The sequence below is a fragment of the Micromonospora sp. LOL_015 genome, from assembly GCF_048060275.1.
Taxonomy (GTDB): domain Bacteria; phylum Actinomycetota; class Actinomycetes; order Mycobacteriales; family Micromonosporaceae; genus Micromonospora_E.
This window is the reverse complement of the sequence record NZ_JBHMIO010000020.1, coordinates 57,672-98,896: the sequence shown is the minus strand read 5'-3', so window position 1 is coordinate 98,896 and position 41,225 is coordinate 57,672. Positions and strand designations below refer to the sequence as shown.

The window sequence follows — 41,225 nt, the reverse complement described above, 5'->3', positions numbered from 1 at the left end:
TTCGTTCAGGCATGACCAGCGCTGTTTCCACCACACCACTCGGATCCGGCGGCTGCCGTAGGGCACATCGCGTATCCGGCCGGTGACGCGTTCCTTGATCCGTGCCGCTGGAGTGGCGCAGCCGGGACACACCACGGTCACCGCCGTCTGTACATACACCGTCACGCTGTCGTCGGGTTCGGTGTCGACCTCGACGACCCGTACGCCCGTCAACCCGAACAAGGTGTCCACGGCGGTATCCTGAATCACGTACCCGCGACCTTCCACTCGTCATGATTCCCTAGACAAGAACCATGATCTTGGATGTCGCGGGTACGCCTGCGTTACGACACGCCCGACCTCAGCTTCACTGTCTGCAACCAGTTGTCGTCACGATAAGCGACCAAGCGGCTACCCCACCCCGATCAAGTGCGCAGACCCATGATTCGAGAGTGCCTTAAATCATGCCGGGGCTAAAAGCAAGCCAACTCCGGATAGATCGAATTCAACTGCTCGATCGACGGTTCCCAAGAGTGTCGGCGATGGCGGCGAACTCGCGTAGGGCGGCTTGTAGGTCTTCGACGATCTCCTTGGCGATGGCCTCGGGTGGCAGCAGCGCGTCGGCGTCCTCCAGCGAGGCGTCCTTCAACCAGGTGATGTCCAGGTTGACCTTGTCGCGGCTCAGCAGCTCGTCGTAGTCGTACGCCCTGAACCGCTCGCTCTCCACCCGCTCGGCCCGGTCCTTGCCCGGCAGATAGCAGTCCCGGACGAACTCCTCCAGGTGCTCCCGGCGCAGCGGGTTCTGCTTGAGCGTGAAGTGCTGGTTGGTGCGGAAGTCGTACACCCAGAGCTTGCTGGTCCAGGGCTCCTCGCGGGCGCGCTTGCGCTCGAAGAACAGGACGTTGGCCTTGACCCCACCGGCGTAGAAGATGCCGGTCGGCAGCCGCAGCATGGTGTGCAGGTCGTACTGCTTGAGCAGCCGCCGCCGGATCGTCTCCCCCGCCCCACCCTCGAAGAGCACGTTGTCGGGCAGCACCACCGCGGCCCGCCCGTCGATCTCCAGCATCGAGGCGATGTGCTGCACGAAGTTGAGCTGCTTGTTCGACGTCGTCGCCCAGAAGTCGGCGCGCTCGATCTCCCGATCCTCGCGGCTGGCCCGCCCGTCACCGCTGATCATGCGGATCGACGAGCTACGCCCGAACGGCGGGTTGGCCAGCACCAGGCTGACTTTGCTCGACGGCTCCCGCCCGAGCGAGTCTCGGACGTCGATCAGCGACGGGCCGCTCGGCGTACCGATGCCGTGCAGCAGCATGTTCATGGCCGCGAGCCGCGCAGTGCCGTCGACCAGCTCGGTGCCGGTGATCCCACCGTTGGCGAGGTGCCGGGCCTGGTCGCGGGTCAGGCTGTCGCCGTGGTGCCGCTGGATGTAGTCGTACGCCGCCAGCAGGAACCCGCCGGTTCCGCACGCCGGGTCGGTGATCGTGTCGTCCGGAGTCGGCTGCACACAGTCGACGATCGCCTCGATCAGTGCGCGCGGCGTGAAGTACTGCCCGGCACCCGACTTGGCGTCCTCAGCACCCTTGGCCAGCAGCTCCTCGTACGCGTCGCCCTTGACGTCGACGCCGGCCTGCGACCACTGCTCCTTGTCGATCAGGTCGACGATCAGCTTCTTGAGCTTCGCCGGGTCCTGGATCTTGTTCTGCGCCTTGCGGAAGATCGTGCCGAGCGTGCCGGACTCCTGCCCGAGCCCGCTCAGGATGTTGCGGTACTGCACTTCCAGCCGGACACCGTCGCTGTCGAGCAGCGTCTGCCAGCTCAGCTCCGCCGGCACGATCTGCTCCCGCTTGAACTCACGCTTGGCCCGCTCGTGGGCCATCTTCAGGAACAGCAGGTACGTCGACTGCTCCACGTAGTCGATCGTGGAGACCCCGTCGTCGCGCAGCACGTCGCAGTAGTTCCACAGCTTCTGCACTAACCTACGCGATTCCGCGTTACTCACAGCAACTCCCCCTGCTTAAACTCGTCGCCGCGACGGGAGCCTGTTGACTGATGCTCATTGGCGCTCCTGTGATTCTCGCGCCCTCGCTGCTTGGGCAGCTTCACGCGCGCCGCCTGTATGCGAGATATAAGCTCTATGGCTGTTCCGTCTTCGGGATCTTGATCAGACAGATCTCCAGAGAAGGCCCGACTCGCCAGGACGGACCTCAGTCTGCGGATCCGCTTTTTCGCTTGCTCGATCAGCTCCTCTGTCGAATCCAGACCGGAAAAATGGCGATCGAGCAGGGAGACGATACGGCGCTGCTCGGCGAGCGGTGGGACCGGTACGTGCCAGCTCGAAAGCCGCGCAGCGCCGAGGTGGTGGATACCGACGCCCCGCGACTCTGCAACGAACGCTCCCCGGAGCGCTTCCGATCGGAGGAAATAGAGCAGGTAGCGCGGATCGGGGCCGAGGCTTCGCACCCGGATCAGGGTGTTCTGGAAGCAGCAGTCCGTAATCTCGCCGTTCCAGATGGCAGGCTTGCCGACCTCGCCAGGGCTGCCTGATGCTTCTCCGACGACGATGTCCCCTGGTAGGAGCCGGTACGTCTCCAACTCGTCGTCGGTGAAGTTCATTTCCTTGACGTCGTCGAGCTTGAGCCCATCCCAGCTGACGTTCGCCGCTCGCAGGTAAGGGCGCATGTGCGTACCGCTGTGGTTCTTGGGTGAACGCTGTCGACCAAGACGGACTTCGGCGATTTCGTTGAGCGCGGCCCACTCCCAGCCACGAGGGAGGTCGCTCATGCGGTGAGTTCCTGGTTGAGTTCGGTGAGGAGGGGTTGAGCACGGTGGTCTCCGAAGACTCGGAGGTAGCCGTCGATGCCGCCGCGTTCGGTGAACGGGGCGCCGTCCAGGTCGTCGGGGGTGACGGCAACGCTTGCCGCTATCACGTTCTTGATCCTTTCCAGCCACCAGAGTTGTTCGGGGGTGAAGGCTGCGCCGGCCTGCTCCTGGCGCAGCAGCCAGGCGTGGAAGCGTTCTTCGACGACCGACCGGTAGGGGCGCAACTTCTGGTCGAGGCCGAGTTCGTAGCGGACCAGGGTGATCAGGTCGGTGACGCCCCGGTCGCCGGGTGCTTCGGCGGTGCGGCCGAGCAGCACGTACGCCTCCCACAGCCGGTCCGGGGTCCACACCTGCGGGGGCCGCGATATCCGCGCGGCCAGCTCTTTGAGCTGGTCGAAGTCGACCCGGCCTTTGCCGTCGAAGAAGACCTGCAACGCGGTAATCTCGTCGCGGTGTTCCTCCAGGTAGGCGTGCCAGCTGTGGACGACCTTCTGGGCGCGTTCGGCGGCCGGCACTCCGGCGGCGGACAGCAGCGTGTCCCGGTTGACCTCGTCGATGGTGATGTCGTGGGCGCGACGGATCTCCAGGATGCGTTGCCGTAGCTGCGGTGCGGCGGCGAGCGGCCGGAGGGCTTCGGCGAGCAGGTCGCGGACCGCGTCGGGGCCGGCGGCGTGGGCGGGGATCAGCGATTCGGGGGCGACGGCGTCGGTGAGTCGGCGGGCGATCGCCGCGAGGGGTTGGCCGTCGGCGAGGTCGGTCAGCTCGGCGCGTTCGTCGTCGGTGAGCTGGCGGTCGAGTCGGGCCAGCCGGGCGGCCAGCGTCGCCACCTCATCCTGATCGGCGGTGAGGGTGCCGGCCTTGCCGAGCAGTTCCTTCAGGGAGATCTGCGCTTCGGTGCGCCGGTGCAGCGGCACCGCCTCGTCCAGCTCCTGTTCGGTGACGCCGACCGCGTCGACGATGACGAACCGGTCCTTGACCTGGGCGTCCGGGGTGACGGACTGGAAAGACGCGGGGTCGATGGTGCGGGCGCCCCGGCCTTTCATCTGCTCGAAGTAGGTGGCGGTGCGCACCTGCCGCAGGAACAGCAGGCATTCCAGTGGCCGGACGTCGGTGCCGGTGGCGATCATGTCGACGGTGACGGCGATCCGCAGCTCAGGGCTGTTGCGCAGCGCCTGGATCAGCTCGTCGGGGTTGTCGCCGGTGCGCTTCGACGCGTACGTGATCTTGGTGGCGAAGTCGTTGCCGCGGCCGAAGACGTCGCGGACCATGGTGACGATCTCTTCGGCATGGTTGTCGTCCCGGGCGAAGATCAACGTCTTGGGTACGGTCGTGCGGCCGGGGAAGATCTCGGTGAACAGCCGGTCCCGGAAGGTCTCCAGCACCAGTTTCAGCTGCCCCTTCGAGATCACCGACCGGCCGACATCCTTGCCGGCGTAGCTGAAGTCCTCCTCCAGCTCCTGGTAGCGCTCGGCGCGGGTGCGCCGGTCGCGCAGCGGCACCACCGTCTTCGCCTCGATGGTCGAGCCGGCGTCGGTGATCTCGGTGCGGATGCGGTAGACGTCGAAGTCGACGTTGACCCCGTCGGCGACCGCCTGCTCGTAGGTGTACTCCGACACCAGGTTCTGGCGGAAGAAGCCGAGGGTCTGCTTCACCGGCGTCGCGGTCAGCCCGACCATGAACGCGTCGAAGTACTCCAGCACCGCCCGCCACTTGCCGTAGATCGACCGGTGGCATTCGTCCACAATGATTAAATCAAAGGCTTCCGGCGGGATGGCCGGGTTGTAGGCGACCTGCGCCGGTTCGTCCAGCTCATAGCTGTCGTACGCCTGGTCGTCGACGTCGACGTCCGGCAGCTCCCGGCCGCACAGCGCGCCGTACAGCCGCTGGATTGTGGAGATCACCACCGCCGACGAGTCGAGCATGCCCGCCCCGGTCAGCCGGTCCACGTTGAACAGCTCGGTGAACTTGCGCCCGTCGCCCGGCGTGGCGTAGCCGGCGTACTCGCGCAGCGTCTGCCGGCCCAGGTTGTTGCGGTCGACAAGGAACAGCACTCGGGTCGCCTTGGCATGGTGCAGCAGCCGGTAGCTGCTGGTCACCGCCATGAACGTCTTCCCCGCACCGGTCGCCATCTGGATCAGCGACCGGGGGCGGTCGGCGGCCAGGGCCCCTTCGAGGCCGCGTACCGCGTCGATCTGGGCCCGCCGCAGCCCCTGCTCCGGCAGTGGCGGCAGCTGCCGCAGCCGGGCGCGCAGTGTCGGGGCCGCCGGGTCGTCGTCGGCCTCGCGCATCCAGCGGGCCAGGGTCTCCGGCCGGTGAAAGGCGAAAACCTCCCGGGTACGCGGCTGCGGGTCGAGCAGGTTGACGAAGGCTGTCTCGGTGCCGGTGGCGACGTAGCCGAACGGCAGCGGCGCGTCCCGCCGCCACGCCGACATCCGCTGCGCGGCGGTCAACCCGTGCAGGTAGCGGTCCAGCTGCGCCTCCACCCCACGCGGCGCGGTGCCCTCCCGCTTGGCTTCGACCACCCCGACCAACCTCTGCTGTACGTAGAGCAGGTAGTCGGCCCGGCCGGTGGCCAGGGTGACCTCCCGGACGGCGACCCCGGCGACGCCGCTGTCCCCCGCGTACAGGTTGATCTGCTCCTGGTCCTGGACCTGCCAGCCGGCGGCGGTGAGCTGCCGGTCGATCTCGGCCCGGGTCTGCACCTCGTTGAGCGGCTCGGCCGAGGCGCGCCGGGCGCGGCTGATGAAGTCCTCGCGCTTGGCCGCCGACACCTTCGCGGGTTTGCGGGCGGCGAACTCCTGACTGGCCGCGGTCATCTGCGGCTCCAGGTCGGCCACCAGCTCGGCCGCGACCGTACGCCGGGCCGCCGACTCGGTGACCGCCCGGTCAGCGGCGGCTTCGGCTGCGGCCTGCGCCGCCGCCACCGACGGCTGCCCGTCGAGCAGCAGTTTCGCCTCGGCCAGCTCACGGCGGTAGCGGCCCAGCTCGGCCTGCAGGCCGTCAACGATGTGCTGCGGCACCTGCTGCGGTGGTGGGCTGGGCGGGACGAAACCGATCGGGCGGCGGTCGTCGGTCAACGCCCGGTGGAACCATACCCCCAGCTCGAAGCAGTCGCGCAGCAGCTCCAGCGCGGTCCGTACCTGGTCGAGGTGATCGTGCACGGCCTGGTTGCCGACCTTGCGCAGCCGGGTGAACGCCTCGTTGATCTTTGGCGTGAGCACACCGGCCGCGTTGAGCGCCCGTACCTGGTCGACGAACCTGTCGCTGCCGGCCCTGGTGCCGGTGCGATTCACCAGCTCATGGGCGAGGGTCTCGCCGAACGCCCGCGCCTTGAACATTGACGACTGCGCATCAACAAAGATCAACGACTCCGCGCCGACGCCGTACCAGACCAGCATTTCATGATCCACAAGGAACCCGAAGTTGGCGGACTGGTTGGCAAGGCGACGAATTCGCTGATGATCCACAACTCTCCACAGGGTACATGACCGATGTAGAACGCCAGAGCTTATCCGTGCTCGGGCCAAGACGGCATCGGCCGGAAAGTATCTGTTCGATACCGATCGGGCAGACCCCGCCGACCCGTCACGGTGGGATTCGCCTGCAGGCGGCCCTTGACCGGCCGACCGGCATCGTCGTGGCACCTCACCCCGGGCAGGGGCCGGCAGCGGCCGGGTGAATGATGGCCAGGTGAGCGAGTACCAGTACTACGACTTCCGTGCCATCGACCGGCCACTTGACGAGCAGCAGATGGCTGAGCTCCGTACGCTGTCCACCCGGGCGGAGATCACCCGGACCAGCTTCACCAACGTGTACCACTTCGGCAACTTCGGCGGCGACCCGCTGGCCATGGTCGAGGAGTACTTCGACGCGCACCTCTACATCACCAACTGGGGCACCCGGCAACTGGTGCTGCGGCTGCCGCTGCGGCTGCTCGACCTGGGGACCGCCCAGCAGTACTGCTGGGCAGAGCCGGCCGAGGCGTACCAGTCGGGTGACAACCTGATCCTGAATTTCTTCCGCGAGGACCCCGACGGCGTCGAGGACTTCGACCGCGACGGCGACGGCTGGCTCGCCGGCATCGTCGGCGTCCGCGACCAGCTCGCGGCCGGCGATCACCGTGCCCTCTACCTGGCCTGGCTGTTCCTGATTCAGGACGGCGAGTTCGGCGACGAGGCGACCGAACCGCCGGTGCCGGCCGGGCTCGGTGACCTGACCGGCGCGCTGTGCGAGTTCGCCGAGTTCCTGCTGATCGACCCCGCCCTGATCGCCGCCGCGGCGCAGGGCAGTGCACCGGAGGCCGCGGGCGCCGCCGCTGACCCGGCCCGGCTGGCCGACTGGATCGCTCAGCTGCCCGCCGCCGACAAGGACACCGCGCTGCTCGGCCTGCTGCAGGGCGACGGGCTGGCCGTCACCGCCGAGCTTCGGCAGCGGTTCCGGGCCGACACCGGTACGGCGGCGGCCGACCCTGCCGGCAGCAAGCCGCGCACCATCGGCGAGTTGCTCGACGTGGCGGAGACGATCCGGGAGCAGAGCGAGTAGTTCGACCGGGTGTAGTCCCAACGGCCGACCACGACTGGGCCGATGACTCACCGCCGCTGCGGCGGGCGGTCGGGCTCGCCGGCCCGGTCGGCCGCTCCACAGTGACGGTTGCGGCAGCTAGCGTGCAGCGGGTGAAGTGGCCTAGCCCCGCAACCCTGCGCCACCGCGTCCTGCTACCCACACTCGGCGTCGCGATACTACTCAGCGCAAACGTGCCGCCACTGTACGGTCTTACCAGTGACTGGCTGCACGAGCGCACGCTCAACAGCGTCGAGTACCAGCGGGAGCACGGCTACTGGCAGGTCCTCGAACTCCCCGAGGACCAGCGGGTCAACGCCATCCACGCCGCGCTGCTGCCCACCGGCAAGGTGCTGCTGATCGCCGGCTCAGGCAACGACCGGGAGCAGTTCGACGCCGGCACGTTCAAGACCCTGCTGTTCGACCCGGCGACCGAACAGACCGAACTCGTGCCGACCCCGGAGGACCTGTTCTGCTCCGGGCACTCGTTCCTGGCCGACGGCAACCTGCTCGTCGCCGGCGGCACCCAGCGGTACGAGGTCCTCGAATCCGACATCGAACGGGCCGGCGGCACCATGCTGGTCAAGAACGAATCCCCGGACGGCGGTCCGCGCAGCTTCGTCAAGGGCACCGAGTTCGTCGCCCCGGACGGGCGGCGCTACTCCGCCGGGCACGACTTCGTCGTACCGCCGGCCACCAAGACCGACGGACCGGGCGACCGGGTCGTCGTCACCGCCAGCGAAACGGAGGTCTGGGTCGATGCAGCCGGCTTCGGCGACGAGTACGTCGTCGAACGGCAGACCCAGTACCGGGTCAACGGCCTGGTCGGCGCCGAGGTGCAGGACATCTACGGCCTCGCCGAGGCGATCACCATGGACAAGCAGGACTACCAGGGACTCGACGCCGCGTTCGAGTTCAACCCGTGGACCGAACGGTACGAGCGGGTCGACGACATGCACGTCAAACGCTGGTACCCGACGCTGACCACGCTGCCCGACGGGCAGGTGCTCACCGTGGCCGGGCTCGACGGCAGCGGCCAGGTCCTCGACGGCACGCAGCACGAGATCTACGACCCGCAGACCAGGAGCTGGACGCTGCGCCCCGACCTGGAACGGTACTTCCCGACGTACCCCAGTCTGTTCCAGACCGCAACGCCCGACCTGCTGTTCTACACCGGATCGAACGCCGGCTACGGACCCGACGACCAGGGCCGCGACCCCGGCCTGTGGGATCTGAGCGACAACACGTTCACCGAGGTCGACGGGCTACGCGACACCGACCAGCTGGAAACCAGCATGAGCGCCTGGGCCGGCCCGGTGCAGGAGCAGCGGATCATGGTCGTCGGCGGCGGCGGGGTCGGCGAGTCGGCGCTGTCCAGCGACCGGATCGACCTCATCGACCTGACCACGGCCAACCCCCGGTTCACCCCCGGCCCGGACCTGCCGGACGGGACCCGCTACCCCAACCTGGTGCAGCTACCCGACGACACCGTGCTGATCACCAACGGCTCCAGCGACTACCGGGGCCGCGGCCTCAGCGACAACCACACCGCCCGGATCTTCCACCCGGACAGCAACACCCTGACGGTCGCCGCCGACCCCCATGTCGGCCGTAACTACCACTCGGCGGCGTTGCTGCTGCCCGACGGCCGGGTGCTCACCGTCGGATCCGACCCGCTTTTCCGCGACGCCAAGAACAGCATCAGCGGCGAGTTCGAGCAGCGGCTGGAGCTGTACTCCCCGCCGTACCTGTTCGGCGGTGTTCGTCCGGTCCTCGGCAGCGTGCCGGAGCGGATCGAACGTGGCGGCAGCGTCACCGTGATCAGCCCGCACGCCGACCGGATCGACCGGGTCCGGCTGATCCGGCCCGGCGCCGCCACCCACATGCTCAACAACGAGCAACGGTCCGTGGCGGTCGACTTCACCGCCACCGCCCACGGGCGGCTGGAGCTGAGCCTGCCCGAGGAGGCCACGATCCTGCCGTCCGGGCCCTACCTGCTGTTCGCCGTCGACGCCGCCGGGGTGCCGTCGGTCGGCGTACCGGTGATGGTGCGCTGAGCCCTGCGCACGCTCACTCCGCCTGGTCGACCAGTTGGAGCGCGTACTCGGGCCACCATTGCCCGGCCGGCGGCTCGCCCGGCCGGCAGTCGCCGTCGGACTCGCCCGGACGCTTGATCCAGAGCAGGGCGTCGACCCGGTCCAGCCCGGTCGTCGTGGTCGGTGATTCCCCCAGCGACCGGCCGGGCGGGTTGCACCAGGACGGACCACCGTCGACGGTGGCACCGTCGACCGGCCCGGCGCCGTTGCGGCTGGTGTCGACGACAAACCTGGTACGCCCGTCGAGTTCGTCGGACAGCCGCCGGCCGTAGCCGACGTTCTCCTGCGTACCGATGAAGTTGGAGACGTTCAGTACGAAGCCGTCGGCTTGCCCGATCCCGGCCCGGCGCAGCGCGTCGGCCAGCTTCGGCAGGTCGGCCACCCAACGGGCATGGCCGGCGTCGAGATACACCTGGGCGCTGCCGGTCTGCTTGAGCACGGCGACCGCGTCGGTTAGCAACGCCAGCCGCTCGTCGGCGGAGTCCGCGCCGCAACTGTCCAGGCTGTGCGCCACCGCGTCCGGTTCGACGATCACCGTGACCGGGCGGCCGGCGATCCCGGCCGCGAACTCGCGGACCCAGGCCCGGTAGTCGTCGCCGTCGCGCGCACCACCACCGCTGAAGCTGCCACAGTCCCGGTCCGGAATGTGGTACGCCACCAGCACCGGCATGCCGCCGGCAGCGTCGGCCCGGGTGAGCACGGCGTCGACGTCGGCGCGTACCGCGGTGGTGCTGCTGGTGACCCAGACCGCTGTCGGCTGCTCACTGATCCGTCGAAGCCGATCGGCGTCACCGGTACGGCCGGCCGCCACCCAGCTGGTGACCTGGTCGGCGGCGGCTCCGGTCGGGTCGACGAACAGCTCCGCTCCGGCGAGCGGCACCTCGACCGGCTGCCCGGGGGTGCCGGCGGTCCGGGCATCCGTGATCTGGTCGCCGAGACCGCCCACCCGCTCTGACGGTGCGGTGCCACAACCAGCCAGCAAGCCCAGGAACAAGCCGACGGGCAGGGCAAACATCGACTGGCGGGCTATCGACAGCAGCACCGTTCGTCCTCCGTCACTGGCGTAAAGCACGGCCGAGACTAGCTCAACCGGCTGATCCGGGCAGGCCTTCCCGGTGCCTAGGATCGTCGAAACAGCGGCCGGGCGGGCCGGTGGGCACGACTGCTGGGCGGCTTACTGCTTGTGGCGGAACAATTCGACATCCCGGTGTACGGCCGGTCCTGGGCTCGACTCGAATCCTATAGCCGGCTCGCCGGTTCGCTGACCGATCCGCCGGATGGCGTGCCGTACCGGGTCCGCTACCGCAGCATGCATGGAGCGCACGGTAGCCGGCAGATCGTCACCGCAGTACTGATCGCGCTGGCGAACATCTGCTTCGAGGTGTTCTTCTTCGTCTGGCTGCTGCAGCCGGGGCACTTCGCCGACACCAATCCCGGTCCGGTGGCCGAGGCTGCCCGGATCGCCAATGTCTTCGTCATCTGCTCCATCGCCGTCGTCGAGGCGTTACGGCTGGCCAACGTACTGTCGCTGTCGCTGGCCTCGGTGATCGCGCGGGATCCGGTGCCGGTGGTCCCGCCTCGAGGGCTGCGGGTCGCCTTTCTCACCACGATCGTGCCGGGCAAGGAGCCGGTCGCGGTGGTACGCGACACGTTGCGAGCGGCGAAGCGGATCCGGCACCGGGGCGTCTTCGACATCTGGCTGCTCGACGAAGGCGACGACGCCGAGGTGAAGGCGATGTGCGAGCAGCTCGGCGTACGACATTTCACCCGCAACGGCATTGAGCGGTACAACCAGCGGCGCGGACCGTTCCGGGCGAAAACCAAGCACGGCAACTACAACGCCTGGGTAGACGCGCACGGCGGCGGCTACGACGTCTTCCTTTCCGTCGACCCCGACCACGTGCCGCTGGCCAACTTCGCCGAACGGATCCTCGGCTACTTCCGCGACCCGGATGTGGCGTACGTCGTCGGCCCGCAGTGCTACAAGAACGGCGAGGCGTTCGTCACCCGGGCCGCCGAGTCGCAGCAGTTCCCGTTCCACAGCGTGATTCAGCGAGCCGCCAACGCGTACGGCACGTCGATGCTGGTCGGTACCAACAACGCGGTACGGATCAGCGCGTTGCGCAGCATCGGCGGACTGGCCGACTCGATCACCGAGGACATGGCGACCGGGCTGGCCGTGCACACCACCCGCAACCCGGCGACCGGCCGACGGTGGAAGTCGGTGTACACCCCGGACGTGCTTTCCGCCGGCGACGGCCCGGCCAGCTGGAGCGACTACTTCTCCCAGCAGCGGCGCTGGTCGCGGGGCACCTTCCAACTGCTGGTCGGCCGCTACTGGCGGCGCTTCCCCCGGCTGTCCGCCGGTGGGATGCTGCACTACACCCTGATCACCACCTTCTACCCGTCGATGGCCGTCGCCTGGCTGCTCGGCATCGTCAACGCGGTGCTGTTCCTGGCTCTCGGCGTCAGCGGTATGACGATCTCGCCGCAGATCTGGTTCGCCCTCTACACCGACGCCACCGCCTTCTCCCTGTGGCTCTACCTGCACAACCGGCGGTACAACGTCAGCCCGTACGAGGCACCCGGTTCCCGCGGGCTCAAGGGCATGCTGATGTCGATCATCTCGGCACCGATCTACGCCGGGCAGCTCGTCAGTACGCTGCTGCGTCGGCCGGCCCGGTTCGTGGTCACCCCGAAGGGGGCGCACAGCAGCAGTGACGGCCTGTACACGTTCCGGGCGCACCTGGGCTGGTTGGCGGTGCTCGCCGCAGCGATCGTGGTCGCCGTTGCCCGCGACTACGCCAGCTTGCCGTCGCTCCTGTGGCCCGGCGTCGCGCTGCTGATCTGTCTGCTACCGGTCGCGCTGTGGCGCCGTGACCTCCGCCGGCGTTCCCACCCGGTGCCCACGGGTGGCGGCGGTAGCGACGGCGGACCGCCGACGATCGCGGAGGTGCGCGGTCCGGATCGGGCCGGGGACATCACCATGGAGATCCCACGAGCGCTGCTGACGGCGCATCTGGCCAGCCGGTCGGTCGAGGACCAGCCCGACGACGTCTCCGCCACGATGATCCTGCCCCGGATCGAGGTGCCCCGGCAGACCGGTCAGCCCGGCGAACCGGTTCAGGAGGGCGACAGGGGCACGCAGTGAGCCGACGGACCGGACCAGAGCAAAACAGGCGGTTTCGAGCGAGGACTGGTCGCGGGTGGGCTAACAGGGTGGACACCGGCTGCCCGGCGAGCACCTGATCACCGCCGACGCGGCCTGCCGCCTCGGTCCGAGTCGATTGGCCGGCGAGGCTGTCACTGATCAACCTGCCAGCCGGCCCGAGCAGCCAGCCCGGACAGGCCTGAGCAGCCAGACGCGAAACGGTCCCCCTGGCGGGCCGTCCACCGTGGCAGCAGGGGCCTCCGGGCCACCGCAGGTCCGCCGGGCGCGGCAGAGTCGACCGACGGTCATCCTCCTCAGCCGACGTCAACCTGACTGCGGTGGGAGGCGGCGATCTCCGCGGCTTCGCGGCGGGCAGCGGCAGGCAGCCGCTCGCGCGTGAGCCGGTCCGCCGCCGTCCACATCCCGTCGACCAGAAGCTGACCGGTCCCGGTCAGCTGGCCGCTCCGACTGATCACCTGCAACGTGTCCCGCACGGCAGCGCGCCACCGGGCGAACCGCACCTGGGCGAGGTGGATGTCGGTCGGATCGGTTTCGACCCGTTGCTGCCGTTGCCAGAACGTGGCGACCGCGAGATGGGCGTACGCGCCGTGCAGCAGCGCGGCGAGGGGCCGCAGATCCCGGCGCCACGGCGCGTAGTAGCGCTTGTCGTCATCCGTCGGAACGATCAGCGGGAGGGCGTCGCTCAGTGCGAGCAGCTTGGCGTGCTGCAGTTCGTGCGCGAGGGTGACCGCGACCGTCCGCGTATCGTCCGGGGAGGACATCGCGACGGCACCGAAAGCGCCCGCGAAGGTAGCACTGCCGACCGAGCTGCCCAGCAGTTGCATCGGTACGACGGCGGTGACGCACTCGGCGACCTCCGCCGCGACCTCGGGATGATGTTCGGCGAGCAGCAGCCAGCCGGCGCGGACGCCGCCGGTCCAGCGGCGCAGGTCGAGGTGGCGCTCGTCGACGGTACGGGGCCACCCTGGTTCGTCGTTGCCGAGCCCTTGCCACCCCGAACCGTCGATGGTGACCTGCCGGCGGATCAGCACCTGCGGTAGACCGTCCCAGTCCCGCGAGGTCGGCCTGTCCCCAGCCGCAGATCGGTGAGCCGTCGGGGTGGGAACGATTACCTGCCGCCCGGCCCGTTCCAGCAGCACCAGGTCATCGTCCGCGCGCCGCACGCGTAGCGGGTCGCAGTTGCCTCCAGGCAGGGTCGCGATGCCCAGGGACGGCAGCACGATGCCATGGTTGGAACGACTTGCGCCGAGCGGCACCTCGGCGGTGGCCCCGCAACGTGCCGCCACTGCGGCCGTGACCAGGGCGAGTCGGCCCGGTTGAGCGGGTCGGTGGCTGGAAAGCGCCGCCACGGTACGGCCCAGCCATGCCCCAACCGCCGGATAGCAGAGTACGTCGTGCACCGCCGTGGGCGAGTCGCGCTCGAGATCGACCAGCAGCCGGTATGCGTACATGGTCTGTCTTGCTTCCGGATGGCTGGTCCGTCGCGCGAGGTCGGGCAGCATCCAGCAGAACAGTCTGCTACGGCTGTTCTGCAGCCCGGCGAGGACTCGGATGCCGGCGGGGGCACCACCACCCTGCGCGAACTCAGTCAGCATGTTCCTCGAGAATCGGTGCGGTTGGATCATGCCTGCTCCCGAAGCGCCTGGTTACCGACTTGCTACCGCAGTCTTCGCCCCACCTATTCATCGATGATCGCACATCATTGCCGCCGCGTGGAGCGCATGGTCGATCACCCGAGGAAGTGACATTGACTCGCCTGACTGTCCGACAGTCGTGGATCCGACTTTCCACAGCGTCCACAAAGACTGCGCGACGTCGGTGAGGATTTCGGCGATCTGCACTACGATTGGCGTTCCACGCCGCAGCGAGCGACGATGCTCCCGCGCATCAGGGCACCCCCGGCAGACAGGACCGGCGAATGACCCAAGATCGGCACGAGCAAGAGACACTTCTCGTCGACCTCACCGACGTCGACCTGCACACCCTGTCCGAGTTGCCACCAGATGCCCTGCAGATCTCCCTCGATCACCTACTCGACGAACGATTGAATCCGATCGCCTTCTTCCTTGGTCAACACGATGGCGATCCGGCGAGCAGCGCCGCACAACCCTCATGATCGAAAGAGATTCAAGATGACCGACACACCGACGACGACCGCGGCAAGCAAGACCGGCACGGGGCGGCAGACGGCTGAAGTGTTGGTCTTCGTCTCCCCCGGCGGCGGCGCCGGGCAGACGAGCATCGTCGCCAACATCGCCTGGATACTCGCCAGCACCGGGCACCGGGTCCTCATCCTCGACTGGGGAGGTAACGCACCCCGGGTCCAGGACTACCTGCATCCCTTCCTTGACGTGACCACGTCCGTCGACGAACCGCTCGGCGCGGCTCTGCGGATGATCGCCGACCGCACCGACACGACGCCGGAGACCAGTGTCCAACAGTTCCAGGCAGTTGGTTGGGCCGACGCCGTGGACGTCGTCACCGCGACCTCCGACAGCTTCTACCCGGCAGCGCTGCCCGACGGTGCCGGCGACGGTAGTCAGCTCCGACGCCTGCTGCAGCAGACCAGCTACCACTACGTGCTGCTCGACGCACCGCCGCAGAACCCGCAGAGCGCGCTGCACCAGCTCGCCTGCCTCTGTGACGCCGCTGCGGTCTGCTTCCGGTCGCACCAGCGGGTGCAGCATGACGCGTTGCGCCTGGCAGGCGCGTTGGTCAACGCCGCTCCTGTCGGTCTGCGCCTGGTGGCCACCCCGACCCAGGTACGGCTCGGTGAACCGCACGCCGCCGAGCGGCTACACGCCGCCCGGCAACAGTTCGCCCAGCTCGCCGGGCCGGCAAGTGCTGGTGTCACCGTGTCGTTCGTCGAGGTGCCGCGCCACTCGTACGACATCGAGCGGGAAGCTCTCGCCATCATTCTCGATCGCGGCAGCCTCCGGACGGGTCTGACGAGCGTCGTCCACGCGATGACCGACGGTGCCGTTCCTTCCGCTCCAGATGTCGGTCGACGACTACGGATGCGCTACGAACGGGCGCTCGGGTTCGATCCGCAGGCCGAGCCGGAGAAGGTCTACCTTGCGTACCGACCGGCCGACCGACGCTGGGCGGACTGGATCACCGACCGGTTGCGGCAACAGGGCCTGCCCGCCAGCCGGCTACCCGCCGATGATTCGTGGATCGAGCAGTCGACGCCGCCGAGCCTCGTCGTAATCGGCGGGCTCGCCACGGCCGACGGGCGAGTACGCCACATCGCCGAACGGCTCCGCGACGCGGTGATCTCGCCCACTGAAGTATCCGATCAGGTCACCGACGTATCCGACCCGGTCGTACAGGTGGCCGTCACCGCCCAGACCCCGGCCGACTTCGATGCCACAGTGCCATGTCTCGATCTGGTCGGCCTGTCCGCCGGTGACGCCGAGGCGCGGCTACGTCGGCATTTCCTGCTCATCGAGACGCCCTACGACGATCGTGCCGGGTTCCGCCCGCGCTATCCGGGCGGCCCGCCGGAACATCGCCAGCTGCCGCCGGACGTCGACCTTCCCAACCGCAATCAGCAGTTCATCGGCCGAGCCGACGATCTCGAAACGCTCCGCGACAAGTTGCTCGCCGACGGCCCCGGGCCTGTTCTGGTGGTTGGTGCCACCGGAGTCGGCAAGAGCGAGCTGGCCAACGAGTACGCCCACCGGTTCCAGAAGGACTACGACATCGTCTGGTGGATCCCGGCGGACAGCTGGGAATCGATCGCCCTTGCGCTACGCAGACTCAACGAGCAGTTCCAGCTGCTGGCTCCGAATCCATCCGAGGTGGACACCGAGGGCGTTGATGAGCAGCCGCGACAAGCATTCGACCACCTGTTGCAGCTCGCTGCCAGGAGACCGTGTCTTTTCATCTTCGACGGGCTCGACGATCGGGAGCTTTTCGGGTGGGTCCAGTCCGCCGCCGGACACGTGGTGGTGACCTCAAGGATCACCGATACGCCCACCCCGCGCATGCTCGTCGTGACCCACCTCGGGACGGACGACGCAACCGAGTTGCTGCGCACCTACGTGCCGGAGCTGAGCGAGGAGCATTGCGCCGCGGTGGTCACCGAGGTGGGGCAGCTCCCGCTCTCGCTGCGGCTTACCGGGGCGTGGCTACGGGAGAGCCGACACCACCTGATGGCATACGCGCCCGCAGATCTCGAAGCCGCTACCGAAGCGATGGTCGCCAGCCTCCGGCCCGAATCCCCGGCCGATCTGCCCGCCGATGCGGATGCATCGCCGGCGGTGTCGGTGCCCGACGACGATCCCACCTACCACGCGCTACGGCGATCCTGGCGCGCGTTGGAGGCGACGCTGCGACAGACGGAGATTGGCCGGATAGCCATCCACCTCGCTGAGATGTGCTCCTTTCTGTCGTCCGACGACATCAGTCTCACGCTGCTCCGCTCGAGTTCGATGATCGATCAGCTGGCCACGCTGTCGGACGATGGCGAAGAGCGCGTGCGCAACGACCCCGCGATCTTCGACGAGGTCGTCTGGACCGGGGCCCGGTTCGGCATCTTCGACGTACGTTGGGGGCAGCGTCCCTCGATCCGTATCCACCGAGCGGTACAGGACGCGGTACGTGGCGCCCTGCCGCCGACGCGGGCCGCCGAGGTTCGCCGTCACCTGCGGCTCGGCCTGGCAAGTTACGCCCCAACCGGAGCTGAGGTCGACGGCGGCTGGCAACGGCACCGCCTCGCCGAGCTGCAACCCCATCTGCTGCCCAGCGGTGCCGTGGCCGAGACCGACCCGAAGGTGCGCAGGTGGGTCGTCCGACAAGTTCGGTACATGCGCCGGCAGGAGACCTGGGACAGCGCGAATGTCGCCCTGAAGGTCATCGACGAGGCTCTCGGCTACTGGTCGTCGGCGGTGCCGCCCACCGATCGCATCAATATGCAGCTACGGGGCGAGCAGGCGAGTCTGCTGCGCTGGATGGGCCGGTACCGCGAGTCGCTCGAGATCGCGCAGCAACTGCGGCTACTGCAGTTGCGCACCATCGGGCAGGAGCATCCGAACACCGCGACCACGCTGCAGGGGATCGCCGGGGACGTACGGGCGCTCGGAGAGTTCGAGCTCGCCAAGAGTCACGAAGGCGTCGCCTACGATGTTCTTCGCAAGGCCTACGGCGAGGAGCACCAGCAGACCTTGATGGTCGCGCACAATCTGGCGCTGTCGTCGTACTTCGACGGCGACCTCTACACCGCGATGGTGGTGGAACGAGAAGTGGTCAACCGCCGATTGCGGGTGTTCGGCACGAGGGACCCCTTCCTCTGGTGGGCCGCTGCCAACCTGGCGACATATCAACGTGAGCTGGGCGACTACCACGCTGCGACCCGGACCATCGACGATGCTCGCGGTTGGCTGGGCCATCCGACCGGCAAGATCCCGACGGACAGCGCGAGTGCGCTGCGGATCATCCGGGTACTCGCGGTCACCCAACGCCGCAAGAACATGGTGCCTCAGGCCAAGGAGAATCACGCCGACGCGCTGCGCGGGTACCAGCAGCTGCGCGGGACAAATCATCTCGACACCTTGGCCTGCAGGCTCGCGCTGGCCACCGACATGCATCTACTGCGGGAGTCACCAGCACGAGTGGTCGAGTTCGGGCAGTCCTGCTACCGCGGCTACCAGCGCCAACTCGGCCCGGAGCATCCGCTCACCGGCATCTGCCTGGTCAATCTCGCGCTGTTCCTACGCGGTGTCGGCGATCTCGACGAGAGCCGGCGCCTCGGTGACCACGGATTGCGGATCATCCGGACCGCTGCGCCGGCCGAGACCCACCCCTGGGTGCTCGCGGCAACCATCAACCAGGCCGGCAACCTGGGGCACGGTGGTGCGGTAGGCGCCGCGGTGCAACTCGCTGGTCAGGCCGTCGAGCTGTGTGAGGAGGACCTGCCACCAGGACATCCGTACCCCGACATCGCGCGTGCCAATCTTCGAGTATGGGAGCAGGCAGCGCGTCGATCCGCCGGGACGGGTCACACCAACCCGATATCCACCCACGACCTCGATATCGACATCCCGCGGCGCTGAGAAGCATCCGGCGAAACCCGACCCCACATCCCGGCGAACCACGACCACAGCAGAGGAAGTCTCACGTGCCGACAGAGCAGGGACGACATGCGGACTCGGTGACCGGCTCGCCGCACCGAGAGTACTCCGACACGATCATCGTGACGCAGGAGCCGACTAGTCGCCAGTTCAGCGGCGTCGACGATCGGATTGCCTACTGCCGAGGCCTCTTCCGGGCTGGCGGACCGCTGCACTACCTGGCGCATTGCAGTCCCGGATCCCGCGACTTCGACCTGTACTCACCTGGTGGGCCCGGCCAGGACGACGATCGACGTGTTGAGAACTGCCGCCGCGTGGCGAGGCGGCTGAGTTTTCAGTCAGGTCAGGTGATGCACGAGTGGTTACGGCCCCTCGGTCAGGGCGTGCCGCTGCGCACGGTGCTCCAGTCGGCCGGCGGAGCCTTCTACTGTGCCCGGGTAGTTCCCAATGTACTGCTCGTCGCCGGGACCCTGAGTCTGGCCACCGACCAGGTTGCGTCACTGGCCCGGCAGCCTGCCGTGCAAGAGGCTGACAGCGCACTCTCACAGCTGGTCGATCAGATCAGAGCTAGTATTCGGCTGCCCCGGCAGAACCTGGGTGCCTGGGACACGAAACACTTCCGGGAGTCCGCGTTCGACCGCGACGCGGCCGACAGTCCGCGCCAACAGCCGGCGGGCGCGCGCCAGCCAGTGCCAGCCATCGATTCCACGACGCGGCGAAACCTCGAGACGTCCGTCGACCCCCGGCACCCCCTGGCGATCACCGGCGACCGCCGTCACTGGGCCTTCGACGCCTGCGCAGCCGCCGTCGACGGCACCGGGCTGCACCTTGTCGCGTGCTTCAACGACAAGGCACAGCTGTTCTCGGTCGACGCGCTCGGTACGCCCGAGCTACGTGGGGCTGCCTACCACCACTCGCCCAGCTACCGACGCCAGCAGGTCAACGCGATGGGTCCCGCGACTGCCGCCTACCTCAGGGAACTCGGCCGGACCGCCCGGCCTGCGATCGGTGGACCGGTCGTCCGCGCGGTGCTCGATACGGACATCGGCGCGATCTACTACTACCGTCTGTCGGCACGGGAGTACGTCATCGGCCTGTGCCTCGATCAGGACCAGGTGGATATAGCCGACGATCGCTTGACCGAGGTCGTCCTTGCGGTGTGCGGCCCGGCCGCAGCCGCCGTCCAGCCGCTTCGTTGAGATGCCGCAGGCGTGACGCCGACCGATCACACGTCGCCGATCGTCCGTCGCGCCGCCGCCCGTACCCGTGCGCCAAGCCCTCCGAACACCTCCCGGATGTCATCGAGATGCATTGGGTGCGGACCAGTCGCGGTGGCCGCTTCCGGCGGCAACGCCATGGACTCGGCTAGACGTTTGAGATGTTGCAACGACGCGTAGTCGAAGATCGCCTCGTAGGTGAGGCAGAGAACGTCCAGCCGTTCCAGGTCGGTGCTCGACGACGCGGCGTCGGTGCGGTCCACCGACACCCGCCGCATTCGCCATTCGACGACCGCCTGTCGAAAAGATTCGATCAGTGATTGCAGGAACACGGCCGTACCCAGCAGGCTGAAGCTGTCGGGATCGGCGGTCCACCCGTGGATGCGCTCCTGTGCGGATCTGATCGCCGTTGAGAGGCCCGGAGCTGCTCTGAATGCTTGGGTGAAGACATCTGGCAGTCCGTCACCGAGCCGTACGGCAGCCTCGATCGCTGTCTCGAACAGTTCGTCGATCTCGCCCATCTCGTCCATCGGGCCGGGCTGGGTCGGCACAGGGACGGCTCGGTCCACTGACACTGTCCCGGTGAGCAGGCCAGCCACATCGGCGGAGATCTCGCTGAGGCGTTGGTTGGTCGACCGCCGCATGTCACGGACCTGCTGCTCAAGCCGGTCGATCATGGTGTATGCGCCGGCTTGCTGACGAACGAGCCGATCGACCCGGGTAACCATCAGCCGAACCGGGTCAGTCTCGCTCAACCGGGCACGCTGTAACACATGATCGATCCTGGCAACCACGGCGCTCGCCAAGGTTCGACGTTCGTACTCGATCGGTTCGGCCAGGACGACGTTGCGGACGTTCGATGCCACGTCGGGTGCCAGGTAACCGACGACCACCAGGATGATCTCGACGTCGACGCCTTCTGATCGAGCGGCCGCAGCCCGGCGAGCGACCCGTTCGACGTCCGATTCCCGCATGATGCCTTCGGAGAGCAGGATGACGCAACTCGGCTCACCGCCCTCGTTCAGCACGACGAGGTCGAGCAACGACCGGCCGTCGACGTCAAGCTGACGACGCCGCTCAAATCCGATGGCCTCGCGCTCGAGGGTCAGCATCACCTCACGTCGCACATCGTCAATGGTGGCGAAGTCGAAATGATCCCGAGCTACCAATTGGACAAGCTCGATTCCTATCACCGTACGTTCGAGCTCGGCTCGGCGGTACAGATGATGGCAGAGCTTGATGAGCTGCCGTGGAACGCCGTGGGTCATGTCAACGAGGTACTGCACGGCATCGTCGAGGAACGGGGCGATGTCGCTGTCACCTCGGGCCGCAAGATGGCTTTGCTCAATCAGCTCACGTGCCTCCTGCGCCGTAAGCGGAGTCATCCGGACGGCATGCCCCATCCGCTGCAGCACGTCTCCCTGCAGTTGCGGGGTGATCTCCACCAGACCGGTGATGATCAAGAATGCTCCGGACTCCTCCACCGCAGTCAGTAGATTTCGAAACTGCCCGACCACACCCGCATCTCGCTGATCCGCCGGATCAAGGACCCGGTCGAGCTCGTCCAGTACGACGACGAATCGCCGGCCACTGCGGCCGTGCAAGTTCAGGAGCGCGATGATCGCCGACATGGCAGCAGCTGAACTATCGATGTACTTCGACAGCCCGTGCTCCGTGACGAAGCCGTCCGACCGGTTGCCGATCAACCAGTCCCACGCTTGCACCGTGGTCCGCTCGTCGAGCAGCAACGTCATCGCCGTACCAAGGTCGTCATCGCCGGTTGCCTCGATCAGCCGGTCCTGCAACTGGGGCAGCAGGACGCTCTCCGGCAACCCGAGGTCGTCGACCACCGCCTGCGGCTCGATGACATGTCGCCGCAGGTCGTCAGCGATCTGCTGCGCATGTGGCACGTGGCTGAGCCCATCGGCGACCACCTCGGAGTAGTAGTCGCGCAGGAGGTCGACGATGTCCTTCCGGTCGAGACGACCGACGAAGCGCTTGTACAGGTCGACCAACGAGCCGAACTGGGGCGCCTCAACGTACAGGGTGCGCACCGCCGAGTCACCCGATCGACGAGCCCGATGCAGCAGGGCCGCCGCAAGATGAGACTTGCCGGTGCCGTACTCACCCACCACAGTCAGCAGGCGACCGGACAGCCCGACCCGATCCGGAGGGACGGCCTGCGCCAGGAAGGCGTCAAGATAGCGGAACGCCTCCTCGACCGCACGGGTCGACACCGTCGGCAGGCCCTGGCCGACCTCCGAGACACGCGCAACAGCGGTTGGCGAGTACGGGTTGACCCCGACCGCCTGCGGCTCTCCCGATGAGGCATTCATGGTCATCCATTCTTGATGCCCCGGCCACGAGGCCGGTAGCCGTCGCGCCGATCTACATAGTATCGATCGAAGTCGTGCTTACTGACTTCCTTGGTACCTGGGCGACGCCGAGCCTCGTCCCATAAATGAAAACACATCTTCTGGAGTTGCTTCAAGGACATCGAACGATGATCCTCCATCACCGCGTGCATAGTTTCTACGGTAACTGTCGGAACCCGAGGATGATCACACATCTGCAGCCGCCCGTTAGCGAATGTCCACCCGTCCGTACCGGTCAGCATACCTACCTCGATCACAAGAACACCCTCCCTAGCTTCACCCCGGACTCGATCGCTCCAGTCCTTGATCTGCTGGGGATTATCGCTCTCCGCAAAAAGGATCATGCGCTCGCCGACAAGGTCGAGATAGTGATTGATCGGGTGCATAGCCTGCAGCGAAAGCACCGATCTCTTCCACGTCGCGTCGTTGAACTGCGGTAGCACGATGATCGCGACTGCGTCCGCATCCTCGAGATCCCGCCCGAGTCGCGTGAAAGCCACCTTCCCCTGCATCGGTTGATCCCCTGGGTCCGACAGCCCTTCCAGCTGCCGGGACAGCCTGCTCCTGATCTTGTACGCCAGCAGGGCCAGATACTGGTCGAAATCGCCTCTGCGACCGACCATCTCGAGATCGAACGCCCGCTCTCTACTGAGGTCGGCCACCGGCGCGGCCATGATCCGGCCACCGGAGGCGCCATCGAACTCCTGCTTCAAGTGGTGTACGCACCTGTGAATCAACGAGGTACGCCCGCAGCCCGTGGGCCCGGCCACCACCACCAACTGACCGAATCTGGTGAGGTGCGTCGACGGGTCCGGTAAATGGTTGACGAAGCTGCGGTATCCCTCCTCGGCTCTGTCCACTGGGAGGTAGTACGCCTCGTGTTCCCTGTCGTGCCACGGTCGCAGCGCACGGAGGGACTGACCCAGTACGGGGGGCAGTTCGAAGGGGTTCGGAATCTCCTCAGGCCTACCCGCATGAGCACTGCTGGTCTGTGTCATCACGATGCCCTCCCATCACGCCGCTGCTGTTGTCACCGTCGCAAGCCGATGACACCAGCAGCCCGCTCCGCCTCTCGAGCTGCCTGTTCGACCGCCGTTCGCAGGTGCATCAAGCCGGTCCGCGCCTCCCGTACCCGAGGGCTGTCCGCCGATCGGTCCGGCCCGGACCACGAATCGCGCATCGACTCACAGAACGTCTCGACAGAATCACGGATCGCCTCCATCGATGGGCCCAGGACCGCCGGCAGGGCATCGAGATGCAGCATCAGCCGGAGGCGGGGCTCGTCGAGGCTGGTCCCCTTCGGTTGTCTGGCGGAGGCATCCGCGTACCGGGTGAGAGACTCGTCGGCTGCCCGAATGAACTCGGCCACGGCCACCCGAAGCTGGGCGGCCTGCTGGCGTGCCTCAGTCCGCCGGTGGACGCCGGTCGTCAGCACACTGGTGAACAACGCGCTGATCAGAGCGGACACCAAGGTGAGTGCGCCACCGATCAGCAAGCCACGCATCTCGGAGGTCGGCCCGGCGCGTGCTGCGTCTGGATCGATGCTGAACGCCGCGACCATGGTGGCGCAGGCGGTGTCGAAGTCGGCCCGATGCGTGTCCCGCCATCGCGCGATCGCCACCCGTTGCCCGTCCACCACCACCCGGTCCCCGCTTACCGACTCGACCAGGCCGAGCAACTCAGCAGCCCGGCCGACCTGCTGATGATGCTGGGGCGACAGGCAAACCAGCGTGGACGCTTCCTGATCCAGCGGCTCGTCGGCCAGGCTCCGTGCCGGATCGGCGATCACGATCGTCATCAGTACGAGGCAGGCGAGCAGCGACTGTATCCGACCAGTGTGGATCGCTCGCATACTGTGTCACTGTAGCGCTCTGATTCCCGTGTGACTGTCCCCCGACGGCACGAATACGGCTTCAGTCCGATAGCCGTCTCGGCGGGCACCTGAGGGCGACGAGGGCTCAACGGGGCTGGGCGGGAGTCCGGTACGCGAAACGGCCCGCCAGGGATATCCCTGGCGGGCCGTTCACCGTGGTAGCGGGGACAGGATTTGAACCTGCGACCTCTGGGTTATGAGCCCAGCGAGCTACCGAACTGCTCCACCCCGCGGCGATGAGTTAACCCTAGCGCATACCGTCAGCCCGCCGCAAAACGACCCCCGTACTGACCGACTGGCCTCGGTGATCCCACCCTGGTCCACTCACAAAAGCGGACAAGTCGGGATCACCGAGGCCGGTTCGGCGTCAGTCAGTTGGCGTCAGCCGGTCGGCGACGGATCGGCACTCGGCGACGGGTCGGTGGTCGACGGCTGGGCACCACCCACCCCGGCAGCCTGCTGCGCCGCCTGGAACGCCGTCATCGCGGCGTCCAGCCGGGCCAGCGCCTCGCCGTACCGCTGGAAGTCACCGGCCGCCTGCGCGGCGCGGGCCTCGTCGATCGCGGCGCTGACCTCGGCGGCGGCCGCCTGCAGCTCCGGGGTCACCAGACCCGGGTCGCCGGTGGCCGGCGGGGTCGGGGTCGGGGTCGGGGTGCCACCGGGCTCCTCGCCCTCACCCTCGCCTTCGCCCTCTGGCGGGGTCGTCGGCGCACCACCCGCCTCCGCCTGCTCGATCAGCTGCCGGATGCCGTCCTGCACGCTGTTGGCCAGCACCACGTACGAGCCGCCGTCACCGTAGGAGAGCAGTACCCGCTGCAGCAGCGGGTACGCGTTGGTCTGGTTGCTCTTCACGTAGACCGGCTCGACGTAGAGCATGCCGTTGCCGAACGGCAGCGACAGCAGGTTGCCGTACTGCACCTGCGCCTGGTTCGACGACAGCAGGTTCAGCTGCTGCCGGATGGCCGCGTTGTTGGTCATCCGCTGGTGCACCTGCACCGGGCCGGAGATCGCCGTCTGGTCGGGCAGCTCCAGCACCTGCAGCTGTGGCTGTCCGTCGACGTACGACCCGGAGATCAGCGCGGCCAGGTTCTGCCGGCCGGCCGGGGTCACCGCCGAGGTCAGCTGGAACCGTGGCTCGTCCTGCTCCGGCAGCTGGGTCATCAGGTAGTACGGCGGCTGCTTGACCTCGCTGTCCGGCGAGTCCGGGACGTTCGGCACCTCCCAGAAGTCCTGCCCGGAGAAGAACTCGGCCGGGTTGGTGACGTGGTAGCGGGCCAGCAGGTTGCGCTGCACCTTGAACAGGTCCGCCGGGTAGCGGAAGTGGTCGACCAGCTCCTGCGGCGTTTCCGCCTTCGGGATGACCAGGTCGCCGCCGAACGCCGCGTTCCAGGCCTTGAGCACCGGGTCGTTCTCGTCGAACTCGTAGAGCCGGACGGTGCCGTCGTACGCGTCGACGGTGGCCTTGACCGAGTTGCGGATGTAGTTGACGTTCTCCCGGGCCAGCACGAAGGTGCCCTGGCCGGTGAGCTCGTCGGCGGTCTCCACCTGCAGGTTCACCCGCTCCGAGTACGGGTACGTCGCAGAGGTGGTGTAGCCGTCGACGATCCACTGGATCCGGCCGTCGACCACCGCGGGGTACGGGTCGCCGTCCATGGTCAGGAACGGGGCGACCTTCTCCACCCGGTCCCGTGGGTTGCGGATGTACAGCAGCTTGGAGTTCTCGTTGACCGCCTCGGAGAGCAGAAAGTTGGTCTCCTGCTCCTTGATCGCGTACAGCAGTTTGCGGCCGAACGAACCGACCTCGACCCCGCCGGTGCCGGTGTAGGTGTAGTACTGCTCGCCGCCGCTGGAGGTCGGCCGGTCGAACTCGACGTTGCTGTCGCCGGGCGAGCCGACGATGGCATAGTCGGTGCCGTCCATCTGCTCGCCGTAGTAGATCCGCGGCTGCTCGACCGGGATCCGCTCGGTCGCCGAGGAGCACTGCTCCTGGGCCTGGTCGCCGAGGAAGCCGGAGACGAAGTACGGCTGCCCGCCGCAGACCACCCGGTTGGCCGGCGCGCCGACCATGCCGTACCCGTGGGTGAAGACGGTGTGCCGGTTGAGCCAGTTGCTCTGCTGCTCGGTCAGCTCGCTGTAGTTGATCTCCCGCATGCCGACGACGTAGTCCTGCCTCTCGTCGTCGATGGTGTAGCGGTCGATGTCCAGCTTGGTGCCGAAGTCGTAGAAGCCACGCACCTGCTGCAGCTGGGTGTAGGTCTCGGAGACCAGCTGCGGGTCGAGCAGCCGGATGTTGGGCACCACCGCGGTGTCGGTGGCCAGGCTCTCCGGCGGCGTCAGGTTCGTCGCCGGGTACGGCGTCTGCTGGCTGATGTCCAGCCCGAACGCTTCCCGGGTGGCGACGATGCCCCGTTCGATGAACGCCGCCTCCTTGTCCCGCAGGCTCGGGTTGACCTCGAAGGTCTGCACCGCCCACGGGTAGATGCCACCGATTGCCACGGCGGAGATGCCGAGCAGCGCCAGCGAGATGCCCGGCCAGACCAGGTTGCGCATCACCGCGTTGGAGAACACGATGATCGCAATCGCCACCACGATCGAGATGTACGCCAGGATCTCCTTCGCCGGCAGCAGTGCGTTGATGTCGGCGTAGCCGGCGCCGTAGATGCGCGCCTGCTCGTTGTACTCCAGCAGCATGCCGCGCCGGTCGAGCACGTAGGCGACCGCCTTGAGCAGTACGAAGACGGCGACCAGCGTGGTCAGGTGGGCCCGCGCGGCGGTGGTCATCCGGTCGCCGATGCCCTGCAGCCGTACACCGCCGTAGAGGTAGTGCACGGCGAGCGCGCCGATCACCGACAGCACCACGGCGGTGAACGCCAGGCCGAGCAGGTAGCGCAGGAACGGGTACTCGAAGACGTAGAAGCCGATGTCGATGCCGAACTCCGGGTCGGTGACGCCGAACTCCTGGGAGTTGCGGAACAGCAGCCACTGGCTCCACCGGTTCTGCGCGGACAGCCCGGCGAAGACGCCGACCAGGGCTGCGGCCGCGGTGATCCAGATGCCGATCCGGGGGCTGAGCAGCATCCGGTAGCGCTCCAGGCTGACCTGTTCCGGCGAGTGCGGTCGCAGCGCCGGCCGCAGCCGGTACGCCAGCCACAGGTTGGCCGCGACCACCAGTGCCATGGCCAGGCCGACCGCCGCGAACAGCAGCAGTCGGGTGAACAGCACGCCGGTGAAGACCTGGGTGTAGTCGACCTCCTCGAACCACAACCAGTCGGTCCATGCGTTCACCCCCCAGCCGAGCAGGGTGAAGAGAAGGAAGATCCCGATGAGTACGCCGACGGTGACCCGGCCACGTCGGCTCATTCCGGGCATTGGGCTGCTACGCATGACCACGACTAGGTACTCCGCACGTTGGTGTGATCCGCTGGGCGATCAGGCACCAAGACTACGGGGTGTGTCCACCTCAAGGCCGGTTGAGGTGGACCTGACCGGGGTGTCAGTCGCTGCCGCAGAGCGTCGGCTTCTCGCCGGTACGCAGCCGGTCCAGCGCGTCGAGCGCCTCGTCGAGGGTGGCCACCCGCAGCAGCGGCAGGTCGGGTACGGCGTTCGCGACCGCTTCGGCGCAGTTGGCCCGCGGGACGAGGAAGGCGACCGCACCCGCTTCCTTGGCTCCTACCAGCTTCTGCGGGATACCACCGATCGCGCCGACGTTGCCCTCGTTGTCGATGGTCCCGGTCCCCGCGATGATCTTGCCGCCGGTGAGGTCCTCGGGTTCGAGCTTGTCGATGATGCCCAGGGCGAACATCAGCCCGGCGCTCGGCCCGCCGATCTCGTCGAGGTCGATGGTCAGCTCGAACGGCCTGGGCTGCTCCTCGGTGATCTCGATGCCGATCCGGGGTGGGCCGCCGTCGCTGGCCCGGGTGGTGATCTCGGCGGTGGCCGACTGGCCGTCGCGGGTGTAGCCGATGGTCAGCGTGCTGCCTTCCGGCTCGGCCCGGATCAGCTCGGTCAGCTGGGTCGCCGAGCTGACCGGCGTGCCGTCGACCGAGGTGATCACGTCGTCGACGTCGAGCAGCCCGACCGACGCCCCGTCCGGGGCGACCGCCCTCACCAGCACCTGCACCGGGTAGCCGAGCTGGCGCAGCGCCGCGGTCTCGGCGCTGGTCTGCGACGCCGCGAAGTCCTCGGCGTTGCGCTCCTCGACCTCTTCCTGGGTCTGCCCCGGCGGGTAGATCACCTCGTACGGCACCACCGCCTCGGCGTCGCTCAGCCAGCCGGCGACCGCCTCCCGCAGCCCCACGTTGGGACGTACGCCGACGGTGGTGAGCCGCAGCTGCCCCGCCGAGGTCGAGGTGTCGGTCCCGGTGATCTGGATGACGTCCTCGCCGTCGTCGGTGCCGAGCGTGTCGACCGTCGGGCCGGGGCCGAGCACCACGTACGGGACCGGTGCGGCGAGCACGGCGTAGGCGAGCAGTGCGGTGAGCAGCGCGCCGAGGATGACCGTGACACCGCGACGTCTCATGCGCCTGAGCGTACCGACTGCGGTCGGGCCTGTGACGCGGAGCTTCGCGCTGAGCGGAACGCACCGGCGGCGTTGCGGCCGGTGGCCCGCGTACCGTGGAGGGCGTGCCTGATATTCCGTTCGGCTTCCAGCTCCCCGGCGGCCAGCCTCCGGACCCCAACGACCCACGGCAGATGCAGCAATTCATGGCGCAGCTGCAGCAGCTGCTCGCCGCTCCGGGCAGCGGCCCGGTGAACTGGGACCTGGCCCGGCAGGTGGCGGCCAGCCAACTCGCCGCCGAGGGTGACCCGTCGGTCAACCCGCACGAGTGGCACACCGTCGAGGAGTCGCTACGCGTCGCCGACCTGTGGCTCGAGTCGTCGTCGACGTTCCCGTCCGGGACCCGCACGTCGGCGGCGTGGAACCGCAACGAGTGGATTTACCGGACGCTCGACGTGTGGCGCAAGCTCTGCGACCCGGTGGCCGGTCGGATGGTCGGCGCGATGGGCGACCTCGTTCCGCCGGAGGCCCGCAGCCAGCTCGGCCCGATGCACGCCATGATGACCACTCTCGGCGGGGCCCTGTTCGGCGGTCAGCTAGGCCAGGCGCTCGGCTCGCTCGCCACCGAGGTGCTGTCGGCCAGCGACATCGGGCTGCCGCTGGGCCCGGCCGGCACCGCCGCGCTGCTGCCGGCCAACATTCGGGCGTACGGGTCCGGCCTGGAGCTGCCCGAGGAGGAGGTCCGGCTGTATGTGGCGCTGCGTGAGGCGGCCCACCAGCGCCTCTTCGAGCATGTGTCGTGGTTGCGGGGGCACGTGCTGGCCGCGGTGGAGACCTACGCGTCCGGGATCACCGTCAACCGGGAGGCGATCGAGGACGCCCTCGGCCGGGTCGACCCGATGAATCCGGAGTCGATGCAGGAGATCGCCATGGAGGGGATCTTCACTCCCGAGGACACCCCCGCCCAGCAGGCGTCGTTGGCCCGGATCGAGACGGTCCTCGCGCTGATCGAGGGCTGGGTGTGTCACGTCGTCGACAGCGCTGCCGGGGACCGGCTACCGAACGTCGTGAAGCTGGCCGAGGCGTTCCGGCGTCGGCGGGCGGCCGGCGGGCCGGCGGAGCAGACCTTCGCCGCCCTGGTCGGGCTGGAATTGCGGCCCCGCCGGCTGCGCGAGGCGGCCGCGCTGTGGGCCGCGCTGGACACCCATCGTGGGGTTGACGGCCGGGACGCGTTGTGGAGCCACCCCGATCTGCTGCCGTCGGACGACGACTTCGCCGACCCGGAGGCGTTCGCCCAGGCGAAGACCGACTTCGACCTCGGTGACATCGACTTTGGCAGCGAGCCGCCGGGGCAGCCGGAGCCGCCGGCCGACGGGCCCCGCTGACCGATAGGCCCGGGTTCAGCCGGTGGTCAGCAGCGCGCGGGTGGTCTCCCAGCCTTCGACGGCCGGGTTCAGGGCCGCCAGGTCCGCCGGGCCCCGCAACCGACGCCAGGGCGGCGTCACCGCCACCTGTCCCGGGTGCGGCGCCGCTGCCCGGACGGCCTGCGGATCGGCGGCGAGGGTCAGCGGCGGCAGCCAGTCCGGAGCCGGCAGTTGGGCCGCCACGCCGAGCAGTCCCCCGCCGTCGCCACCGGTCGGAGCCACCGCCACCGGCCGGGTGGTGATCGGTCGCAGCAGCTTGCCGATCAGCAGGCCGGGCAGGTCCGGTGCGTCGGCGGCGAGCACCGCCGCCTGGTCGTAGCCGTGTGCCGCGACGGCGGCCAGCGCCGCGTTGACCGAGATCTCCGGCAGCGGATGGATCGGCATGTCGGGCCAGGCGATCGACCTGGCCAACGGCAGGTCCGCGTTGCTCGCGGCGATCGCCGGTTCCACCTGGCGCAGGGTGGCGAGCAGGTCGACCATGTCCTCGGCCAGGGCGGCCCGCCAGGCGGCGGGATCGGTGCCGGGTGGGGACCAGTCGACCAGGTCGAGAAGAATGACCACGGCACGGCGCATCTGACCCACTCTAGCGGCGGCGTACCCGGCAGGTCCGGGGCGTACCCGGCGTGGTTGGCGTAGTCGGTGCGGCTGGCGTAGTCGGTGCGGCCGGCAGGTCGGTCAGTCGGCCAGGACGAAACCGCTGGCCGCCGCCACCCCTTCCAGGTAGCCACGGGCCCGTTCCGCCTTTGGGTAGCGGCCGACGAGCTCCCAGAACCGGGCGTTGTGGCTCGGTACGACCAGGTGCGCCAACTCGTGCAGCAGGACGTAGTCGATGACCCAGTCCGGCATCTCCTGGATCCGGTGGGATATCCGAATGGTCCGGTCCGCCGGGGTGCACGACCCCCAGCGGCTGTTCTGGTTGGTCACCCACCGGACGCTCGCCGGGACCACGACCCGGGCGTGTTCCGGCAGGTAGCGGTCGACCAGCCGGCGGGCCCGGCCGATCAACTCACTGTCTGACCGGCGAAGGCGTTCCTCCCGGGCCGCCAGCCGGGCGAGCATCCGGTCCACCCACTCGGTCTCCTCGGCCCGGGAGAACTGGTCCGGGATGAGGATGACGACGCGTTCGCCCTCCCGGTACGCGGACACCGTCCGGCGTCGGCGCTGGCTGCGCCGCACCTCGACGACCGGCTTACGCGCCCCTGCCATCAGCGGCCCGCGCAGCCCCGGGTTTCGCTCACGATGGCACGCTAATCCGTACTGACCAGGGGAACGCAAGAGGCAACACGGCGTATCGAGGGTGAATCACCCCTTTTGGGGCCGATTGTCGCGAAAAAAGTTACCCACTCGACCGCCGTACGTCGCGCCCGAGCCGCTCAAGGTCACCGTAGGCGATCACGAAGAGGTTTTCACCTCCACCCCCCGGCCCACGATCGCCTGCGGATCTTCTCCCGGCGTGTCACTGCGAATCTGACTTATCCGATCTATTGCGGCATGCACACTCTCGACGTCGACTTACTCACAGTGTCGGTGAATTGTTGACATGGAACCGCCCAGTCCTGGGTAGGGTCCGCGGACCGGCGGTCAACAGTGGCCGCGGAGAAAATCCCAGCGCGCGGCGCCGCCGACGGTCGCCGCGAGCGGGTGCACGCCGGGTCTGCAACCACCCGGCGAGGAGACGAGGAGGGGCACCGTGGCCGACCAGGCCCAGACCTACAACGGTTACTGCGTGAAGTGCAAGGAGAAGCGCGATTTCGAGGGCACTGTCGAGGTGTCGAAGACCGGCATGAACATGGCCAAGGGCAAGTGCCCGGTCTGCGGCACAACAGTCAACCGGATCTTGGGCAAAGCCAAGGTCTGACTTGCGGCGCTGCGTCGAAGGGGCGGCTCCGGCCGCCCCTTCGACGCGTGGCCGGACCCGCCCGACGCAGCGTAGAGCGGCCCGCCACAAAACACCCGACCAACATCGAGTGGCGCACCGCTCTACGCTGCGTCATGTCCGAGCCGCGACACCACCCCGACAGGGCTGTGGAAAACTCGCCGGAATCTGTGGATAACCGAGGACGCGCGGGGCACAGGCTGTGGATAACGAGCCAACGGGCGTTTCGTTACGGTGACAGCCTGTTGTTCATGCCCACCAATCCCCTGCTCAGGCCGACTCTGTTGCCCGGCCTGGCCCGCCTCTGGCGGGACCGCGCCACCCTGCAGCTCGGCTCGGATCCGACGCACGCCGTACTGCTCGACCTCACCGACCCGGCACAGTCCCAGCTGCTCGACCTCCTCGACGGCAGCCGGTCGACCCGCGCCGTACTGGACCACGCCGCCCGGCTCGGCGTCCCGGCCGACCAGGCCCGGCATCTGCTGGACATGCTGATCGCCCGGGGCCTGATCGTCGGCGCGCACACTCTGCTGCCAGCGAACCTGCCAGAGCACGCCCGGCACCGGTTGACCGCAGAGGCGACCGCCCTGGCGCTGCGCCGCGACGAGCTTCCCGGCACCCCGGCGCAGATCCTGCGGCGACGGGCCGCCGCCCGGATCGTGCTGACCGGCCGGGGCCGGCTGGCCCGGCCGCTGGCCGTCGCGGTGGCCGAGGCGGGGATCGGCCACGTCGCCATCGACCTGGCCGGTACTCGCGATGCCCGGGAAGCCATCGCCACCGCCGTCAGCCGGGCCGTCCCGGGAGTCGAGACCCGCCCGGTACGGCGCGGCCAGGCCACCCTGACGGTGCTGCTCGGCGCCGACCGGCCGGCCAACCTGCTCGCCGCGAGCTACGCCCGGCACCGGCAGGCCCACCTGCTGGTCGACATCCGGGACCGGACGCCGGCAGTCGGCCCGCTCGTGCCGCCGACCGGTACCCCGTGCCTGAACTGCCTGGACCTGCACCGTCGGGACCGGGATCCGGGCTGGCCGCAGCTGGCGTCCCAGTTGTGCGCGATCGGCCCGGCGACGATCTGCGACTCGGCGACCCTGCTGGCCGCGGTGAGTGTCGGGACGGCCGAGATCCTGGCGTTCGTCGACGGTGGTAGCCCGGAGACGATCGGGGCGGCGATCGAGGTGCACGCCCCAGCCCGGCTGCGGCGCCGGGCCTGGCCGGCCCACCAGGATTGCCACTGCCACCGGCGCCGGCCGCGCCGCTGCACCCCGGGGCGGAGCCCTGCCGATGGCGTGGGTCACACGCAGGGGGTTGGTGGCATGAGCCACGCTCAGGGAGGGGTCGCGGTACGCGATCGTCGGTAACAATGGCCAGGTGACCGATATCCCGCGCTGGGCCGTGTCCAGGACCGCCAAGCTCGCCGCGCTGCCGATCGGCTTCGCCGGCCGCACCGTCCTGGGGCTGGGCAAGCGGGTCACCGGGCTCGCCTCCGACGTGATCTCCACCGAGATCCAGGAACGCACCGCCGAGCAGCTGTTCAGCGTACTCGGGCAGCTCAAGGGTGGTGCGATGAAGGCGGGACAGGCGCTGTCGGTGTTCGAGGCGGCGCTGCCGGACGAGCTCGCCGCCCCGTACCGCCAGGCCTTGACCAAACTGCAGGAGGCCGCTCCGCCGTTGCCCGCCGGATCGGTGCACAAGGTGCTGGCCGAGCAGCTCGGCGCCGACTGGCGGGAACGGTTTGTCGAGTTCGACGACCGTCCGGCCGCCGCGGCCAGCATCGGCCAGGTGCACCGGGCGGTGTGGCACGACGGCTCCGCAGCGGGCCGGCCGGTGGCGGTCAAGGTGCAGTACCCGGGGGCCGGCGACGCCCTGCTCGCCGACTTCAAGCAGTTGTCCCGGCTGAGCACCATGTTCCGGGCGATCCAGCCCGGGCTGGACATCAAGCCGCTGCTGAACGAGCTACGGGACCGGCTGGCCGAGGAGCTGGACTACGAGCTGGAGGCGGAGTCGCAGCGGGCGTTCGCCGTCGCGTACGCCGACGACGACCAGATCATGGTGCCGGCGGTACTCGCCGCCGCGCCCCGGGTGCTGGTCACCGAGTGGATCGACGGCGTCCCGCTTTCGAAAATCATCTCTTCCGGTACGGCTGACCAACGCGACCGGGCCGGGCTGCTGATGGCGGTGCTGCACTTCTCCGCGCCGGCTCGGGCCGGGCTGCTGCACGCCGACCCGCATCCGGGCAACTTCCGACTGCTCGACGACGGCCGGCTCGGCGTGGTCGACTTCGGCGCCGTGGCCCGGCTGCCCGGCGGGCACCCCGAGCCGATCGGCCGGCTGGTCCGGCTGGCGCTCGACGGGGACTCCGACGCGGTGGTGACCGGGCTGCGCGACGAGGGTTTCATCAAACCGGACGACCCGATCGACGCCCCGGCGGTGCTCGACTTCCTGCTGCCGATGCTGGCGCCGCTGGCGGCCGAGGAGTTCCAATTCACCCGGCAGTGGCTGCGCGACGAGGCGGCCCGGCTGGCCAACCCGAAGTCGCCGGCGTACCAGCTGAGCCGGCATCTCAACCTCCCGCCGGCCTATCTGTTGATCCACCGGGTGACGCTCGGCTCGATCGGGGTGCTCAGCCAGCTGGAGGCCCGGGCCCGGTACCGGGACGTGGTGCGGCGCTGGCTGCCGGGTTTCGCCCCGACCGGCTGACCCGCACGGACGGCCGGGGCCGTGGTCAGACTCATGGCCTGGTAGACGGATAGTGCCCGGTCCCCGCTGTGTTCAGCGGGGACCGGGTTCGGTCAGCGCCCGCTCAGGCTGCGGGCCCAGAGGTGCCGGGCCTGCATGGCGACGGTGCGGGCGGATCGGGGTGCCTCAGTACGCGCGGTGCCGGCCTGAGGCGGTTGCATTCGCGCCCGGGAGAGCGCTTCGTTGAGCAAGTGCATGACGGCTTCTCCTGTGCTGGTCGGTGCTGCGGTGTGGGTTGTCTGTGCCGGCGCCCGGCCGGTGGTCAACGTGCTCCGATGCATGTCAGGCCGCCAGCCGGACGGTGCCGCGGGAGCCGGCGACCCCGTTGGCCGCCATGCGTGCCTCGACCTCGCCCCGCAGGGCGGCGTCGCGGGCCAGGTCCTCCTTGCGTGGCCGGCCCCGGGGCCGCTTGCGCGGTACGACCGCACCCCGCTCGAAGATCTCGCCGCCCCAGACGCCCCACGGCTCGGCCCGCTCGATCGCCCCGGCGAGGCACTCCACCCGCAGCGGGCAGTCCACGCAGAGCGACTTGGCCAGCTCCAGCTCGGTCGGGGAGTCGGAGAACCACAGGTCAGGGTCGAACTTCCGGCACGGCAGCTCCGCCACGACGTCCGGCTGGCCCGTTGCGGCCGGCCGGCACCCCGGCTGGTAGTCGCTGCGGTCGAGAGTGGCAAACGCCAGACTCATCGCCCGGTCACCTCTTTCTTTCGCTTCGATCTCGTAGATCGCTTCCGACTTGCTCGTACCTGTGCGGCGACAAAAACTAAGGCCGCGGATCCCGGTTGCGGGTTCCGCGGCCTCGAGGTGAGCCGGTGTGGTCTGGTGTCAGACCGGCCTTCCTCGAGGTGGAACACCGCGGGCAGCATCCATGAACGGCTTTTCGGCCGCCGGGATGGTGGTGCGAACGCTGCCTTCGGAGCTGCTGGTGCCAGTGGTCGCCGCGACTACGGACGCACCCCGGAACCGGACCCAGCCCTGATCGACGCCAGCCCACCCGGTGACCGTGCGGTGCTGCCCGGTCGGACCGGCGGGCACCGTCGTCGGCACGGCGAGCCGGAGCCGGTGGGTCTGCTCGACCTGAATCTGAATCTGGTGCGCCCCTGCCGAGTGACCGATGGGCGCGACGGCGGCCAGATAGCCACCGACCGTCGGAGCGCAGGCAGCGGTCAGCGTCGACAGCGCGGAATTCTCGTATCTCAGCACCGTCGTCACCTCCTGCCTGGACTCGTCACGGAAAAACCCTCCACCCCGACGGAGCAGCGAGAACACCCACTGCTCGCGAGGTGTGACCTGAGGCTAAGCCTCTTGCGACGCCGGGGGCAAACCATTTTCCGGGTCGGATTCCGAACTTTTCTGCCAGTCAAGATCATCTACGGCCGCGCCGCCCACCAGAGCGTGCACCGACGGACCGTAGAGCCCCAGCTTGCGGGGGCCGATCCCGGCGATAGCCAGCAACTCAGCGTCGCTGCCGGGCCGCCGCTCGGCGATCGCCAACAGGGTCGCGTCGGTGAACACCACGTACGCCGGCACCCGCTGCTCGCCGGAGACCCGCGACCGCCATGCCCGCAGCCGGTCCAGCAGCTCCTCGTCCAGATCCGACGGACAGGTGGCGCACCGGCCCAGCTTGCGGTCGACGCCGGCCAGCAACGTGGTCCCACAGACCCGGCAGGAGACCGGCTGCCCGCGGCGGCGCTCGCCGGGGCGACCCGCCCCCGGACCGCCGCGCTGAGCACCGCCGGCACCACCGCCCGAGCGGTCCAGCTGCGGCAGGAACCGGCAGGGCCGGCGGGCCCGCCCGCCCGGCGACCGAGCGGCACCGTAGGACAGCCACAGCCACTGCCGGGCCCGGGTCACCCCGACGTAGAGCAGCCGGCGCTCCTCCTCCAGTTGCTCGGCGGTGCGGGCGTACGTGGTGGGCAGCGTCCCGTCGGCGAGCCCGACCAGGAAGACCGCGTCCCACTCCAGGCCCTTGGCCGAGTGCAGCGACGCGAGGGTGACTCCGGCGACGGTCGGCACGTGCTGCGCCGCCGCCCGCCGCTGCAGCTCGGCGCAGAAGTCGGCGAGCGGAACCGGACGTTCGCTGACCGCCGCCTCCCCCACCGGTACCAGCACCGGTTGGGCGCCGAACTCCTCGGCCAGCTGGACCAGCGCGGCGAGCGCCTCCCAGCGTTCCCGCGCCGCCCCGCCCGGCGGCGGCTGGTCCGGGGTCCAACCCACCGCGGCGAGCCCGGCGGTGACCGCCTCGGTCAACGGGGTCTCCCCGGGCGTCGACCGGACCGCCGAGCGCAGTGCGACCATCGCCTGCCGGATCTCGGCGCGTTCGAAGAACCGCTCCGCGCCCTGCACCACGTACGGCACCGCCGCCTCGGCGAGGGCCTTCTCGTACGCCTCGGACTGGGCGTTGGTCCGGAACAGCACGGCGATCTCGGCGGCCGGCGTACCCGCCGCGATCAGCTCGGCGCAGCGCGCCGCGACCGCCGCCGCCTCGGCCGGCTCGTCGGTGAAGATCCGCACGTCCGGCTCTGGGCCGGGATCACGCTGGCCGACCAGCTCCAGCCGCAGCCGGGCCTCGGCGCCCCGGGCCTGTTTGATCACCGTGTTGGCCAGCCCCACCACCTGCGGTGTCGACCGGTAGTCGCGGACCAGTCGGACCACCACCGCGTCCCGACAGCGCCGGGCGAAGTCGACCAGGTACGCCGACGTGGCACCGGTGAACGAGTAGATCGTCTGGCTCGCATCGCCGACCACTGTCAGGTCGTCCCGCTCCCCCAGCCAGGCATCGAGCAGCCGCTGCTGCAACGGGTTGACGTCCTGGTACTCATCCACCACGAAGTGCCGGTACTGGGCCCGGACCTGCTCGGCGACGTCCGGGTGCTCCTCGATGCCCCAGATCGCCGCCCGCAGCACGTCCTCGAAGTCGATCACGCCGTTGCCGCGCTTGATCTGCTCGTACCCGGCGTACACCTCGGCCACCTTGGCCGGCTCGTGCGGAGTCTCCCGCAGCGCCTTCGCCGCCGCGACGGCGTACTCGGACGGCTCCACCATCGACGACTTCGCCCACTCGATCTCACCGGCCAGGTCCCGGGCGGCGGCCCGGTCGGTGCGCACCCCGACCCGGCCGGCGGCGAGGGTGACCAGCCGGACCTTGCTGTCCAGCAGCTCGGGCATCTCTCGGCCGCCGAGCAGCCGGGGCGCGAAGTAGCGGACCTGGCGCAGCGCCGCGGCGTGGAACGTCCGCGCCTGCACCCCGCCCACGTTCAGCGCGCCGAGGCGGGCCCGCATCTCGGCGGCGGCCCGCGCGGTGAAGGTGACCGCCAGTACGTGCCGGGCGGCGATCTCGCCGGAGAGCACCCGGTAGGCGATGCGACTGGTGATCGCCCGGGTCTTCCCGGTGCCGGCGCCGGCCAGGATGCAGACCGGCACCGCCGGAGCGGTCACCGCCGTACGCTGCTCCGGGTCCAGCCCGCTCAGCACTCGGCCTGGTCCTGGGTCTGAGTTGATATCGGCCGCCACGGGTAGGAATCATCGCAGCCTCGCGCGACGTTGCACCGGCTAGCCCGGGTGCCGCCCGGGCCGGAACTACTGCGCCCCGGCACCGCCCGGGGCCGGCGACCCGGCGGGCGAGCGCCCGCCGTGGCCCGACGACCGCGGAGGACCTGCTGATGTTGACCATGTATTCGACCAGTTGGTGCGGCTACTGCCACCGGCTCAAGTCGCAGTTCGACCGGGAGCGGATTCCGTACGAGGTGGTCGACATCGAGCAGGACACCGAGGCTGCCGCTTACGTGATGGGGGTCAACGGCGGCAATCAGACGGTTCCGACGGTCCGTTTCCCAGACGGTTCGGCATTGACGAACCCGAGTATCGTTCAGGTTCGGCAGCGGCTCAGCGACCTCGCGGCGAGCTGAGTCGCACTCACGGTCCGTCCGCCGCTGTGCACAACGTCGCATTTGGCTAACACGCCCACCAGAGGACCCCACCGAGGCAGCAATCGGGCCATACTGTTTCGGGCCGTGACCCACATCGCCGCGACATTGGCGGTCACCAAACGGATCGGGGGTGGTTTCCGGTGCAGCCCGAGGAGCCCGAGCAGCCCATACCGAGCCCGAACCTGCGTCGTCGCCGCCTCGGCAGCGAGCTGAGGCGGCTACGGGAGAACGCCGGACTGACCGGTGAGCAGGTGATCGAACGGGTGAAGTGGGCGTCCGCGTCCAAGCTCTCCCGGCTCGAGAACGGGCGCAGCCGGCCGGGGGTCGGCGACGTGATGGACCTGCTCGACCTGTACGGCGTGACCGGGACCGAGCGCGACGATCTGGTCGGCATCGCCCGCGACGCCGGCAACACCCGAGCCTTTCTCAGCTCGTACGCGGTGATGACCAGCCTCCAACGGGCGTACGCCGAGTTGGAGGCTGGTTGCACCGGAATCCAGGAGTACGGCGCGGTGATCATCCCGGGCCTGCTGCAGACCTCCGCCTACGCGAAGGTACGCATCCTCTCGGCGCGCCCGCTGGTGGAGGTGGTTGACGAGCGCACCGCCGGACGCCGGACGATCCTGCAGAAGGCGACCAACCACCGGACCGCCAATCAGAAGCGCAACGCCGACGACCCGGACACCGAGGTCGCGGCCCGGCAGTCCCGGCAGTCGATGCTGCTGCGCGAGAACGGAGCACCGAAGTACACCGCGGTACTGGAGGAGGCGGCGGTCAGCTTGCGCTGCGGCCCACCCGACGTGATGGTGGCGCAGCTGAAGCATCTGCTCGCCATGGCGCAGCTGCCCAACGTCACCTTGCGGGTGCTGCCACCGAACGCCACGGTGGCCTCCTGGTACCTGTCGGAGACCGCGTTCTCGATCTACCACTTCGCCGACCCGGAGGACCTGAGCGCGGTGGCGATCGAGACGCTCGCCGCCGACATGATCGTCAACGACGTGCCGGTGCTCGAACGGTACGGCCAGGTCTTCGACTGGCTCTGCGAGGCGGCCCGCAGCCCGCAGGAGTCGATCGACTGGCTCAGCGACGCCGTGGCCCGGCACGTCGCCGCCGGCGCCACCGAGCTTGACTCCGTACCCGACGGTGCCGCCCCCTCCTCCACCCCTGCCCCGCTGTCCCCGCCCGCTGCGGGCGGGGCAGGCCCCGGCCGACCGGCCGGGCCGCCGATCCAGCGTGGACCGCACGAGCGGGCCACGCGCCGGACCGGCCAGGCGATCCCGGACTGACCGACGGTCCGCCCGCCCGGTCCGCTTGACCAGCAAGGAGCAGGAATGAACCCAGCAGATCAGTCCAGCGTGCGCGTCCCCGGTCCGACCCCGCCCGCCTGGCGCAAGAGCAGCCGCAGCCAGAGCACCAACTGCGTCGAGGTCGGGGCGACGGCGGGTCACCGCGCACCGGTGCTGATGCGCGACAGCAAGGACCGCCGCGGGCCGGTGCTGTCGTTCGACCGCACCACCTGGCGTGACTTCATCGACAGCGCCAAGGACGGCGAGTTCGACCTGGTCTGACCGCCGGCGCCGGACGGCGGGTCGAGCCGGGTGGCCAGCGCCACCCCGACCCGGCTCGACCCCGACACCACCTCCACCGAACGGACATCAGGATCGATCCGTTCGTCAGGTTTGACCGACCATCGCAACGGGTTCTCCTTCTGCGGCGACGACCGATGGAACTTCCAGCAGGAGCCTGTCCGACCTGAGCCATCGGCCGTCCTACCCAGGTCACCGGTTGCTCGGAGTCGTTCATGCGATACCTGATCGTCCGCACGGAGATCCGCGCGGTGGCACACGACGAACTCATCGCCGCGGTCCGCACCGGCCAACGCATTCGCGACGAGCGGACCGCACCCGAGCCGCGCCGGCAGACGGTCTGCGCGGAGAACCTCGAAGCGGCCTTGCACCTGGCCCGCGCACTGTCCACCGTCGGGCCGGTCCGCTCCGGCCGGCAACGGGTGAAGGTGGTGCCGGTCCCGCCCATCGGCTGACCGGCACACGCCCCGGCGCAGGCCCGACCGGCACCCGCCCGGTGGGGTCCGGCGCGGCGGTCACCGGCCGGGGTCCGGTGCGGCCTCCGCCACCCAGCTGCGGATCAGGAACGCGGCGATCGACGCCGGCGGCGCGAACCGGACCGGGTACCCGTCGCCGGAATCGAGCCGCTCACCCGCCAGCCCGGCGGCCACCTCGGCCCGGGTGAACCAGCGCGCCCGGATGATCTCCTCCGGTTCCGGCCGCAGCGGCTGCTCCGGGTCGACCCGGCCGAGGTAGCCCAGCATCAGGGTGCCCGGGAACGGCCAGGACTGGCTGCCGACGTACCGCGTCGCGGTCAGCGTCAGACCAACTTCCTCGGCCACCTCGCGGGCGACCGCCGACTCGGCCGACTCGCCGGGTTCCACGAATCCGGCCAGGCAGGAGTAGAGCCGGCTGGACCCGTCCCCACGCCGAGCGTGGTGGTTGGCCAGCAGGCACCGCCCGTCCGGGCCGGAACCGCCGTCGGTCAACAGCACGATCACCGCCGGATCGGTCCGTGGCCAGCTCCGCGT

32 protein-coding genes and 1 tRNA gene (1 of these 33 only partly in view) are annotated in these 41,225 nt (G+C 69.0%); 14 read left to right on the top strand and 19 right to left on the bottom strand.

Features of this window, described 5'->3' with window-relative positions; translation table 11 throughout:
• The 4 genes from ACFHWU_RS17530 to ACFHWU_RS17515 form a co-directional block, all read right to left on the bottom strand.
• Window positions 1-231 (bottom strand): transposase family protein (locus ACFHWU_RS17530; protein ID WP_416591068.1); only part of this gene is annotated, 231 nt, incomplete at its 3' end.
• A 253-nt stretch (window positions 232-484) separates the two neighbouring features.
• The gene (locus tag ACFHWU_RS17525; RefSeq protein WP_416591067.1) at window positions 485-1,951 is read right to left on the bottom strand and encodes an N-6 DNA methylase; all 1,467 of its coding nucleotides are present in this window, start codon (window positions 1,949-1,951) and stop codon (window positions 485-487) included.
• A gap of 23 nt (window positions 1,952-1,974) precedes the next feature.
• Window positions 1,975-2,760: a restriction endonuclease subunit S gene (locus tag ACFHWU_RS17520; RefSeq protein ID WP_416591066.1), complete on the bottom strand. Its 786-nt coding sequence runs from the start codon at window positions 2,758-2,760 to the stop codon at window positions 1,975-1,977.
• A complete protein-coding gene (locus tag ACFHWU_RS17515) occupies window positions 2,757-6,197 on the bottom strand; it encodes a type I restriction-modification enzyme R subunit C-terminal domain-containing protein (RefSeq protein WP_416591065.1) in 3,441 nt (1,146 codons plus the stop codon). Before ACFHWU_RS17515 ends, ACFHWU_RS17520 begins: the two co-directional genes overlap by 4 nt.
• 292 nt (window positions 6,198-6,489) lie before the next feature.
• On the opposite strand from ACFHWU_RS17515, the gene ACFHWU_RS17510 reads away from it, so the two are divergent.
• Window positions 6,490-7,341: a hypothetical protein gene (locus ACFHWU_RS17510; protein WP_416591064.1), complete on the top strand. Its 852-nt coding sequence runs from the start codon at window positions 6,490-6,492 to the stop codon at window positions 7,339-7,341.
• 131 nt (window positions 7,342-7,472) lie between these two features.
• The gene (locus ACFHWU_RS17505; protein WP_416591063.1) at window positions 7,473-9,416 is read left to right on the top strand and encodes a galactose oxidase-like domain-containing protein; all 1,944 of its coding nucleotides are present in this window, start codon (window positions 7,473-7,475) and stop codon (window positions 9,414-9,416) included.
• A 13-nt stretch (window positions 9,417-9,429) separates the two neighbouring features.
• Here the strand turns inward: ACFHWU_RS17505 and ACFHWU_RS17500 are convergent, their stop codons facing one another.
• Complete coding sequence (locus ACFHWU_RS17500; protein ID WP_416591062.1) at window positions 9,430-10,497, bottom strand: glycoside hydrolase family 6 protein; 1,068 nt, start codon at window positions 10,495-10,497, stop codon at window positions 9,430-9,432.
• 141 nt (window positions 10,498-10,638) lie between these two features.
• On the opposite strand from ACFHWU_RS17500, the gene ACFHWU_RS17495 reads away from it, so the two are divergent.
• Window positions 10,639-12,606: a glycosyltransferase family 2 protein gene (locus tag ACFHWU_RS17495; RefSeq protein WP_416591061.1), complete on the top strand. Its 1,968-nt coding sequence runs from the start codon at window positions 10,639-10,641 to the stop codon at window positions 12,604-12,606.
• Between the two features lie 314 nt (window positions 12,607-12,920).
• Here the strand turns inward: ACFHWU_RS17495 and ACFHWU_RS17490 are convergent, their stop codons facing one another.
• Window positions 12,921-14,222 carry an aKG-HExxH-type peptide beta-hydroxylase gene (locus ACFHWU_RS17490; protein WP_416591060.1) on the bottom strand — a complete coding sequence of 434 codons (1,302 nt, stop codon included), beginning with the start codon at window positions 14,220-14,222 and terminating at the stop codon, window positions 12,921-12,923.
• Window positions 14,223-14,545: 323 nt separating this feature from the next.
• Here ACFHWU_RS17490 and ACFHWU_RS17485 point away from each other — a divergent pair, with 323 nt between their 5' ends.
• From ACFHWU_RS17485 to ACFHWU_RS17475, 3 genes are all read left to right on the top strand, one after another.
• The gene (locus tag ACFHWU_RS17485) at window positions 14,546-14,743 is read left to right on the top strand and encodes a hypothetical protein (protein ID WP_416552250.1); all 198 of its coding nucleotides are present in this window, start codon (window positions 14,546-14,548) and stop codon (window positions 14,741-14,743) included.
• Between the two features lie 16 nt (window positions 14,744-14,759).
• Window positions 14,760-18,683: an FxSxx-COOH system tetratricopeptide repeat protein gene (gene fxsT / locus ACFHWU_RS17480; protein WP_416591059.1), complete on the top strand. Its 3,924-nt coding sequence runs from the start codon at window positions 14,760-14,762 to the stop codon at window positions 18,681-18,683.
• A gap of 98 nt (window positions 18,684-18,781) precedes the next feature.
• A complete protein-coding gene (locus tag ACFHWU_RS17475; protein WP_416591058.1) occupies window positions 18,782-19,900 on the top strand; it encodes a hypothetical protein in 1,119 nt (372 codons plus the stop codon).
• A 26-nt stretch (window positions 19,901-19,926) separates the two neighbouring features.
• Here the strand turns inward: ACFHWU_RS17475 and ACFHWU_RS17470 are convergent, their stop codons facing one another.
• The 6 genes from ACFHWU_RS17470 to ACFHWU_RS17445 all read right to left on the bottom strand — a co-directional run bounded on the left by ACFHWU_RS17470 (window position 19,927) and on the right by ACFHWU_RS17445 (window position 28,685).
• Window positions 19,927-22,254, bottom strand: a complete 2,328-nt coding sequence (locus ACFHWU_RS17470; RefSeq protein ID WP_416591071.1) for an AAA family ATPase — start codon at window positions 22,252-22,254, stop codon at window positions 19,927-19,929.
• Window positions 22,255-22,256: 2 nt separating this feature from the next.
• On the bottom strand, window positions 22,257-23,006 hold the full coding sequence (locus tag ACFHWU_RS17465) for a hypothetical protein (protein ID WP_416552246.1): 750 nt from the start codon (window positions 23,004-23,006) through the stop codon (window positions 22,257-22,259).
• Between the two features lie 317 nt (window positions 23,007-23,323).
• Complete coding sequence (locus ACFHWU_RS17460; RefSeq protein ID WP_416591057.1) at window positions 23,324-24,145, bottom strand: hypothetical protein; 822 nt, start codon at window positions 24,143-24,145, stop codon at window positions 23,324-23,326.
• Window positions 24,146-24,322: 177 nt separating this feature from the next.
• Window positions 24,323-24,399: transfer RNA gene (locus ACFHWU_RS17455), tRNA-Met, on the bottom strand.
• A 148-nt stretch (window positions 24,400-24,547) separates the two neighbouring features.
• On the bottom strand, window positions 24,548-27,526 hold the full coding sequence (locus ACFHWU_RS17450) for a UPF0182 family protein (RefSeq protein WP_416591055.1): 2,979 nt from the start codon (window positions 27,524-27,526) through the stop codon (window positions 24,548-24,550).
• A 133-nt stretch (window positions 27,527-27,659) separates the two neighbouring features.
• Window positions 27,660-28,685 carry a PDZ domain-containing protein gene (locus ACFHWU_RS17445; protein WP_416591054.1) on the bottom strand — a complete coding sequence of 342 codons (1,026 nt, stop codon included), beginning with the start codon at window positions 28,683-28,685 and terminating at the stop codon, window positions 27,660-27,662.
• Between the two features lie 104 nt (window positions 28,686-28,789).
• Here ACFHWU_RS17445 and ACFHWU_RS17440 point away from each other — a divergent pair, with 104 nt between their 5' ends.
• Window positions 28,790-30,049: a zinc-dependent metalloprotease gene (locus ACFHWU_RS17440; RefSeq protein WP_416552242.1), complete on the top strand. Its 1,260-nt coding sequence runs from the start codon at window positions 28,790-28,792 to the stop codon at window positions 30,047-30,049.
• Between the two features lie 15 nt (window positions 30,050-30,064).
• Here ACFHWU_RS17440 and ACFHWU_RS17435 read toward each other — a convergent pair whose 3' ends face one another.
• Window positions 30,065-30,661, bottom strand: coding sequence for a hypothetical protein (locus ACFHWU_RS17435; protein ID WP_416591052.1), 597 nt, complete (start codon window positions 30,659-30,661; stop codon window positions 30,065-30,067).
• Between the two features lie 102 nt (window positions 30,662-30,763).
• On the bottom strand, window positions 30,764-31,294 hold the full coding sequence (locus tag ACFHWU_RS17430) for a M48 family metallopeptidase (protein ID WP_278167200.1): 531 nt from the start codon (window positions 31,292-31,294) through the stop codon (window positions 30,764-30,766).
• A 484-nt stretch (window positions 31,295-31,778) separates the two neighbouring features.
• Between ACFHWU_RS17430 and ACFHWU_RS17425 the strand changes: the two genes are divergently transcribed.
• From ACFHWU_RS17425 to ACFHWU_RS17415, 3 genes are all read left to right on the top strand, one after another.
• Entirely contained in the window at window positions 31,779-31,946 is a 168-nt protein-coding gene (locus tag ACFHWU_RS17425) for a DUF5679 domain-containing protein (protein WP_233606684.1), read from the top strand.
• A 269-nt stretch (window positions 31,947-32,215) separates the two neighbouring features.
• Window positions 32,216-33,322 (top strand): hypothetical protein, encoded by a 1,107-nt coding sequence (locus tag ACFHWU_RS17420; RefSeq protein ID WP_416591051.1) that lies wholly within the window; start codon window positions 32,216-32,218, stop codon window positions 33,320-33,322.
• A 10-nt stretch (window positions 33,323-33,332) separates the two neighbouring features.
• The gene (locus ACFHWU_RS17415; RefSeq protein WP_416567632.1) at window positions 33,333-34,661 is read left to right on the top strand and encodes an ABC1 kinase family protein; all 1,329 of its coding nucleotides are present in this window, start codon (window positions 33,333-33,335) and stop codon (window positions 34,659-34,661) included.
• Between the two features lie 92 nt (window positions 34,662-34,753).
• Here the strand turns inward: ACFHWU_RS17415 and ACFHWU_RS17410 are convergent, their stop codons facing one another.
• From ACFHWU_RS17410 to ACFHWU_RS17395, 4 genes are all read right to left on the bottom strand, one after another.
• Window positions 34,754-34,897 (bottom strand): hypothetical protein, encoded by a 144-nt coding sequence (locus ACFHWU_RS17410; RefSeq protein ID WP_416552238.1) that lies wholly within the window; start codon window positions 34,895-34,897, stop codon window positions 34,754-34,756.
• Window positions 34,898-34,982: 85 nt separating this feature from the next.
• Complete coding sequence (locus tag ACFHWU_RS17405) at window positions 34,983-35,387, bottom strand: WhiB family transcriptional regulator (RefSeq protein ID WP_278167197.1); 405 nt, start codon at window positions 35,385-35,387, stop codon at window positions 34,983-34,985.
• A gap of 138 nt (window positions 35,388-35,525) precedes the next feature.
• The gene (locus tag ACFHWU_RS17400; protein ID WP_416591050.1) at window positions 35,526-35,903 is read right to left on the bottom strand and encodes a hypothetical protein; all 378 of its coding nucleotides are present in this window, start codon (window positions 35,901-35,903) and stop codon (window positions 35,526-35,528) included.
• A 93-nt stretch (window positions 35,904-35,996) separates the two neighbouring features.
• The gene (locus ACFHWU_RS17395; RefSeq protein WP_416591070.1) at window positions 35,997-38,201 is read right to left on the bottom strand and encodes an ATP-dependent DNA helicase UvrD2; all 2,205 of its coding nucleotides are present in this window, start codon (window positions 38,199-38,201) and stop codon (window positions 35,997-35,999) included.
• Between the two features lie 161 nt (window positions 38,202-38,362).
• Between ACFHWU_RS17395 and ACFHWU_RS17390 the strand changes: the two genes are divergently transcribed.
• The 4 genes from ACFHWU_RS17390 (at window position 38,363) to ACFHWU_RS17375 (ending at window position 40,670) form a co-directional block, all read left to right on the top strand.
• Window positions 38,363-38,608, top strand: a complete 246-nt coding sequence (locus ACFHWU_RS17390) for a mycoredoxin (RefSeq protein WP_123605336.1) — start codon at window positions 38,363-38,365, stop codon at window positions 38,606-38,608.
• 161 nt (window positions 38,609-38,769) lie between these two features.
• A complete protein-coding gene (locus ACFHWU_RS17385; RefSeq protein ID WP_416591049.1) occupies window positions 38,770-39,915 on the top strand; it encodes a helix-turn-helix domain-containing protein in 1,146 nt (381 codons plus the stop codon).
• Between the two features lie 45 nt (window positions 39,916-39,960).
• Window positions 39,961-40,197 carry a DUF397 domain-containing protein gene (locus tag ACFHWU_RS17380; RefSeq protein WP_416552234.1) on the top strand — a complete coding sequence of 79 codons (237 nt, stop codon included), beginning with the start codon at window positions 39,961-39,963 and terminating at the stop codon, window positions 40,195-40,197.
• A gap of 233 nt (window positions 40,198-40,430) precedes the next feature.
• Window positions 40,431-40,670, top strand: a complete 240-nt coding sequence (locus ACFHWU_RS17375; RefSeq protein WP_416552233.1) for a hypothetical protein — start codon at window positions 40,431-40,433, stop codon at window positions 40,668-40,670.
• 60 nt (window positions 40,671-40,730) lie between these two features.
• Here the strand turns inward: ACFHWU_RS17375 and nudC are convergent, their stop codons facing one another.
• Window positions 40,731-41,225 carry the end of an NAD(+) diphosphatase gene (gene nudC, locus ACFHWU_RS17370; RefSeq protein WP_416591048.1) on the bottom strand. It continues 522 nt past the right edge of the window, so only the last 495 of its 1,017 coding nucleotides appear in the window; its start codon lies beyond the right edge, outside the window — the gene reads right to left on this strand; the stop codon is at window positions 40,731-40,733.

What these genes read in the sequence shown, in the direction of transcription:
- ACFHWU_RS17520 (WP_416591066.1), bottom strand. Translation starts at nt 2,760, where the DNA reads ATGAGCGACCTCCCTCGTGGCTGGGAGTGGGCCGCGCTCAACGAAATC.
- ACFHWU_RS17515 (WP_416591065.1), bottom strand. Translation starts at nt 6,197, where the DNA reads ATGCTGGTCTGGTACGGCGTCGGCGCGGAGTCGTTGATCTTTGTTGAT.
- ACFHWU_RS17490 (WP_416591060.1), bottom strand. Translation starts at nt 14,222, where the DNA reads ATGCTGACTGAGTTCGCGCAGGGTGGTGGTGCCCCCGCCGGCATCCGA.
- ACFHWU_RS17485 (WP_416552250.1), top strand. Translation starts at nt 14,546, where the DNA reads ATGACCCAAGATCGGCACGAGCAAGAGACACTTCTCGTCGACCTCACC.
- fxsT (WP_416591059.1), top strand. Translation starts at nt 14,760, where the DNA reads ATGACCGACACACCGACGACGACCGCGGCAAGCAAGACCGGCACGGGG.
- ACFHWU_RS17470 (WP_416591071.1), bottom strand. Translation starts at nt 22,254, where the DNA reads ATGAATGCCTCATCGGGAGAGCCGCAGGCGGTCGGGGTCAACCCGTAC.
- ACFHWU_RS17460 (WP_416591057.1), bottom strand. Translation starts at nt 24,145, where the DNA reads ATGCGAGCGATCCACACTGGTCGGATACAGTCGCTGCTCGCCTGCCTC.
- ACFHWU_RS17450 (WP_416591055.1), bottom strand. Translation starts at nt 27,526, where the DNA reads ATGAGCCGACGTGGCCGGGTCACCGTCGGCGTACTCATCGGGATCTTC.
- ACFHWU_RS17445 (WP_416591054.1), bottom strand. Translation starts at nt 28,685, where the DNA reads ATGAGACGTCGCGGTGTCACGGTCATCCTCGGCGCGCTGCTCACCGCA.
- ACFHWU_RS17435 (WP_416591052.1), bottom strand. Translation starts at nt 30,661, where the DNA reads ATGCGCCGTGCCGTGGTCATTCTTCTCGACCTGGTCGACTGGTCCCCA.
- ACFHWU_RS17430 (WP_278167200.1), bottom strand. Translation starts at nt 31,294, where the DNA reads ATGGCAGGGGCGCGTAAGCCGGTCGTCGAGGTGCGGCGCAGCCAGCGC.
- ACFHWU_RS17420 (WP_416591051.1), top strand. Translation starts at nt 32,216, where the DNA reads ATGCCCACCAATCCCCTGCTCAGGCCGACTCTGTTGCCCGGCCTGGCC.
- ACFHWU_RS17410 (WP_416552238.1), bottom strand. Translation starts at nt 34,897, where the DNA reads ATGCACTTGCTCAACGAAGCGCTCTCCCGGGCGCGAATGCAACCGCCT.
- ACFHWU_RS17405 (WP_278167197.1), bottom strand. Translation starts at nt 35,387, where the DNA reads ATGAGTCTGGCGTTTGCCACTCTCGACCGCAGCGACTACCAGCCGGGG.
- ACFHWU_RS17390 (WP_123605336.1), top strand. Translation starts at nt 38,363, where the DNA reads ATGTTGACCATGTATTCGACCAGTTGGTGCGGCTACTGCCACCGGCTC.
- ACFHWU_RS17380 (WP_416552234.1), top strand. Translation starts at nt 39,961, where the DNA reads ATGAACCCAGCAGATCAGTCCAGCGTGCGCGTCCCCGGTCCGACCCCG.
- ACFHWU_RS17375 (WP_416552233.1), top strand. Translation starts at nt 40,431, where the DNA reads ATGCGATACCTGATCGTCCGCACGGAGATCCGCGCGGTGGCACACGAC.